Here is a 57,671-nt window from a genome sequence, read left to right as displayed (position 1 = left end):
CTTTAGAGCGCATTATGTCGACACAAGTCGTTGATCATAATAAGCAATTTTTGCCTATTTCAGCATTTGCAAACGCGCGACTAATCGGAGAAAAAGCCGTAGAAACACGTCGAAATGGACGCGAAGAGCTGCGCATACTGTCAGACGTTACATATGGCACTGATGAAAGCATATTACTTGAATCACTTCAGCCGGAGTTATTTGCCATTGCAAAAAAGCATGGCGTCACATTGCAGTTTGGCGGGGAACTAGAAGAATCTCAAGAGGCAAATAGTGCGCTATTACTAGCGCTCCCCGCAGGTTTAATACTCTTGTTCATTGCACTAATCCTACAGTTTAATTCGTATAAATTAACTGTATTAGTTATGATGAGTATTCCTTTTAGTATTATTGGTGCACCAATAATGCTGTCCTTTGTAGGAGTCCCGTTCGGTTTTATGTCACTGCTAGGCATACTCGCGTTGGTGGGGATTGTAGTAAACACCGCTATATTACTCATAGAAAAAACAATAGAAAGCATAATTGACGGGCACGATAAGGATATAGCAATAAAGCTTGCTGTATCAAATCGGTTACGGGCTATTATGCTAACTACAATAACCACGATTATTGGTATGTTACCTCTTACATCAGGAGAGAGCCCGTTATGGCCACCACTGGCTTGGACCGTAATCGGCGGCTTAATAAGTTCAACATTGATGATGTTGTATATTATGCCAATATTAATGAGTTGGCTAATTGAACCAAATCGGTATAACAATCGAATAAATGTGAGCTAACAATAAAAAGGATAATCCACCGCCATGCGTATTTTAATCACAGAAGATAATCTTCAGCTTGCCGAATTTATTCAACAGGCCATACTGCAAGATGGACATGCAGCCGACATTGCCAATTGCGCAAAAGAGATGACCAGCCTTTTAGAAGGTTGGCAATATGATGCATTGGTGCTGGACTTAGGGCTCCCTGATACGGATGGTATTGACGTTATCAGGCAGTTACGAGCACAGCAGAATCCGATCCCAATATTAATATTGACTGCACGAGGAGGTGTAGAGGACCGGATCAAAGGCCTCGACCTAGGTGCAGATGACTATCTCAATAAACCTTTTGCTATTGATGAACTCAAAGCAAGGCTTCGCGCTATCTTGAGAAGACCAGTCGAGTACTCCGGCAATATACTGACTCGAGGAAATATATCGCTAGACAGCAAGGCAAGACGGGTAATGGTCGATAACAATAATGTCAATATGGGTAAAACTGAGGTTGCAATATTAGAATATATGATACGCCACGCCAGTTTAACCGTCAGTAAAAATGCCATTTATGATGCAATATATGCACTCGGTTTCGAAGTAACGGACAATGCAATCCAAGTTGCCATGCACCGAATACGAAAAAAGCTAGAACAGGCAGGTGCTAATGCAGATATAAAAACAATACGTGGAATAGGGTACATATTGTCATGAACCAAGTTGGTGTTACAAAAAAAGGCTCTTTGGCTCGCAAGCTTTTTATATTGTTTGGTGTAATGGGAGGTGTAGTCTTCGCATTAATTGGCGCTATTCTGTTCTTATTTTCTATCAACTTCGCGAATATTGCCGTTGAAAAAAGTATGCATGGTATGGCAGAAGATATACCGGATGGCTTGCACTTTGACGCACAAGGAAGGCTCAATTATTCTTCAAGCAATATCGCGAAAAAGTGGGGCTATGACGCGCTTTTTAACAATCTAGCGTTCAAAGTAATCGATCGAAGCAGCAACGCTGTCATTTTAACCTCGAACCCACATATAGAAACATCAGTTGCCTTACTGGCACTTCCTATGGACTTGCCTGAGGGGTATTCATTCTCAAATGGCATTGATAGGTATCGCATGGCTGTTTCAGTTCAAGGAAGAGAACTCTACGTTGACCTTGCCAGAGACGACTTAATAGGGGAGTTAGCCAACGAAGCTGTTTTACCTATGCTCGGACAAGTGTTAACCCTGACTATGGTAGCCGCATTTTTAATTTTCATATGTGTAGGATACGTCTCGATAAAAGCGATTGTAAAACCAGTCAATAAGGTGGCCGAAGAGTTAGATGGCATTGAACCTGCGCAACTTGACCGCAGGCTCGACAAAAAGGGGGTTCCCAGTGAAATGCTGCCCCTTGTTAATGCACTTAATGACACGATGGACAGAGTAGAAAAAGGGTTCAAAGAACAAAAGCGCTTTGTTGCCAACGCGGCACACGAACTAAAAACACCATTAGCAGTACTGAGAACACGCCTTGAGCTTGCTAACCTACCTGATAAAATTGCATGCGAACTCATGAGCGATATCTCTTATATGACTCGTGTTGTAGAGCAGTTACTTGATTTGTCGCGAGCGCAGAATCAAAACAGTTACCTTCACAAACCAGTCAATATTACCGATGTTGCTAAAGATGTCTGTATGCTGCTAGGTCCTTTGACATTGACCTACCAAAAAGAACTCGCTTTGGAAGAAGTCGATGAAAATCCATCGGTGATAGGTGATCAAGCTGCACTAATTATCATGTTGAAAAACCTACTCGAAAATGCCTTAAAACATGCACAAGATGGCGCACAAATTATCGTTGAAGTAGCTTGTGGTCGTATTTCCGTTAAAGATTCAGGGCCGGGGATCAAAGAAGAAGATAGAGCCAAACTGTTTGAGCGGTTTTGGCGTAAGGAGCAATCAACATTAACGGGAAGTGGATTAGGTTTAGCAATAGTCCACGAAGTTGTATCGGCTCACGATGCTAAGATAGATGTTATATGTAACAATGAGTTAGGTGGGGCTACCTTTCACGTCTATTTCCATGATAGGGTTGTACCTACTGCATCATCATAGCGCTAAAGGAGTTAAGCTATGCACATTAGAGCATTTCAATTTAGTGACCTTGAAAACATTTCTAAACTCGTTTCAGAAGTTTCGAAGTGCGACATATTGCCACACTTTTGCGAGCAAGGTCAGACAGAGTTTATAAACAGAGTCATTCCCGATCTTGAAGCGACTTTGAACCAATCAATTTTTAATTCATTTATTGCCATTGATGAAGATAGAATCGTCGGTTTTGCAGCAATAAGGGAAAGAAACTACATAACTCATTTGTTCGTCGCCAAGGGGGAGCAGGGGAGTGGTATTGGCAAAGTCCTATTAGATAAGCTACTAAGTTATGCCAAGGGTAAGCAAGTCTCACTAAGGTCATCGCTCAATGCCCGCAGCTTTTACGAAAAGCAAGGGTTTACCGAAACTGAGCCTGAGGGACAATTCAATGGCATTCGATTTGTCCCGATGTCAAAAACTATCGTTCAAGCTTAAATACATTGCTTTTTTAATGTGGCCATTGAAAAATGCGTCGCATTTTGCATAACTCAGCCAATACAAAAGTTTTTTATTTTAAAAAACAGCAAGTTAATATTGGCTTGTTTTTTGATTACTAATCTTAAACAACAGATAAGGGTTAGTAAAATGAAGCATATTGGAATATACACGACATCTAAACTGCCAAACGAAGTCGCTATGATATTAAGTGAGGCGAATGCACTTGCAGAAATAGGGCATCGCGTTACTGTCTTGACACCTATTAAGTATAAAAATATCCGTAACCTACACAAATCTGTATCTATAACGTATTTGGCAAGAGCGGGCATATTTTCGACAGCCCCTTTGTTTACAAGTTTCTCAGATTTAGGTACCTGCTATTCAATATGGAAGCAGCTGAATTGCCGTAATTCTTATCGCTTTGTTTCACAGGGATTAATGCTTGCAGAAAAGCTAAAACAACTAGAAATTCAACACTTACACTGTATTTTTAATCAACACGATTATTACGTCAGCCTGTTAGGCAGCAAGTGCGCCAAAGTTTCACTTTCAAGTTTTTGGGGCGTTTCTTCATATAGCAGCATGGGGAAAAGTGCGCAAAAGCTTGTAGATCAATGTGATTTACCATTGGTAGAGTTAGAATGCCAACGACTCGCTGCTGACGAGCACTCCTTAGTGCTTAATAGAGGCCTAGATATATCAAAGTACAAACCATATGAAAGAAACAAAACTACTTTGCATCTGGTATTCATTGGCAACATTGTCGATGAATCAGGGTTAAAGGTAGTACTAAGCGCACTCGCTGATTTACCGTCCCGATTCAGCATAAAGCTAGATATAATTGGCGAAGGCCCAATTAAAAAGACTTTAGTTAATGACCTGATCCGAAAAAGACTCAATGGTAAAGTTCATTTTCTTGGCAATAAATCTCGAAAGTGGATCCTTAATAAACTCCCTCATTATACCGCTATCGTTTCGCCTTATTGCTCAAACGGCAGCCTCGCACAAGTCGATAATATCACCTATGTAAAAGAGGCTATGGCCAGTGGTTTGCCTGTACTCACATCTAATATTGCGGCATGTAAAGAAATTACTAGTTCTAATACCGGAATGAAATGCCCCCCGAATAGCATTGCAGCTATGAGTAACATGCTAACTGCTTTTATGCAGTTAAGTACCTATCACCGGCACTTACTCGGTCAAAATGCGCGTAAATATGCAGAAGAAAATTTCAATGTAAAACACCAATCTAGAGCCCTATCTAGGTGGATCCAAGCGCTGTGATTCCAATAAAGTCGCATCAAGTATTGTTTTATGTTCTATACCTATAAGACGAGGAGCACTTCAGACTGCTTCTAAAATAGGTTAAGTTAAATACAAGGAACATTGCATTGTCAGACTCAATATATAGAGCATTGCAAGGGTTAAGCCGACGCGAGACTATTTTGTGTAAGCAAGGGGGGAGACTCCCTAAGCACATTGAAATCAAACTGTACATTGGCTACCTTACGCTCATATTGGCAGCTATCCTAGTCGCATTTGTGTGGCAGATCAGTCAACTTGAAACATATAAATACACTTCGCTAATTCTCCTTTTAATGGGATATTTTGGTATTGTTGCTCACCCAGCCTTGCTATTTATTTTGAAAAAAGACGAGATAAAATCCCATTTCAAAAACCCGTTTAATCTAATTTATGTAAACGCGCTAAATACGCAAAGATTTGATCAAAAATATGTTGATTTCCTGAGCACTAGAAACATACATCACCTAGAACTTGTGTTACTTGAAATCCAAGCACAGAAACACTTATTTGAACAAAAAACTGCATTGCTGGTAGGATCAATTGAGCGAATAGGGTTTGCGCCAGGTATTCTAGCGCTACTGATCTCTTTGGATAAGCTCAGTGAGATTGAGCTTGATTGGGTTTTATCGATAGCGTACGTCATTCCCATCATTTATTTTTTCGGTGCATTTAGCCGCTTGTTAGCGTCAAAAGTATCGCGTCACATTTCGATACTCGAGATGGCCATCCAAAGAAAAAAGGCGGCTAGCACTACCACCGACTAGCCGATTCCCCGCCAGAATAACCGAAAACGCCCCAACGGATAGCAAGCTTTGCGGTATAACTCATTGCGCTAATTTAAAAAAGCGTTAAAATATTTGCACTACAAACCAGACATATCATAATTTAGTCAAGGACTTAGAAATAGTGACTGAAGTGAAGCGTATATCAATTTATTTGCTATTCGGTTTATCCTTATTAAGCACAAATGCAATAGCTCAATATACATTTGCCTTAATAGGCAAAACGCAAAATGATAGTTTTTATCAGCAAGCGTTTGCAGGCTGTAAGGACTTTGCACGCCAAAAAAGTGATTTGACTTGTCTATATGATGGCGCTGATGATTATCAAGATGTCCGTACGCAAGTACTTATCGTAAGGGAATACGTCGAAAAAGGTGTCGATGGTATTTTAGTATCAACAACTGATTCAAATTACTTGGTTTCAGGGGCATTAAAAGAGGCAAAGCAAAAAGGTATCCCTGTAATTACATTTGATTCTGATCTATTAAGCGAGCAACATGCTTATAGATTGGCCTATGTAGGTACTAATAATTTTGATTTTGGTGTTGCATTGGGGCAGGCAGCCAAAAAATACAAAAAGCAATCCCCTCAACCTGTCTGCATTCAATCTGGACATTACACTACCCCAAATTTAAATGAAAGAATTCGGGGTGTAAGGCATGCTCTCTCCGGCACAGCAGATAAAAAGCTGACGGGGGAGTCGGGTTGGATAGAGCATGAAAGGTGTCCACTTTATACTATGGGTAAGCGCGATGAAGCTTTGAGCCAACTGATTGCCATACTGAGCACCGATGCACCTCCTATCTTTATAGCAGTTGCCGGTTTTGCTCAGTTTAATGACAAATACGTCAGCGCATTACAACCTTTTAAACAAAAACTGTTACAACAAACTGTCACTGTTATTTCCGCAGATACCGAGGAAATTCAAGTTAAAGCGCTGGGACTAGGGCTTTCCACAATTAACATAGGTCAAAAGCCATACCATATGGGATTAAACAGCGCTGAACTGCTTTACAATTATGTTAAATTCAATAAAAAGCCTCCCCAAAGTGCATACTATTTAGATTTTCATTATTGTAATCAAAAAAATGCAATGACTTGTACTAACAACAGATGATTTGCTCACAACCGAGTGAGCACAACCTTAATACTTCACCGCCGTAACGGTCAGCGGATTTGAAGACCTTAAACTTGGTAATTCAAACAGAGTGTTCATCATATCTAGTCCATTGTTGTGGTATGTATCATGTGCCTTAGAAGACATACTCTCTTTATAGTGGTAACTGATAATGTCAGCAAACTGGTTTGATATTGAAATATCAAAAAATTGATACCCTAATTGACAACTCATCCAATGCAAATACTCTGCAGATGTACAACTATTCAAAAGCTCACTATTAGACTGGGGCATATCAATAAAAAGACGACTAGCACTTGTTTCTAGCACAGCATTTTTTATGTCTTGGATAAGCAGCAAAGGCAACAAATCTGTGAACGGGTTACAAGGCCCAAAAATTATTAGATCAGCATCTTCAATAACCGCAATAGCATCTAGCGATGTATCAACGTCTTTTGATAAAAACACTTCTTTGGGAAGCGCATTGAGGCGATTGATATTTTTCGCACCGACAACGGTTTCCCCACCATACGTAATCGCTATTAAGTCCGTCGCATAGTCCGACATTGGCAAAACGCTATTAGTGCTGTTATTTATGGATTGATTAAATACCGTGAGGGCTTCCGTTGGCGTGTGACACATCAATGAAAGCAATTCTAAATTGGCTACATGATGGGTCTTGTTCTTTCGTTGTGAGGAACTCAAAGCCAGACTCATACTTTGCAATATTTCCAATTGTGAATATGAGAGCAATGCGCACTTATTGTCTATATCAAAGCTTGCCTCAGGCGTAGCACATATTGCACTAAGGTTTTGACAAAGTGGTTTTAAAGACTTCATTAAATCAAGCATATCTTGCCCAGCACCAACAAACACTACATTCATACAATCACCTCCAAATTATTTTTCAGAAGACATTTTGCATGAAGCGAGCCAAAAGGTAAGCTTTTGTTTTTACTTATTTAATTATGAAAAATAAGACCGTAAATTGCAGTTTGCGAAGCAACTTAAAAATGTTTTTTTAAACTAAAAATAACAGCCATAAAACGATAAGTTAAGAGCTAAAAAAAGGGCCTGTAAGCCCTTTTCTTTAAAGCACCATTGCCGCAATCCAGCCAAATATAAGTAAGGGTATATTGAAATGAATAAAAGTAGGTACGACTGAATCCCAAATATGATCATGTTGACCATCGGTATTTAAACCGGATGTTGGACCAAGTGTAGAATCTGACGCCGGAGACCCTGCATCACCAAGTGCACCAGCGGTTCCAACTAAAGCTACAGTTGCCATCGCAGAGAAACCAACTTCAAGAGATAGAGGAACGAACAGCGTGGCGATAATAGGCACTGTTGAAAATGAGCTACCGATACCCATGGTGATCAGTAAACCGACCAGCAAGATCACCGCTGCTGCAACTGGTTTACTATCTCCTATAAGGTCAGCACACGTTGCCACAAGTGAAGCCACATCACCGGTTTCTTTCATTACCGCGGCAAAGCCCTGAGCAGATATCATGATGAAACCTATCATGGCCATCATAGCCACACCTTTAGTAAAGATATCCGAGTTTTGTTCCCACTTAATCAAACCAAACAAAGCGAACATCATCACACCTACAAGTCCGCCCAAAATCATTGAACCGCTAACATTTTGCGCCAGTAAAGAGCAAAAAACAGCGATACCACCAGCTATCAGTACTTTTCTTTGGTCCTCTACTATTAAGTCGCTTTGTCCAGACGTCATCTCATTAGATTGGTACTCTCTGGGTTTTCTATAGCTGATAAATACGGCAACCAATAAACCAATTAGCATGCCAATCGCCGGGATCACCATGGCGTAAGGCACATCGGTATTAATCACTTCAAGGCCATTATCTGTGAGGTTTTTGTGTAAAATCGAATATAAATAAATACCACCGAATCCGTAAGGTAACACCATATAAGAAGTGGCCAAGCCAAATGTGAGCACGCAAGCTATCGCACGTCTATCCATTTTTAATTTATTGAAAATAACAATGAGTGGTGGAATTAAGATTGGGATAAAAGCGATATGTACCGGCACTAGATTTTGAGACGCTATCGCGCAACACATAATCACCGCAAGAATAAGCATACTCAAATACGAAGCCGAGTCTTTGTTTTTGCTATTGACTAACCCCAATAATTTGTTTGCCAAAATAAGTGTTAACCCTGACTTTGAAATTGCGACCGCAAAAGCACCCAACATGGCGTAGCTTAGCGCAATTTCAGCCCCACCGGACAGGCCATCATTAAACGCATTGAGCGTTTTTTCTAACCCTAAACCAGCTGTTAACCCAGCAACGAGCGCGCTAATCGTCATTGCTACAATCACGTTAACCCGAAATAAAGAGAGGCCCAACATCAAAATGACCCCGATGAGTACTGCGTTCATATTATTTTATTTTTGCCTTTTTTATTATTTGTCTATTTAGTTTTGAAAGCTTTCGATACTGCTGTGATGACAGTTGCACCTCGTTATATCGTGTGCTTTCAAACAAATCATAAAACTCTGAGAGCTCATTTTTTGCATGCGGCCATTTTGTTTTTAAGCATTCGAATATTTGCTTTGGCGTTAATCTATCAGATTTTAGTTCAGCCAACACTAACAACTTATTATATATTCTTATTTCTTTCGGCTGTTTAAATCTTGCTCGTAGATTTATATAGATAAACCAACAGCCAAATACAAGGATTAACAACAACACGACGCTTAGAGCTGGTAGTAGTTTATGCTTTTGCCCAAACAGTGTTTTGAGCAGCGACGACTGTTTTTTGTCATCAAAATTCAATACCCAACGGGTCCAATGAAAGTCTATTTGCTCGAGCTGCAAACGTACCCAATTGATCGCGGCAATATTTGAAAATGCCTGAAGGCTAAAGCCCAAATTATCCTTAAACTCTTGCTCTAAGTCGGTTAGATCCGACAGCGAACCCAACATTCGTTCGGGCGCTACCCAAGCGGTTGGGTCTAGTCTTTGCCATCCATATTGTGGGACATAGTATTCAACCCAAGCATGCGCATCATATTGATAAACCGCATAATAACTACTTTCTTCATTAAACTGGCCACCTAGATAACCAGACACTAGCCTAGTTGGTATACCTACTGATCTCATCAAAAACGCAGCTGACGACGCATAATGTCCACAGAACCCAACCTGAGTGGAGAACAAAAACTCATCAATGGTGTCATTTGAGTTAATACTTGGCGGAGACAAACTATACTGGAAACCTTGCGCTACGAAAAATGCTTCCATCTTTGCCAAAAACTCAGCGGTAGAGCCCGTGGTGCGATCCCACTGCTTGGCCAACTCTACAGCTTTGGGATTTATTCCATCTGGTAGGTGAGTATTTTGTCTATATTCCCACCGGGTGATCCGCGCATCGTCTAACTTTACCGGTGAGACATCGTATTGGATAGCTTTGTTGCTTTGCTTTTTTTGGTAAATCGCACCGAAATGATTCGCTGAAATGCCACTGCTCGCCGGGATGCCTTCTCCTAAAGTATAAAGCCAACGCGTATTGGAGGGGCTTGAAATAACCGAGTAAGGTTGGGCTATGGGCTCATACGTTTTGTACAAAGGCCTCGTTTGCAGGCTAGACATAGCCCACTTTTTACCATCGAAACTATCGTGAATAATTGCACGCCAGTAAAAGGGCGGTTGGAATTCATTTGATATCGGTAATAATGCCCGAAATGCTAACTCTGAAGAACGAGACAAATCCGAAATCTCAAAAGGGTCAACGTTTTCCGAAAGCCCTGTTGATGCAGACTTGGCGTTTGGTAACTGCCAAAAAGGCGGCAACTTTGGTATTAGCATCACCATGGCTATGGCCAAAGGTAAGCTAAACACAAACTTGCGAACCGAGCTGTGAACTGATTTTTTTATTGCGACATGATGTGTCACACTAAAAAGCTGTGACAAATTTAACAATAACATGGCTGCAATCAGCAAAAATGCCAAAATATTCTGTGAAAACAAATAAAAACAGGGGTAGGTAAAAAAGTTGAGAATGTAAACACTTTGGGCTTGCTTTTCGCTGGTTACTTGCAACATTTTTAATGAACAGGCACCGAGCAACATAGCGACAAACATCTCAATGGTGTTTCTAAAACCAAGAGACAAAAACACAACAATAATGACAGTGACTGCAAGTAAGTTAACCACCAACTGCGACGGATTTCTTACCGCGCCCACTGAAGTGCTCACCTTAAAAATGCAGATCAATAATATTGAAACACAAAAAACATAGCCCAGATTTTGAAACAACAACAGTGACATACCACAATATATCAATGAGGTAATCAGTGTATTTCGCTGAACTAACTCGCTAGCATTCACTTAAGCTCTCCAAACATTGCACTGCATGACGCTCTCCACTTGCGGCGGGTATATGATTACCAGGTAGCTTCAGCGCAAATTCGTGCCCCAGTCTGTCTGCCTCAAGAACTTGGTGGCACAGCTTAGATAAGCGTGTTTCTTTTGTTCCCTCTATTAGGGAAAAATCTAACACTAAGGTGATCCCATGGCTATCACCCACATAGTCTTTGACCAGCAATTCTTGATTTTTCGCAAAGTGTCGCCATGAAATACGGTTTCTATTCATACCTTGCTGATAGGGCTTCAAGCCCGAAAACTCATCAAGGCTATCTGACTTTTGAGCAATTACGTCTGTATCATCTTCGGAATCAAGAGACTCCCGTAAATCTAACTCACACTTTAACGGCGTTGGGTAAACATAAAAGGTTTTATCAGATAACAAATAGCTCCATACGTTTACTAGACCAAAAGGGTAGCAACTATGTATTTTGAATTTTCCGCCTTCATATTTCCCCCTTTTTTCTAGGCTCAAGCTCACTACTTGGCTGGAAGTCGATTCAAAAATATTTTTATCTAGCACACCGGAGCTGTGCCAATTAGCACTACTAATGCTCAACGAAAAGACTTCTTTTGACGCTGAGAGTTTAAATTTTGCGTCATTGTGATTGCCGCTATAATTATTTTTTACATCAAGTAATTCAAGCTTCAATCCGTGTAAATTAAAATATCCGTAAAACAAAGAAGAGATTTGGAGCATTAGCATCAAGTAAGCAACCCCTAAAATGAGGTTATTTTGGTAGTTGATGCCAATGATGAAATTTAACAGCGCAAACAATAAAAAAAAGAGTCCACGCAGTGAAGGTACTACGTAAATATTATTGTGAGAAAAGGTGATGCTGTTGGCGCTGTGCTTTCTAGCAATGACTTTATCTATCCAGCCTTTATAAAGCGACTTTGCCATTACAATGGCACCACAACTCTTTCAAAAATTGCTTCAACGGCAGATTCTTGCTCACTACAAGGAATATTTAGCCTATGTCCTGCGACGCACCCAAAGACCGCTTGGACATCATCCGGTAAAGTATAATCTCTACCGGAAATCAACGCATAAGCTCGAGCTGACAATCCGAGTGCGATACTAGCACGTGGGGAAAGTGGATCACTAAATTCGCCCGAGTCTCGCGTGTAACTCACTAAATCAAGGATATACTGCACAATGGGCTCAGCTAACTTAACGTCCATAACCGCATTTTGCATCTCGAACAGTTGTTCATCACTGATAGAACAACCCAAGTCATTCATGTTCAATGTACGCTTATTCCCTGAAGCTATAAGACTTTTTTCAACCTGAGCATCCGGGTAACCCAAACTTATTCGCATGAAAAAACGGTCTAATTGAGACTCAGGTAGGGGGTGAGTCCCAGACTGATGCAACGGGTTTTGTGTTGCAATTACAAAAAATGGTTGCGCCAATGGATGGGTCTGGCCATCAATGGTTACTTGCCCCTCTTCCATCGCTTCTAAAAGTGCACTTTGGGTTTTTGGGCTAGCGCGGTTAATTTCGTCTGCTAACAATATCTGGCTGAAAATTGGACCTGGGTGAAAATCAAAAGAGTGTGTCTGGGAATTAAATATACTGGACCCTGTGATATCAGCAGGAAGCAGATCACTGGTAAATTGCACTCTTTGATAACTGAGACCAAGAACATTAGCCAACCCATGCGATAAGGTCGTTTTACCCATTCCAGGCAAGTCTTCAATTAACAAGTGACCTTTACTCAACAAACAACACAAAGCCAACTTCAACTGCTCGTTCTTTCCCAAAATCAATTGAGAAAGATTTTCTATTATTTTATTTGTAACTGGGTTCATGCAATCATTTCTAATCTTTTCATCACTGTATCTACTTTTTTAGCGTTAAACGGCTTTGCAATAAAGCCTTTTGCGCCTAACTCCCAAGTATTTTGCACATTCTCCAAACTGTTGTGACCGGAGCACATAATGACATGTGTATTAGGGAATTGGTCATTGACGTATTCGAGAATTTGAGTGCCATCGGTATCTGGCAGCTCTATGTCCAAAAAAAGCACATTGGGTGATTTTGATTCGAGTAACGGTTTAGCTGAAGTAAAATCCTTTGATTCGTAAATTTCTTCGAATCCTAAGTTTTCTAAAATATCAATTAAGTAGCTTCGTACTTCTTCAACATCATCGATTATGAGTATAGGTTCTAAAGGTCTAACAAGTTCCATATTGTAATGCTATCTGACAACGACTGGCTTAATACTAAGGCATGGCGACAATGAGCTCAATGGTTTATTTTTATCAAGGCTGCAACCTAACTTAGTACAATTATTTACTCATTCTTGAATATAGTATACAAAAGGAGAGCAACCAAGCATTAATATTGATTTACGGTGATATTTTATTGAGAGCGTGCATACATAAAGCTTTGATTTAATTAATTTCTAGCTCGCTGAAATGGTGCAACATATTGTTCTATATATGCTTTGAGTTTTTTGTGTTCTGATGCCTGCAAGTAGTCATAATGCGCTTTTAAAAACGCCTCTTTGTCATAACTTTGTAACAAAACTTCATTCACTCTTGCGATAAACGTACTGCTTTCCGGGGTTTTATTGCACATAAACTGACCGATAACCACTTTAGGAGAACCTGCAACGCGATATGATCTCACAGGTATATTGATATTATTGCTATAACGGTGAAATTCAGAAGGGTAGTTTAATGAGAAATCGACTCTTTTAGAAATGAACATTCTATATACAGTTTCATAGTGATCCGCGCCTCCGCGAAGAATAATATTTTCCTTATTTACGACAGAGATCTGCGCGTCTAAAAAGTCTCCGTAAGAGAAGCTCTCAGCGATAACGATCGCACTACTGTCATATACCTTAAATAGATCGGGTAAAGAAGTGATTTCTCCCTCTGCGTTTAATACTGCTTTTGAAGCCTTGGATAAATCATGATGGGAATAGAGCTTGTGCGCCCAATAAAAATTAACTGGTAGGCTAAAGAGATACCGTAACTTCCTCGGTTCATTTTTTATCATGTTGATAATACATGAGGGGACCTGAGTCTGTTGTATTGATTTAAAGGCGCGCTTACGGCTAGACTTCACATAATGTATATCAATATCCTTTATCTGAGACAATACCAACTCATTGGTCGCACCTGCAATATTTTCCGGCTTACGAGTCTTAGTACTCAATAGCTCAAAGTCCAGCTGGTCATCAAGAAAAATACGTATGCCTTGAGCTGACGAATTACTGCAAACGGTGCAAGCTGCCACGACTAACAAGTATGCAAACTTATCACTGCAACGCACTATTCATGCCTCTATTTATTAACATCTATTCAATTGTAGACGAGATTTGTGCTTGTCCCACAATTAAAGGGGAAATATGCGGTGAATAGCGTTCACTCACGTTTCTAATTACGATAGGTATTAGCATGTTTAAAGGCAAATTTTACATCGCATGGGAGGTACCTTACTCCTTCTGTCTTAGGCATAGACAATGTTTATATCTAGGTAGTAAGGTCAATGAATCTCATTGTTGGAGCTTTACACCAGAAGCTTTTATATTCCCCAAATTAAGTAATTTGTATAATTAGTACCATGAAATAAACGAGTTGTTTGTTCTTGGGTAGATGCCTACTTGAACACTTTGGCTACGTCTTATTACAAAAGCCTTTAATACAAACTTAGTGGATTAAAGGCTTTTGCGTAAGTTACATTGGAGCACGGCGTGGTCACCGCGCTCTAATGTCATTATAGTAGGGTTATTGATAAAGTAGGGATCTGCCATACTGCTGTGCAAGTTTTATCGTCTACCCCTGAAGGGAAAGGGTTCAAGTAGCAAGTTTGATATGGGTAGCTGCCAGACATCGCGCCTTGCTGATGCAAAGCTGGTGACAATGGACCCACGAACAACTTTCTGAACAGCGTATTTCGAACTGGCTCCTTCCAAAGACTGAATATGTGTGCCGAAGAATACTTTGTCCATGAAGATTGTGTATAGTTTTTATCGCCTCTAGGCAGCGGTGGGGATACATCTAACCATTGGTGATTTCCGTCGATATTTGCGAAAGAATCTACAACTAAGTTGTCACGAACATTTGGATCTTTAGGCAATCCAATATGCTGATATAACTGGGCAATGCCTTGCTCATCCAATAAGCTTAGCTTTGTCAAAGTGACTGCGTTTGCAACTACCGTAAAGGTCTGTGGATTGAACTGTCCATTTGTAACAGCCATTTCATCACGTAGTTTCTGTGCAAAATTGTCGATGATCACCAGAGACTTTCCGGGCGCTGTACGCGTAAATACCTGGTTGATCAAAGCGTCCGTTACCGGCTTATTTTGTAGTTCGATAAACTCTTGGTATGGTTTAGGTAACTTACCGATAAACTCTTTTGTTAAACGCTCTATCAACTTTTCTTTCATTGCATCAAGCAATTTCTGCTCTAACTCTTCGATTTCCTTAAGGTGAGGTGCACCAAGAGCCGCTGACAAGCTTCCCGCCTCTGCGATAATCGTTGTTACATTGCTCAGAGCTACTTTTATATTACTGATATTTTCCATGGTATTGCACCCGCTGATTTGACTGGCAACGCCAATCAACTGAGGTTGATAACATGTGAGCCAATAAGTTAATGGTTCCATAGCACTTGCATTAGGATTAATCGTATTAACAATTGCCTGTGATGCAGCCTTGACGTACTCAGAATTTGCTTCATCAATATCCTTAGCCCAATTTTTCAGTAGAGATTGTACTGGGCTGGTAGTCTCACGTGCGGTGAGGTTTAGCGCCTGAATTGCTGCTTTGACCTCGATTATAGAAGTCATAGCGCTGTTTAATTCACGCTGCAGATCTGGAATTGTATTTTTTAATTCTGCTTCGCCATCAACTAGCTTCTTAGCTAGACTATTTTTCTTATTGGTGAGCTTTATCACGTTGTTAAATAACGCTCCGGTTACTTTTTTACAAAACGCATGACCTCGACCGTCACTAATTCCCCCACCTTGACTTGCGAGCGTAACCGTTATTTTGTCACCTTGTGATAAGTCTACAACTGCGGTATCTATCAAATCGAGACGAGTTTTAATACGGTGTAGTTCATCCCTAGTTTCCTTAAGCAATTGCTCATATTGTTCGCTGTGTTCCCATTCCAGATCCCCATACTCGCCTTCAACTCTTGCTAAGACTTCGTCTTCATATTCTTCAAACGTCTTTCCGCCTAAAAAAGAAGACTTAGCAGCCAAGAGCGATTCCTTAGTACCTGTGATGCCATGATCCCATTTAGGTTCCTTTGGCTTTGAGCCTCCAATAAGACCTAGTGGATCTAATGGGTTAAAATCACTGCCAAATATAGATTTTATTAATCTAAGTCCTGGATCTGTCTCTTTAACAAACTTTAGGAGTCCGGTCGGGTCTAAAAGTTTTTCATTCAAAAATAGCTCACATGCTGCCTCATGATGTTTCGAGTCAAGCTGAAGGACTGTTGTTTCTAACTCATTTTTAAGGCTAATATAACGATGCTTTTGCTCTTTGAACTTATTGTTAACACGATAAAGCCCCCCGTAAATCTGGCTATCTACCGTCAATAGAGACTGGTTGATTTTAATATCTAACGCGTCAAGCTTTTCAGTAACTATGTTTCCTTCATCAAGTACTTGCTGTAGCAGCTTTTGAATATCTTCCGCCTGACTTTGTGATAGGTCAATATCATAATAATAGGCTATTGCTCTGATGATTAAGCTGTCGATGGCAGTCCACATTTCATCACTAGCCATTGTATTAACCGCATCCTTAAACAACTTTATCGCTCTCAAATGCGGCGCTGCCTGAGAAGAATACTGAAATGACGCACTATCATCATATATCAGGCTATCCCTAATATAATCATAATATGCTTGGCTCGCACCGGCGTTCTGCCACTTGCTTCCCAGTGCCACATTATTATGGTTTTTCAGAGCAGGTGTGTATTTCCCAATAAATGATTCCAGTAAAAAGTGACGCTGTTCGACTACAGTTTCTGTATCCGTTAGCTCAAATACGTCACCGGAATACTGATTCACGTAGGTGTGTGCAAATACATCTGAAGCGGCATGGGCTAAAAATCCATAAGCGACAACGCGTGCAATTTCACGCCTATCTACATAATTAGGATCTTTTTTATTACTATTTAGGTATCGGTAATGCGCATTATCCGCATCATTAATTTTATCGAACAGAAACCTTAACCAGTCGTTGGTCTGCCACGCGCCAGGGGCCAGACCTCCTGGATGGATGAGTAATTGACCGGCCACTACGTCGGGAAATGCATCAGACCCCAAAGTAGAAAGTAGATACTCGCTCTTATTGTTTAAAATAGCTTCTCTTGTTGCTGCAGAGACTGGTACATCTAAATATTCATTGCCGATTTTTAAGGTAAGTTTTCCATCTTGAAGATCATTGATAACCTGTTGGCCTATCCAGATATGCGTATCAATTTTAAATGCATTTGTATAAAACGAAAAAAGCAACATTACCGCTGAAAATATGAGCTTATTCAATAGTTTTCCTAAATTATTTAATTTTCCGGCACTTTATATAAATAATATTATTTTGCAATACTTCATATAGAACTTAGAAACGGAATAACTATTTAGCACTAGAATTAGTTTTATACAATCACACTTAAGCTAAGTTATTGAGCGGACAATAATCAATCAAAATACCTAATTAGGCATTTTTTATCGCTTAAATAATGGGATAAAAACCACAATAGTGTATATAATAAGAAGCCAAGTGCTTACTTTATATGATGACCACTCAATAGCTATAGAGCCACCTCCTCATTGATATCTATTAGATCTACAAGCTCAACCATTTAGCGCAAAGCAGCTAGGCTTAGAAGTGAAGTGGCTTAAAGCTAGGGCCTATTCAAACATACAAGTAGTGACATTTTAGAAGGGCACTTCCCTATGCACTTCTTTGCACTGAAAATGTAAAATCTGAATCGACTAGTTTAAATACCAACTTTAAAGTACAAGAGGGTATAAGTGACTACCTTATACTTCACATTATTTTTGTGATAAAAAACAGCTTCCAATAATCAATCAACAGGGACTCATTTAAGCCAGTACAGCTCTATTATGCGTATTTCATTGTCTTATTCGTACCAGACGTTTCATCAGATTGAATATTGAAAAACACCGCATATATCGCTGGCAGCAATACCAAAGTAAGTACAGTTGCGAAGGTTAATCCAAAGGCAATCACTACCGCCATAGACGAAAAGAATACATCCCACACCAATGGAATAACACCTAACACAGTTGTTAGAGACCCCATCATTACAGGCCGTACGCGACTGGCAGCCGAGTCTATCACCGCATCATAACGAGGTTTACCCTCTTTTATTTCATCATCCATTTGATCGACCAATACAATTGCATTTTTTATCAGTAGTCCAGACAATGAAAGTAAACCGAGTAACCCCATAAATTCCAGCTGCGTATTTGTCAAAAGTAGACCCACTACAACCCCAATTACGGCTAAGGGTACTATCAACCAAATTATTGCCGCCTGACGAATTGCATTAAAAAGCAAGACAACAACCAGTACCATTGCCAAAAGCCCAATGGGTAGGGTAGATGCCAATTCAGCATTGGCTTTTTCACTATCTCCATATTCACCATCCCAACGCAAGTAGTAGCCCGGAGGAAGGGCGATAGCCTCGATTTTTGGCCTCAATTCAGTGAGTAAATCCGATGCAATAATACCGGAAGCAGGATCAGCTTGAACCTTTAGCGTCCAGACCCGGTTTTCGCGCTGCATTTGTCCATCCATCCATTGAATATCCATTCCTTTCATGGACTCAGATAGCGGCACTGTAGAACCTGTAACTTTACTTGGCACTTGAATGTCCTGCGCAAGCGATATATCATTGCGTTCATCTTCAGGCGCTCTAAATACGATAGGTAGCCTACGATCATTGTCACGATATAAACCCACTGTTTTACCCGTAAAATTACCGTTGAGCGCATCTGCAAAATCTTCACGAGACACACCTAATCTCCCGCCTCTAGCGGCATCGTATTCAGGCCTTAAAACGGGTATTTGCTGGCGCCAATTGGTTTTTATTGCAGTCGCTGTAGGGGTACTTGCCATAATATCTGTCGCCTGCTGAGCAAGTTTACGAAGCACTACTGGATCGGGGCCATAAAATGTCGCCTCAATTTTTGAACCTTGGCTCGGCCCAAGTCTAAATCGCCAAACGCGTGCTTGCGCACTTGGGTACTCTCTATCAAGGTAGGCTTGTATTTTGCTAATTAAACCCTCAATTCTATCAAGGGAATCAACACTTAATATTATCTGGCTATATGCACTATTGGGTAACTCTGGTGAGTAAATCAGCATATAGCGCAAAGAACCTGAACCAATAACCGAGTGCATATTTATAATGCCTTGGTAACTTTGCAGCTCCTTTTCTATTTTCAGTACATCGCGCTTTGAGGCCGATATATCTGTCCCTTCAGGCAACCAGTAGTCAATTGCTATCTGTGGTGTCGTTGACGTTGGGAAAAACCCCTCTTTAACGTACATCAAACCCCATCCAGCGGCAAAAAACATTCCAATAGCCATGAATATTGCAAACCATCGAAATCTAAGAACTTGGTGCATGAAGTGTTTGTACAACTTCATGAATCGACTGTCAGAAACTGATTGCTCGCTCTCATCCATCTGTGCATTTTTTGGTTTTGGAAATACAATGTCAGCTAACATTGGGACCAAACCAATGGCAAATATCCAGCTATACGAAAGTGAAATCAAAATTACCCAAAACAGATGGTTAGTGTATTCAGCGGTGTCGCCTGGCGCAAAGCCAATTGGTGCAAAAGCAATGATACCGACAATAGTGCCGCCCAATAAAGCCCACTTTGTTTTACCCACGACGTCATTGGCAGACTGAGTCACACTTCTCCCAGATTTCACACCGATCAGTATTCCCTCAGTAATCACGATTGCATTATCCACCAGCATACCCAAGGCAATGATAAGTGCACCCAGCGATATACGGTGCATCGGGATGCCCATCATATCAATTGTGGCAACGGTTGCTGCGATGATGATGGCTAAAACAGCACCTATTACAATTGCGGACTGAACGCCCATAAAAATGAACAAAGTACCGAGCACAATCAAAATGGCCAACAGCACATTGATTGCAAAACTATCTACTGCTTCATTGACAATGTCTCCTTGGTGATAAAACTCATGTACCGTTATGCCAAGCGGGCGATTGTGCGACGTATCATCAAGCTTCGTCCTGATCTGCTCACCTATAACAGCTATATTTGCGCCACTCACATTTGATATCCCAATGGCAATGGAAGGCGCTCCATTAAACCGTGAGTACAAGGTTGCAGGTTCAGCTTCTTGTCTTTTTACCGTAGCAATATCACCAATGCGTACAAGGTCATTTTGATCAGGCACAGACACCATAATTTGCTTGATATCACTAAGCGAGTCTAACTTCCCCGTTGGGTAAATCGTTAGCCGTTGGTCGCCAACACGTATGTCACCCGCAGCAACCATGGCATTTTGTTGCGATAGGCTGTTGAACACGCCCGCGATTGAGACCCCCAATGCAGCTGCTCTATCTCTTGATATTTCTATTGTGATGACTTCTTGTTGCTCACCCATTAAAGAGACTTTTGCCACACCATCAACACTCAAAAGGTCTTTTCTGAGGTTTTTAGCATACTCTTCAAGTTCTTGAATGCTGTAACCTTCACCTGTAACAAAATAGAGTAAACCAAACACATCGCCATAGTCGTCGTTCACAAAAGGCCTGCCAGCTCCAGGAGGCAGACTTTGCGACGCATTGTCTATTTTGCCACGAAGTCGAGTCCACACCGCGTTAAGTTCTTTACGTGATTTAGAGAATGTGTGCTTGACCTCAACTTTTATCACAGAGTAACCAAAATAGGAGGTCGCAGTAATTTTGGAGACTTCCTGCATACCTTGGATCTCTGACTCCAGTATGTCCGACACCTCATCGGTAACCTCTTGAGGCGATGCGCCGGGGTATTGAGTGACAATTTGCGCCTCCCGAATTAAAAACTCAGGGTCTTCCAACCTGGGCATATTGGTATACGCGTTATAGCCAAAAGCAAAAGATGCTAGAATGATAATCCAACTCAATAGCCTTCGGTTGATAAAGTATTCAGCGATGTTCATGCATACCCCTTACTGTTTGTATGGACGCACTTTGGCGCCTTCAAAAAGGTAATGTCCTCCCGCAGCAACGATGACTTCACCTTCTGTCAATCCTGTTACGGATACTTTGTTTTGACTATGAGGTGACACCTTAATCTGTCTGCGCTCAACCTTATTGGTTGTCATATCAACTACCCAAACAAACGTTTCTCCTGCCTGAGCCACAACCGCACCAAGAGGAACGACATATACGTTAGCGTCTATTGTGTTGGAGGAGCTGAACTCACCTTTAAGTGTCCCGGTCATTCCGGGCAAAACGACAAGACCTTTTGGTGGTTGGAATGCATACCTCACTTCAAAAGTCTGTGTACTTGGGTTGGCCTTTGCAGCAGCTTCAAACATGGTTGTTTCAATTTCGATACCGGGCGCGGCATCAAGCTCTAGAGAAACACGAACTGGCATCTCTGTATCTGATTTTATAACGAGGCTTGCAGGTACATGTACAACAGCATGAGACCCTTTTGAGCTTAGCAAGGTCACAATGGGTTGCTGAGGCGCAACATTCTCGAACTTTTCAATGTGAACCTTTGCGACTATTGCGTCGTATGGCGCTACCAGTGTGGAGTCATCCAACTTTTTTTGAGCACTATCTAGCGCAGATTTTGCCTTGTTTTTCTGTGTTAACCTTTGATCCAATAAACTTTGTGAAATGGCTTTTTGGCCGATTAAGTTTGCCGCTCTTCGATAGTCAGATTCGGCTTGCCTGAAATCGGCTCGCGCACTCATTAAAGCGTTTTTGTAATCTCGCTGGTCCAACTGAGCCAACAACTGGCCTTTTTTTACTTCTTGCCCTTCTTGGAGCGTAATTTTATTTATCTGCCCCGGCACTTGAAAGGTGACCGCGGTTTCTTTGGCAGCTTCAACAAATGCTGGCAAATGAACCAAATGCATCGCCGGCTTTTCTTTGATCTCATATAACTTAGCTGGTTTTGGCGCCAGCACGACGCCATTTTCCAGAGGCTCGTCGCAGCCCACCAACATCAAAATGCTAGTCAGCGAAACAGTAAAAATTGCTTTCTTCATCGTATTTACCCACAAAAATGACACCATGTCATTTTTTCAATTATACTCAGGAAGAAAATAATGACAATGTGTCATTTTTGATTTATTTTTATACTCCAACTTAAAAGCTTCACTAGTACAGCTTTGATAAATTGACAGTTTCAGCCACAAAAAAGTAATTATTAAACAATTAAATCAGTAACTTACTTATATAATGATGCAATCAAATGTGTTACTCCAATTGGTGGTGGCAATGCGCTACTGCGCGTTTATACGTAACATCAAAATCAGTGAGGAAAATGTTGAATGTCGGTGCTATCGACGTTGTTTTTTTGACAAGGCGACCCACAACTCGATAGGTAACCTAGGAACAAGGCTATAATATGCGAGCTTTTTGCTCTAGCGTGTTTACCATATCAAAAACTAACTCAATTCAAGGGTTAGGTGGCAAAAGAAATTAATACAAGGGTCGCCAAACAGCATATGTTGTATATGCGATTTGGCTAGGTTCAAAATCTAAAATACCGTTGCTAGTAACGACAAAAAAGCATAAATAAACGCCATAAAGATACATATGAGCAAAGTATTAAATGCCCACTTTATCGGGTAGTAGATTTTTTTATTAGCCTGTTTTAGCCGTTTTGCACTGTTTAAAACAGGTGTAACTTTACTAAATAACCCATTGATTGCACCAGCTTGATCGCCGGGTAAGTTGGGCACTAACATCATTCTCACTAGCTTTTTGTATAGTCGATTAAATACTCTCCCAAACAAGCCCAATGGCCGCTCGATATCACACATTAAAATTAATCGAGGTTTGTCAGTATTATTTTCGACAAAATGTAGGTAGGTTTCATCAAAAATAAACGCTTCACCATTTCGCCACGCTTGCTTTTTTCCGTCGACATTAATAAAGCAGTCTGAGCTATTTGGCGTGTCTAGCGCCAAATGATATCTAAACGAGCAAGCTATTGGGTCTAGATGACGAGTTAACTTCGACCTAGCTGGTAAAATTGTGAACATTGCGCCATTGACACTTGGAATTTGCTCAAGCAGCTTTATTGTGTTTGGGCATAATTCCTTGGCTGAATTTAGGGTTGTACCATACCAAGTACAGTAGAATTTACTCCAACCATATTTATAAAATGTCCTAAATCCGACATCATAAAAGCTTAAGTTGTCTTTATTTGTGGTCTTTTCAAAGTAGCCTAAGTGATATAAATTATTTACTTCTTTACTTATTTCTTGCCAGTTATCTTGTAATATAGCTAACCCTTCAAACTGGCCTGCATCAACAAAAGCACTTCTCGCGCCACGTTTTGTAGAAAGGTATAAAAGTACATTTAGAGGGGCAAATATCGGCCAGCCTTTACGCAAATATTCAACAAAACTAGCAAACCTTGCTTGGCCCCTAAATTTATATACATATAATATTGATAACGTTGTAAAAGACATTATAAGAATCAATATATAAAAGCTAATCATTCCACCACCGCCAGAACAGATAATTCAAAGTTCACACCTATTTAGTTTCCTAAATAAGTGCCCATTTCATACTATGTTTTGCCTAAACATAACCTTTGAACCTTTCTAGAGACTTACACATGGACAGTTTTGTTCTTCTAACCACCGTGATTTAACGCATGAGTATCTCAGACAATGTGCACCGCTTGATTGACTTTTAATATGTGAGGACGGGAGGTAGCCTAAGAATATACGATGGTCATATATTCCTAGAAATTATGTCGTTATCTGCCGGACGTATAAACCAGTAATAAGCTCGGCCTAAACTCTCAATCCAGCTTGCTACAGATCAAGGTGATTTGTTCTACAACCCATTTATAAAAAGGATCATTTGCTGTTTTTTGGTGCCAAGCAAGCACTACACTGAAGCCAGGTGGGTAGTCTGGCAATTGGATTTCTTTAAGCTTTGGATCCGGTAGCATTCTTTTTGGAATAAACGCAACCACATCAGAGTCGTGTACATATTCACTCATTATTTTAAATGATGGAATCGATGCGACAATATTGCGCTCAACCTGATACTTTTTAAACCACTCAGTAGAGGAACCTCTTAGGTTTGCACGGGCTGGAGACACAATAAGGTGATTATGGTTGTTAAGTTCTTGAATCTTGATGTGCGCACTCAATGTACTCTTTGCACTAGTCACGAGCCGATAACTTTCGTTGTAGAGGCGTTTATATGGGATATTTGAGTCCAAAAAATCGGGGATCGTGATTGCAAAATCAACAGTGCCCTTTGTCAACGACTCGGTTAGTGTTTCAATTTCTAGGTCTTTAATAATAAGCTTTAAATTTGGCGCAATCTTCCTGAAATGGCAAAACAACGCCGTAGTCACAACTTGCTGCGCGTAATCAGTGGACGAAATCACGATTGTCCTCTCAACTTCTTCTGGATCAAAGTCATCTGTGCGAACCGCGCCTTCCAATACGTTTAAAACCCCCTCAAGCATTTTACCTAACGACAATGCCTTAGGTGTGGGTGCAATGCCTCTGCCATGACGCACAAAAAGCTGATTGTTAAAAATAGCTCTTAGAGACTTAAGTTGAAGACTCACAGCTTGTTGGCTGACATTCAAAGATTCAGCCACTCTGCTAATACTTTGCTTTTCGAGTAGCAGAAGAAGCAACCGCATTTGCTTGACATCCAGCTTATCCAATTCAGTCATTTACCACACCAATTAACAATCATTTAATTGTTAATATTACAATAAGCACAATCTTTTTCTAGTTTTTTAGCTTTATTAAAATGGCACTACTTTGGTTAGTCTACGTACAGGCTAGCTAATTAATAAACCACTTAAAGCAACAAAGCTAAATGTTCGGAGTACAAATAAATGCAGTCAATAAAGGTAAAAAAAGCAGGTGGATTGGAAAACATATATTTATCTAAAGACACAGAATCTTCAGCTCCGGTAAAAGGGGAGATCAAAGTACAGATATTGGCAAGCTCACTGAACTATCATGATTACTTGGTTGCAGACGGACATCTACCACTCGAGCAAGAGCGAGTACTGCTCTCGGATGGTGCCGGAGTGGTTGTTGCAGTTGGCCAAGGAGTCACTGAATTTAAAGTGGGCGACCATGTCGTTTCAACATTCTTCCCTCAATGGCTTTCAGGAAGCCCGAGCCACGCAGTTGGAGATTTTGCTAAGACGCCGGGAGATGGCATAGATGGCATGGCTGCGGAGTATGTAACGAGGGACGCTTCTGCATTTACGCTCGCACCAAAGGGCTGGTCTCATCTGGAAGCTTCAACCATCACCACGGCAGGTTTAACTGCATGGCGCGCACTAGTGAGCGACGGCAACTTAAAAGCCGGTGAAACAATCGTTACTTTGGGAACTGGCGGTGTATCTTTAGCAGCGCTGCAAATCGGTAAAATGTTTGGCGCAAAGGTGATTGTAACTTCCTCCTCTGACGAAAAGCTGCAAAGTGCAAAAGCACTAGGCGCAGATCACATTATTAATTATAAAACCAACCCAGAATGGGCTAAAGATGTATTAGCTATCACAGATGGTAAGGGCGCAGAACACATAATTGAGGTAGGTGGACCGGGCACACTTGCCCAATCTGTTGAATCCGTTGCTGTTGGCGGAAATATCTACCTAATAGGTGTATTAACAGGCTTTGAAGGCAATCTGCCAACTGCACAATTGATGTTTAAACAGGCACGACTACAAGGTCTGCTGGTGGGGAGTCGAAGCCAACAACAAGATTATGTAAAAGCACTCGAAGCAAATAATGTGAGACCTGTAATAGACAAAGTATTCGATTACGGCTCTCTTGCCGATGCATTTCGATATCAAGTATCAGGCTCACATTTTGGTAAAATTTGTGTTCAATGGTAACTAAATTAAACCAAGCTAAACGATAAACTAAGCGCCTTCTTTGCATTTTCACTAACACTGGCATAAGCTCCAAAATGAAGCTCATGTCAGTGTTTTGATATAACTCGGGAGGGCTGCATGCGTGAACATGGTAACTTTGAAATGTACATTAAAGGGCAAACCATTGTTGTTGACGCCATGGGTGCTTGGAATCTTGAGACCGCTTTGCGTTGGAGTGATGAGTATCAAAAAAATGTTCACCTACTAGCTGACAAACCATGGGCGTGTTTAGTCAACTTAACACAGTTTGAGCTATTGGTCCCAGAGGCTTGGGCGCATATAAAACGCTATAGCCAGTGGAGTAACGAGCAAAATCAGCAGTACGAAGCTGTTGTTTGTGGCGCTTCATACCAGCAAGCCTTAGTTGAGTTGATCCACGAAGCAATGCCTAATGTCGATACACAAATCTTTCTAAATTTAGATGACGCTAAGTCTTGGCTAACGCAAAAGGGCATGTTTTACGAACAGTAGAATACATACAAGTTGTAAATTCGTTTAAGTAAAAATCAAACTACAAACGGCATGGTTGCCATAACTCCCCATATAATTCTTCATCTTTGAACTGCTTTCAAGCGTGTTCGTTTTAAAATAGAGTGTTAATATACAAGGATTATTTAAAGTCAAAAATTAGTGACAGCATGTTGCTTTTGGCATGTGATCTATACGATAACTAGGGGAAAGCTTTGACAAATCAATATAGCGAAGACAGCGTTTTTAAATCTAAGTCGCAAAAAGGCTATAGAGCAAAAAAAGCACTGTTAGACTCAGGCATAGAACTTATTGCCGATCACGGAATTGACGGGTTTACTGTAGGCGAACTATGTAAAAAAGCCAACCTTAACCGCACCTCTTTTTATTCTTACTTTGAGTCTATTGAGCAATATATTGGCGAGCTAGCTACCCGAGAAAACAAAGCATTTGATGACGACTTTGAGCAGCAAACCGGGATCGCGTATGCTGAAATGACGCCGGGGTTGAAAAGGCTAGTGTTAGTGCTGACACAGTACTTCAAAAGAATCGAAAAAGACACAGTTTGGAATCGCTTTGTAGTCAATACCTTTTCTCAATACGCCCCTATCGCGGAAGTCATGTTTAACGATATGATGATTGATATTACGCAATGTATCGAAGATGGTGATTTACAATTAGCGCCTCAGCAAGCACACACATATTGTCAATTGATCTTTGCTGCATTTGGTGTCGGTCACCAGCATAAAACTCCTTACGGAGAGGTAAACAGTGCTCAGCTAGTAGACATGCTGCTCGACGCCGGGCAGGTAAAATGTAAGGAAAACGTATTGCACATCTATACACAATAAATATTGGCAAACGTCTTACTTCAACTCCCGCCATCAAACTGAATCAGAAGCAGGTTTATAAAGGGGCACTCGTATCCTATATGAGTCCCCAAAAAACTACTAGCGTAATTTCAATTGCCTATATCCACTTCAAAAATTGCTCGAAATAATTTAATAGTTTTATCTGTCCTTTTGCTAACCTTGTTGCTAAACATAAGGGTGTACTTCACGATTATTATCCATTATGACAACTAAATTAGGGGTAGGGATATGGCTCTTAAAGCGACCACAACCGCGCAAGATGCTTACATTGAGCTTTTTGAAAGGCACCATAGTCAGTCTCATAACGAACTTATCGAAAAACTCAATGAGGTGGCAGTTAAGTTATATGCAATTCCAATGGATAATCACTACATTAGAGACGCAATACTGGTTGAAGTATCGAAAGCCTTAATGGAAACCAAAAAGTACTTTCGAACACTTGAGTCTAACAATCCACGAAACCCAGAAACCGAAGGCAAACTAGTAATGCTGTGGGGATTAGCCGCAGCCCCATTAGGGTATATAGATCAGGATTTGGCAATATTATGTGCTTTGGAGGAAGAGAACTGGTTGCACCCAGACGGTTGGACTTGCGAGGAAATAATCGACTTTGGCGTCAAACTTGATTTGATCTCTCGTACATTTATGAGGTTGTCATTTCCAGTTTCTGTATGGCACTAACGTTATCAATGTCCGCTGAGTAACGAAAACAAGTTAAAAGGCCCCAAAAAATGGGCGCTCTCAACATTTCGAAACAGCAAAGTTAAGCCTTGTTAGGTCATTCAAGGCGACGACTGCCAAAACTAAAGTTACTTTGGTTTGGATAAAGCGCGTATTGCGAATCGACGTTACTAGAAAAGTACTCGGTGCGAACCAATAAGACACTCTTTTAATGCACAAAAATACCTTAACCCGGTAACCTAGCTGTCGCCTTTTAAATTGTCGATACATTAACTAAACTAATGATTGGTATCTATCTTACGCCTTTGTAATTGAACGAAAGCTATTGCGGCTTTCCCTGAGAAAAGGAGTGGGAAAATGAGACTCGCCAAGAGATGGGTTTGGGCATGTGTACTGCCTTTTTTTATGTCGATAAATGAATGTTTGGCTAATAAAGCTCGCATATACCTCGATGAGGAAGATGAACTTAAAGTATTTACTTCATTAACAGCACCTTCAAACATTGCAGGGGCAACAAATAAGTTGCTATTCGATGTCTTAGATAATGATTCAATAGAGTTCGCGCTATCCAGTTACAATAGAGCGCTGCGAGAGATGCAGTCCAATACCCAAGCGATATGCACCATTAATCGCATCAAAACTGCTGAGCGAGAAGCCTCTTTTTTATTTAGTTTGCCAGTAAACTTTTACGTTAGTCGGAGATTATATCAGCATGCATCGGCACGAAAGCTGGCAAATGCAGTGCTCAACCCAAATGGGGAAATACGCTCTTTGCAATCCTTATTCAAAGTATACAGCAGTAAGTTGATCGCGCTGTCTGACAATATGTCTTACGGCCCTTTTTTAGATGATCAATTAAAGCAAGTCGACAGCAGTAACAAAGTCATACGAAGTGGCAGTGAACAATACGAAACCATATACAGAATGTTCCGTTTACAACGAGTCGACTATCTACTGGGCTACCCGGCAGAGGTGTTTCGCCATGTTAAAAACGATGGGGCAAGCTATCGCTCGTATAAAATAGCCGGGACGCCGACTTTTATACTCGGCCACGTCATGTGTAACAAAACATCTAACAGTCAGGCGCTAATAAAAGCCATTAATAAAGCTATGCGCAAAATATACAAGACACAGTCTTTTGTCGCCGCACATTTGAATTTTTTGCCACCGAGCGAACACAAAATTACGCAATCAATCATTGAAAAGTACAAATATGAACTAGACGAAAAGCAGTAAAACTAAAAATTGTAACTTTTGCCCAAAACAGGCTGTCTTCGACCCCTCATAAGGCTCACTTTAGAGACCTAAAACGTTTTCAACGTCCCAATAAAACACCATGACAGTACAAGCACTAAATTCTAAAGTTAGTTAAACTTATCAACGCCTGAAAAATAATTCAAATAAATCATAGCTATAACAAGTAAACTATACATACCGATAAAATTTAATCCCAAACACAACCTGGTCTATACCAATTCACAGAAAAGACATGATATTGAAATATTGTTTGTGAATAATTCTTCGCAACTTTAATCACTAAAAAGAAAAATATATGAAATTTCAATTATTAGGTCTTGTAGCAGCACTGGTTTCCACGTCAGTACTTGCCGACAGTGACATCTATGTAACGAACAATAGCGACCAAGTTTTAAATATCTCTGTAGAACATACCGGCTCCGATCTAATGGAATATGGAGATGAATGGTCTCAACACACAACGCAGTTAAAGCCTTATGAAACCCGTATGGTTTTAAGCTTTAATCGCTATTATGGCGCCAAGTCTGGTCACAACTACCAATTTAAAACAAAGGTGACAACGCAGTCAGGCGAGGTTATTAACTTGCAACAAAATATGAAGGGTACTTGGTACGGCTCCACGATCACGCACAGTGCACATGGACAAGATTTTAGTTCAGGCAATTTTAGCGATAGAAACATCCACAGATATCAGTCAAACGTTGGCGTATCATCATTACCGGCAGAAGTCGCTTTTAAGGCCAAAGCAACGGCCAGATATGACGACTTTTATTATTCCATTACGCCGTCACACCAAGACGAAGCTGCCAACCCAGCGCCAGAGGCGCTTAAAGTCATGACATACAATATTTGGGCGCTCCCTGTGATTGCATCCCATATTTCCGATCGTATGACATTAATCCCTGAATATTTAAAAGGGTACGATGCATTGCTACTGCAAGAAGTCTTTCATTCACAACGAGAGTCTTTCCTGCGCGAAATTGCCACTGAGTACCCATACCAAACCAAAATGTTAGATAAATCAGGCGTCAATATATACGATGGTGGCGTGATCATTGTTAGCCGTTATCCGATCGTCAACCAAGCGCAATATGTTTTTCCTGACTGCTCTAGTACAGATTGTTTTGCTGATAAAGGCGTTAATTACGCAGAAATCATAAAAGACGGAGAAGCGTACCATCTGTTTGCAACACATACTGCGTCTAGCGATACAGATACGGCGCGTCAACACAGACAATTACAGTTTAAACAAATACGTAGTTTAGCAACGAGTTTAAACATACCAAGCAATGAAACTGTTGTTTATGGGGGCGACTTTAACGTCAATAAACTTAAGTTCCCTGGAGACTATACCAATATGCTGGCAAATTTAGCGGCATCCGCTCCTCAATACACCGGCTATACCAGCTCGACTTTTGACCCTCGTGTAAATTCATTCGCCAAAAAAGCGGGCGATACGGTTGAATATCTCGATTACATTGTTGTAAGTGATGAATACAAAGCAACTCAAAGCAATGTGAATGAAGTCAAAGTACCTCGCAGCACTGCTCAGAGTATTTGGGAGCATTGGGATCTGTCTGATCACTTCCCAGTAAAAGCAGTGATCAAGTAATTCAATTTAATGGAGCAAGCTTATTTAAAAGCTTGCTCCAATGTCCTTGAAACGAAACGGCCAAACCCTAACCGTTAATCGCTGTATATTTCGTAAAATGACATATGCACGTAACCATTCGAATGAGAAGCCGAGATTTTTAACCAAGGTGACACAATGAACAAAACAACCATTTTCTTGAGTCTTGCCATCCTTGCAGCTGTCACTAGCGCTGTTTATCAGAGCGAAGAGCCTGTGACAGCAGAGCCCAAAGCCAACATACAAGCGACTCAAAATACTCCATATCAAGAGCCCAACCCACTACCTGAAACGCCGAAACAATTGCCATTTGAACATAGCGAAAATAGAAGAGGGGAGCTGCTCAATAAACTAGCCCAGACTAATTTAAATGAGTTGAAACCACTGATAGAGTCATTTTGGCAGCACTGCTTGCGACAATCACAATGTGACGCACTACTTGCGGAACTGCATGCTCACGCAAGCACACATAGATATCAATTGATTGCTGATTACCCAGCCAAAAAACAAGAATTTGAGCAATTGACCGCCAGTGAAGACTTTAATACCACCACAGTTGAAAAGGTCAGCAGGATCAAGCGTATCTACACTCAAGTTTGGGGAGATCTCGCCACAGATCTATTTCATGAAGAATTTGCTTTTTATGACACCAGAGCAACGCTTGCCGAATTTACCGACTTAAGCCAAGAAATGACACCCGATGACTTTATTGAGCAACTGGATATTTTAAGCCAACAAGGTAAAGTCTCATCGGATGCGCAGGCGCAATATAGCATCGCAATTGAGATTTTAGGCACGAATATGACGCCAAATGAACTATCACATCTACGAAGTCAGCTTGCTCGGCGTTACTTTGACCATGAGCAAGCCCAAGCCATTTTAGTTCGCCAACAGCAAATCCTTCACCAACAAGAGACCGTGCTCAGCTACCAACAAGCACTCAGTGAAAAGAAAGCACAGTTACACATGCTCAAAGGATCCGAATATGCGCACTTATCAGCGCAGCAGTGGCAAACCCATTATGAAAACGAGGTAAAGTCATTTAGAAAAGCGTTTTTCCAAAGTAATTGAATGACAAGCATATAAGTTACTGCTGGTGGAGTGGTAATTTCGGCAATATAGTTAACACCAAGCAACAGCTCCACCAAAGCCACCTAGCTAACGTGAGATAAAGACAGGTATTGTTGATATGTAAACAAAACTGCTGGAAGATTAAGGCTAGGAAGATGCTTAAAGCTTGATAATGATAAGTTATTAGTGTTAATGCAAAGCTAGTTACACAAAAACCTAATCAATACACTATTTATCAAAATTATACAATTTGCCTCCCAGTACATTTTTGTTGGACCCGCTAAATATAAAGAGTCCTTCAAGGGTACCAAACAATCTCTGTATCAGAGTACATGAGCACTCCTCACGTAAATACATACATGCAGGCAATGTGTTTTGGATGATGTTTGAGAAACTAGAGAATTACAACCAACAAGTAGTATAGGAAATGGTGATTAATTGAGTAAGTGTGATTGCCCAGTGATACTGACGGTATAAGTTGTAGTACCTAGTGATTTTGACGTGCCCACACTACTACAAATTAACTTACTGAGTTTTAGTTTTAATCAACTTCTCCGCTTTCGCGTATACCTTAATTCACAGATACAAGGGTTATCTGATTTCTTAGTACAACTTAACACTTCATAACGACCTCCCGAAGTAATTTCATCAGTACGCTGTCTACAGCGTTCACAGGGCACGTTTTCAGTATGTACTTTATTTGCTTTATCGGTCATTGCGCTTCCTCGTCTGCAAGCTTGCATATATGCAAGCTGTGTTTTTCTAAGAGTAGGGAGTGTTCGCTCGAGGTTATAACCTTACCAACTTTGAGTTCATCAATGTATATTGCGATAAGTTCAAGAAGGTTTTCCGCTTTTGTGGCCCCAGCATAATCATTTAACTCCACCCCTACCACGTCAGCATCCTTAAAGAGTCCAGCTACGGCAGCTGAATCCACAATGCTTTTCCAGTTAGCTACACTAGTCATTCTTAACGCACATGACGACAACTTAGACAAAGAGTCCGACTGACGTCTGTTTTCATCGTCATATTGCTCTAATGCTGATTTTGCTCGTTTTCTAAATGCTTTCTGCACAATATCCTGAGATGCCATTTTCTTAGCTGCTACACCTGTAGCAAAGTACTGTCCATGCGTAAACTCGCCCCCATCTGATTTAGATATCGACGTGTCGATACTCGCTAGCACGGAAGAATATACTTCCTCACCATCAGAATTTTTCCTAAGTGGAATATAAGAGGCCTCTTTTCTTCTGTAGCCAAGTAAAAATGTTGGATTCGTATTTTGCACTCCAAACTTGAACCCTAAGCTTGTACTGGTACCAAAGAACAGAGTTTTTTTATCATCTTTTCCATTAGTTTTATGTTTGTCTTGCTCAACCGGTGTATATTTAGGGGTACCGACGTCAACTACTAAATTTGCAGCTTCTCCAGTAGCATAAACCTGCTTTATTTTAGGGCTAATAATCTTACCGTCTGAGCTAAAAGATCCCACAACAGAAGGGACGCTTCCATTTTCATAATTTGGGCCTATAAAACCTTCTGTACGATCGTATGCAAGTGAGACTTCTGATGGTGTAGAATCTACATCAATCACACTAATTGATGTTTTGGTAACAAATACAGCTTTATCAACAGATGAGCATCCGGCTATTACTGCACAAAGAACCATGGCAATTACAATTTTATTCATTCTTCACTCCCTCGTTGATGAGGCATTGCATCGTATTTGTGTCCAATGCGTTTAGTAGTAAGACATTATCTTTAAGATAAGTGTTAGATTCCTTTCCGTAGCCAATTGTTACTGACGATTGTTCAGATGAGTTAAAAAACATAACTCCAAAGCTTGTAACATCTACGGTCTCTCCGCCAATCAAAAAACGGTCTTCAACGGACTTGGTTTTGATGTTGACAAAACCAATGATATTTTTGTCACCATTTTCATCAACGTATGTCACTGCGCAACCAGTGAGGAGGAATAGTAGAAGTAAACATAAACAATAGTTACATTTGACAATTCTCATCTTTAATATATTGACCCCCATATATCACTGAGCTTCGTTTCTGCACCTAGCGGGTTGATTATTATTCAAACATAATATAATTTATAAATCTAGCTTTCATTCATAAAAATTGAAGGGAATCAAAGTAGTTACTAGAGTAGAACCGCTGTTTCCTATTGGTAATGATACAAGAACTCTAATTAAACATGTCTCATGTTCAGTGAAGAGGACATAGGAGTTTGATTAAATATTGGAACATAATTTACACTGGCTCCTCCGTTGTACGGCACTCATGATATTACCCTCAACAATAGAGCTGTTAGGCTTCTTTTAATATTCACAAAAGACCTATATCAATGGAATTTACACCAGAGCTATTATGTAATATAACTTCCTTCTAACGCGCCTTTTGAATTTGGATGAAAATACATTTTTTTATACACCCCAAAGTGAGTTCAAACCTTTCCTCGGTTACCATTTCATATCTGCATTAAACCTTTCATGTTTACATTGCTTTTAGTATCCAGTTAAGTAGAGTTGTATTGTGAAGCAATACAAGGATATAACGTTGATGAACTCTCTGATTAAAAAATCCAATGACATAATACAGACTGTGCAAACCGATGGCTCAACTGTGGTTCAAATTGCTGGAAACAATTCAGGTGATGTTGTCATTAATGACCCGATAGCAGTGAAAGCATTCGACGCTTTAAAAGCTGAATTAGATAAAAGGCACATCGAGATTTCTGAATACAAGCAGCAGCTTCAAACCTATCTAGACATCATCTCTAATTTAAGCCAAAGCAAACAAAATAACGAATTACCAGCTAACGATGTTGATGCTGCATTGCAAGCAATTATAGATAGTGGCGACGTCGATAAAGCACAAGCGCTACTGTCAAAGCTGATTGATGATAACGAAGACACCATTCTCAAACAGGCCGAGTATTATTACCAGCGTGGTTCATTAACTTATCTTCATGAGTCTACACAAGCACTGAAGGATTTTGTCAGGGCGACGCAATTAAACCCTGAGCATATAAGTGCTTGGAATCGGGCAGGCCTTATTTATAAGCGAATTGGCGAATTAAACAGTGCATTGCAAGCTTATCAACATGTTTTAAGCTTGTCTGAAAAGACTAGTGATGATGAAGGTAAATCTATATCGTATGGCAATATTGGGAACGTTTATCGCATAAAAGGCGAGCTTAATAAGGCGCTTGAATTTTATCAAAAGGGCCTCGAAATCTATGAGTCTCTAGGTCATAAAGAAGGCATGGCTGGTGTGTATTGCTGTATAGGGAATGTTTGCCAAATTCAAGGCGAGCTGGATAAGGCACTTGAATATTACCAAAAGAGCCTTGAAATTGAAGAGTTTCTAGGTCGTAAAGAAGTCATGGCTGGTGTGTATGGCAATATGGGGCTTGTTTACCAAGCACAAGGCGAGTTGGATAAGGCACTTGAATATTACCAAAAGAGCCTTGAAGTCAATGAATCTCTAGGAAGCAAAGAAAGCTTGGCGCGCCAGTATGGTAATATGGGAACTGTTTACGATATACAAAGCGAGCTGGATAAGGCGCTTGAATATTACCAAAAGAGCCTTGAAGTCAATGAATCTTTAGGACGCAAACAAGGCATGGCCATTCAGTATGCCAATATCGGGCTTCTATATAAACAACGGGGCGACCTCAATCAAGCAAAAACACATTTGAAACAAGCCTTGGCATTATTCGAGCGATTGGGTGCAAAGATTGAAATTGAGGAAGTGTCTAGCTCGCTAGCAGAACTAGAGAACACAAAGGAATAATAATTATGATGGAATGGTTTACTTCACTCAGTGTCGGTGAGCATTATCGGGGTACTTGTTGCTGTATTCAAAAAGTCAGGGCGCAGTGAGCCGCAAAAATCCGTTAGCCAGGGCATATCGGGTAGTAACATTGAAAACGCCGTACAAATAGGTGGGGATAATAAAGATGAGCTGCCGAAAAAGTAGCAGCCACCATTTTATGTTAAATAAAACTTTATTTACTTTATCCAGCCTAATAACTCAACTAATTTAGCCGTTCCGTACTGAACGATATCATTATCCATTGATTTGAAATTTTGAGAGTCGACGGTTGGAATGCGTCTGCTGTCAGAGCAGGTCTGAGTCATCATTCTGCATTTCTGTATATGCAAAACTAATTGGTTCTAACCCATCGAGATTAGACAAATACATAATTGACTGTAAGACTTTATCTCCCGCTTGACCTGTATGCTAAGCCTTAGTGTGTTTGACTTGATTTACGAACTTTTTAGTATCTGGTTTGATATAAAAGCCAGCCTCTGAAATAAAATACTTCAAAAGGAATACAGATGCATAGAGGCGCAACTGTAAAGGTAAATTCATTAGTAAAAATTACCATCAAACTAACCTTGAGTTTATGTTTCCCGCGTCTTAACCTATACAATATTCGATAGTGGAAGAGCAAACTTGCATAAACAATACAATAAATGAATAGAAGAGAATTTATAAAAGTTTGTCGTGCGCTAGGTATCACCATGCCACTACAGCCACTTCTGAATGCCTGCACAAATAAGCAGATTTTTCAAAATGATAGCACTAAGCCAGTGATTATTATTGGTGCTGGTGCTGCTGGGCTAGTTGCAGGTTACTTGCTGAAGCAGCAGGGGATTAGCATCAAAATTTTAGAGGCGTCTTCAAATTATGGAGGACGCATGAAGCGCACAAGCGACTTTTCAAATTTTCCAATTCCTTTGGGCGCCGAATGGATACATGCAGAGCCAAAAATACTAGACGAAATTGTTAATGATGACTCAGTAGATGTTGATATAGATACGCTAATGTATGATCCCGAAAATGATTATGCATTATACGAGGGTGAAAAGATCAGCATCAAAGAAATGGAAATGAGCGAAGACAGTAAGTTTGTGAACTCTACCTGGTTCGACTTCTTTGAACAATACATTGCACCATCTATTGAGAAACACATTGTATATAGCTCAAAAGTTAAAAGTATCGATTATTCAACTGATGAAGTCATAGTTGAAACACATGATAGCACCCATTATGCGTCCCGAGTTATCGTAACAGCGCCGATAAAAATTCTTCAACAAAGAGAGATTAATTTTACACCTGAACTACCCAAGCTTAAACAAGATGCAATCGATAAAGTTAAAGTTTGGGGTGGGTTTAAAGCATTTATTGAGTTTTCAGATAAGTTTTATCCTGCGCTGATTGGCTTCAATGTCAATCCACCTGAACATGGAGAGAAGCTCTATTATGATGCAGCTTATGGTCAGAACACGACACATCATATACTAGGATTATTTGCAGTTGGTGCAGCCTCAATTCCTTATGTTGATTTACAAGAAGACGAGATAATTAAATACATATTAGATGAACTTGATGCGCTGTTTGATGGCAAGGCATCAACATATTACGTCAAGCATATAATCCAGAATTGGAATACTGAACCGCACATATTTGGCGCTTACGTACGTAACAATGAAGATTGGAGACAAATAAAAAAGCTTGGTGAAAGCACTAATGAACGTTTGTTTTTTGCTGGTGATGCATACACTGATGGTCAAGACTGGGGTTCAGTTCATGCCGCTGTGTATTCAGCAAAACGTGCCGTTAAAGATATACTCAAATCATAATGTTATGGGTTACGAACCTTCCATTAAGTCCGATACTGCCTAGTATTGGACATACCAGAAATATGGCGAACACAGCGCTACAAAAGCAGAGGTGTTATCTTTGATATATAGATAAAAACACCATTTAACATAATATAAATTATAGGATATTTAACGTATAGAAGTCTTACTCACCACATCTACTAAAACCTAGCCTAAAAATTTGATTTACCATCAAGATATCATCTTTTATTTAAGTGCCCTATATTGGCTTTAGGTACTTGACGCGCTTCAGAATATTTTTAGTTGTAGTCAGTTTATGGGTGGCTTGCCCCAATGAGCTCGCCACCTAGTGTAACTTAGTTTATTCTGAAAATTTCCAAGTCGTCAAAGTGTATCTCACTGTCAACTTGCCATTTTGTTGAATACAAATAGATCTGTAAATTATGGCCAGAAACATTTGGCACAGTAAACTCCATAGAGATCGGCGACCAATCTCTACTTGTTGTAATCACTTGGGCGACTGATTTTTTGCTCGTTGCGTCATAAATCATAACTCGACCATTGGCATCTCCCGAGAATACGCGCGCCATCGTATCGAGTCTATATGTTGCCCCAGGTTCATAATCGAAAACCTTTTGCGCCACTTGCCAGCCATAGGTCGGTCTGTTTTTTATCGTTAGACCTTGTGATCCACTAAACGCGCTATTAGAGCTTAAAAATACAGTCTCTGGATTTGACTGCCAATGCCTCCAACCTTCAGGCAATGCATTTGCAGCTACGTTATTAAATGGTTGATCGTAAACCCGATAACCTTTTACAAGTTGTGCAATTGCCCCCATATAATAACGCTGACCTACACCTTGGATTGCATTGAATACCTGCGTTAATTTGACTTCAGAGTCGTGATAAATACTCGGTTTAAACTCTGCTAATTGCATCCACCACCTTAGAGAAGTAAAAGACTCGTCGCCGTAGCATTTGTTTACATGCTTACTAAAGTTGCCGCAGTGAGAAATCATAAAGTCTGCTGTATTGGCAAAGTACGTCATGTCTTCTTTATTTAATCCAACCCCTGCATAGTAACTGCTAAAAGCCGCAGCAACATCTAAGTTACCATGGCTTGTATCTTCAGTGCCTGTCCAGTTCAAGCCGTCATTTATTGTGTCTCTATCGCTCATTATACTCCAGTAGCTCCATTCATACTTATTGGCTGTTGAACCAGACCCCGATTGGTATTGCCCGAGCTTTAAGCTACTTTTAAATGCTTTAATTAACTCTTGCGCCATAAACTTATGATTAGGATCATGGCCTCCTATCTGTGCCAACTCTGCATACGTGCGTTGTAGTGCAAGGTATTGGTTATGTGGTAACGACTGACCAGGCTTTCTACTAGATGAGTCATCAGCGAATAAATAAACTAAATTTCCACTTAGCGTACCGTGTAAATCTTTTTGCCATTTAGGGAAAATTTGCGTCACTAAAAAATCGTAATATTCATCGGCAAATTGTGAAAAACGAGGTTCCAAGCGCCCTGTCCTTGCCAACTTTATAAATTTTGCCATTGGTGCTGTGATCATCCCATCGTGAACAAGGTACTCACGCCAAGACTTGACGCTTATATTATCAAAATGCACGGTACAATTTTTACGATAATCTGTAGTATAAAGTCTGACTTGAACGTCGTTTGTGGGGTTTTCAGGCGAGACAAAATCAGCAGTGTGATATAGGTATGATTGCGACTCGATAAACCTATCTAAAAGTACTTTTCTTTGGGTAAAGTCATAAACTTGCAGCCGGCCTTTTACGCCCGCATCACAATTCTCTATCTTCGCATGGAAATTAATTTGATACTTACTGTTTGGATCAAAGTGTTCATTGGGTTTGTGGGGGTTTCTTAAAGGTGTTTGAAGTACTTGCCAACGATTGGTTTGAGGAGCCGTTTTAATTGTAAAGGCTGCAGTACTTTTATCAACGTTATCCGCTTCAGTTGTGTTCCTGTATGCAGTTTCATCGGTTGATTGCCACCTGACCCAATTAGCAGGTAGAGAGCTGTCTTCTTGATCTGCGATTTCTGCATTAAAATTTTGAATGGCATCGATGGAATACTTCCATTCGCCCCACCCTTTGAACCCGTCAACTCCCATCCCTGTATCATCTTTTGCAAGCGCTATCGCCATATCTAGACGTAGCGTAAATGTATCTAGGTACTTAGGATCTTTTGTCCCCAAATACATTTCAATGAGTGCATCCAAATAATATGCTTCAGCCCACGCTAGGCTGCTCGAACGACTAAAACTATTTGGGTATTGTGCCTGATATTGAGCACTTATTAGGTCAAACTTATCGATCCACTCACCTCGAGCGTGTTCTGCATTTACATTACATGTACCGAGCAGCAAAATAGACAAGGAAGTCATTCTTATCACTTTATTCATAAATCATCCTTTTAAATTGAGTATAAATTAGGCAGTTATATTACCCTAATGTCATTATTTTAGAAGTAGCAAGACAGATACGTTTTGAACAAATTTTAATAATGTGCGAATTATATTTGGTGATTTAAATCTTCTTTGCAAGATATAAGACTTGGTATCTTTCACCAAATTTAGTATAAATTTCATTACACCTTAAAGCATATAATTGGTATTTGGTGGCTTAAACTCGTTGAAATTTTCTATATTGGGTAAATTTTGCAATGAAATAATAAAAGTACACATTTTGGGCACTGATTTAATCTGTTCCGTTTTATATGTATAGAGCGATCAATTAACAGCGTTTTTCTCAATTAATAAGCGAGCAAAAGCATGTAGCTCACCTGAAAATGTTGTTTTTTTGTGAATTTTAGAGTGCTAGTTACTTCATTGATGGGGGATATTTATGTCAGTGTTAAAAATGACCACGAATAACAAGTTTGATGATGTATTACGTTTTTAAAGGGCTAAACGCCTACTGTCGATACGCCCTGCCAATAAGTGCTCACCGGGCGCTGTTGACATAGAGTCTATACATATACAAAAGCATGACCGGACATAACATTATAACTCACGTCACCTTAGTGAAGGGGCACTTTACGTGCTCCCCACTAGGCGTTCTGCACTTTCAGACAAACTACTCCTCATTTCCGCTGTCACTTAAAAAAAGCTTAGCTTTTGGCGCTTCGTAAAAGTCGCATGTGGGCGTATTGAATAAGCTGTTTCCCAGAAATTGATGAAAGTCAGCAATTACTTTTTCCATTGAAACTAACTTTCCTCCTCGAGCAATAGTTGACCCCATTCCTTTTTGTACACGCTCACAAATATCTTTATCTTCAGCAAAAAACGCGTCTACAAACGCTTTTTCTGTTTTATCTTCGCTGCTCGTTTTAACATTTGAAATCCCAGCAGATCGAACAGTACACTGCTCACTGTCTAGCGGTAACACATGCACCCAAGATAGGCTCTCAGACGTTAAGATCCCAACAAAAGAAGGTGGAATTGATATCAGCACATAATTGTCGAACACTTTTGGGTAACTTCCTCTAAACCATTTAGCCAGTTTACTGGCGTTATCTTTCATCTCCCCGCCAGTCAAAGTCCACTCAAAGTGCCCTGCAATATCAAACGCTTGCTTAGTTGGTGTAACAGTCTCTAGTGTTTCCTTATGCACCTTAAACAAGTGGTAACTTTCCATGGCATTTTCCATCACGAGCTTCCAGTTTGTATGCCATAGCTCCAGACTTTGTGAGCGGTAGCCATGCGTAAATGAAGGTAGGTTAAAATGATGCAAGTAGTCGTCAATTCCCTGAAGACGTTTGCTGAGCGGTTTATCAGGAGTTCCAAGGTGAATAAACAGCAATCCATGCCAACTTTCTAAATGAAATTGCAATAAGCAATGTGCCTTTTTATCAAGTTGCACTTTTCCTGTAAAGGGTGCGCCTTTAAACGTGCCTTCATCTGAATAGGTCCATGCATGATAAGGACAAACGATGTTTTTATCGACACGACCATACCCTTCGTCTAGCAACAATGTGCCTCTGTGCCGGCAAAGATTTGAAAGCGCTCTAACCGCGCCGTCTTGGCTGCGGATCAAAACGATCGCTTCGCCTGCGAGTGTAAATGCAAAATAGTCCCCAGTTTGGCTTAGCTCTTGTTCGCTAACAATGAATACCCATTCGCTTTTAAATATATGCTCCATTTCAAGCGAATGTATATCTTGGTCTTTATATACCGCAAAAGGCAGCGAGTAGGCTTCCTCTATAGGTGCCTGTGCGATTTGTTCATACTCTGAAATAAGCTGCGTTTTGTATTTGCTCATAATTTTACCTGCTAGTCTACTTACCTGATCGTAAATGCTATTTGTCTCTCTTTAGCTTGTTCACCCCAAAAATACAGCCTAAATTGCATCACCGTTTAATATGCCGTCTAAGTCGTAGTCTAATGCAGCTTGCCAACCTTTACCGGGAACGGTGCAAGTAAAGGTTAAGCTATTGTCTGCTGTCGCCCCCAGATTCATCAATTGTGCCAAAGTCAGACGGCGTTCAAATGCGCGATCACTTCTGTAGTTTTGCTCTATTTGATCAAATAAGTAGCCCCGCCGCTCGTGATTGACTACGCCCAGTACAATCAAGTCGCATTCGGTGACCTTTCCACCCAACAGCTTGGAAACAAAAGGCGTACTTGCTCGTTGCTCGAGTAGTAAGATCCTCGATTTGACAACCTCATGTGTATGTTCAGTCAGTGTAATTTGTTGTCCAACAACCGGGGCCAAATCGTTATCAAATTCCATCATGTAATCGACTAACCCCTGTCGCGTTGTTTCGTCAGGAATGCCTATCTCACCAGCATTGAAATGACATCCATATCTTTCATCTGCGCCGTCGGGGCAACCTTGCTCACCATTATCGAATACCCCTCCTTTGAGAAAGTTTAGCAACTGATCCGTCGCACCATCATGTAAAAAGCCAAAACCTCTTATTTGGTCGCCTTGATGGTTTTTCGTGTGAGAAGGTAAAAACCCTTCACGGTCAGGCAAGCCAAACATACCAACACGCGTATACAAGTTTCTTAATTGGGGTACTTTTAATATTTGAATTTCTCCTCCGTGTGCGATCTCGCCGCGGCTGCCATAAAACCCTTTTTCATGATCAACACCATGGCACCCCTCGCAGTTTACTCCATCGGCATTATTGCCATTCAATGGCGTATCTTGCGCTGCGCCATCTGACCGCCTAGCGCCATGAAAAAACTGCTCGCCAATGTGCGCAGAGGAAGATAAAGCATTGTCTAAGCTTCTAATCGGATTGGGTGGTAAGGCTACTTTGAGCATAAAGTCAGCAAATTTATCCATGTCTTGCTCCAATTGTCTTACATCTGCGGTCTTTAAGTCTGCATCAACTGATTCAGGAAGCGCTATATCCAGACCCAACAAGCCTTCAAAAGCAACAATAAAGTTTTTAAAAGAAATACGTTCATCCAAAGTCTGCGCAGTATCATCACCAAAATAGCCAACTGAACGGTCCCCGCGCCAATGCATATGCCCATGATGCTGCATCCCTCTTAATGTTTGTGTCCCCATAGGCCCTTTCATAGAAGCGAAGCTACGTTCATCACCATTGCCGTTAATAATTTCCAGAAGTTGACAACTTTCTTCTTCAGGACCAACTAACAAACAGCCTAGCTCTGACAAATTTTGAGTTGGGAATGGTTGCGGATTCTTGATGTTACTTACATCGGGATTGCCCAAATTCCAACTTAAGTGGTCTGTATCCCCAAAGATATGGCAGCTTGCACAAGAAGACTCACCATTTGACGACGAACGATTAGCATCGTAGAGCATGGACCTGCCTGCCATATAATCCTTGGGCTCAGGTGTGGGCATTGCAATACGCTGCAACTCACTTCGATTTGATAAATTAATATGAACGAGGCTGTTATCGAAACGTGTAAATACATACAACGATTGATGCCGCTCATTGAGTAATATTCCTGCAGGCCCCCCTTGTACTGACAAATAACGTGCACTCGCCTCTTTAGGGTCGAACTCTTGGTCCTTATTGTCCCAATAGCTATCGTCGGTCAATTCAGATGTCGGCAATACAGCAACTTTATTTGAGCCTAACACAGCGCTGTAAAGCAGCTTTCCATCGCTGCTCACTTCAAGCTGTAGAGGGGCCGATAAGCTATGATGCTTTACCGACTTATTCCCTTTTAAATCGTTGTAATTAATGTGTCTGTTTAAGTGTCTAGCAAAAACATTACCAGTCGAAGGATCTATAACTGTAATACGGCTTTTTGCAATATTCCCTTGCACCGTAGATCCTGTGAACTTGCCTGAGCCTTCAAATCTAGTTGCATTGTTGGCGTCTGTATTGGATACAAACAATGCGCCGGTGGTCGGACTAACCGCAATATTAAATAGCGTTGTACCCACATGCTTGAAACTTGCTATTGTTCTATGGGTCTGTGTATCAAGCGCAAATACATCATGATCTGGCAGGTGAAAACGAACTCCATTTGAAAAGTTGCGCCCTTTGCTATCTTGCCATTGCCCTGATGCACGGTCATATTGCACAATCATACTCGTCCAAGGCTGATATTCGCCGTCTGCATTTACGCCCGGTGCAGTTCTCCCGCCTGGTAAGTATCCCTCTGGTAGCCCCTTAGGGGAACTCAACTCATCTAATACTTGGCAAGGTACTGCACCATATTGATCGTCTTCAAAGCCCAAACACATAACGGCTTCATGCACTGCTGTGGTTTGATTTCCAGAGTTTAGTACGGCGGCATATACTGTTTTCTCATCCTGAGATACGGCAAGCCCCCTCAGCGTGTCTCCAAACATAGACACAATTTCTAAAGGCGTTCCCCCTAGATTATCCCCCAAATTATAAATGTCGAAAATCCAGACGTCAGCGCGCCCTATACCGGGTGTGTGCAGCTTTGGATCTCCTGCACCTTTTACCTTCGCTAGCGCGGGGCTTCGCCTTTGTTGGCCTCGATGTGCTGTGGTAATAAAAGCTTTATTGTTCGCAAAAACAATATCTCTTGGTTCGTCACCGACAAGCAGGGTTCGAATTACACGGGCTGGCGAAAGCGACAAGTCCACAATACTTACTGAATCAGATAGGTGATTTAAGACCCAAGCCTGATTATTTCTAATTGCAACAGACACTGGCTCTAATCCGACATGCACGCTTTGCGACAATAAGAGCGTCCCATCTTTTCCAATAGAAAAAATCTCTAGAGTATGGTTAGAAGTATTGGTCAGCAATAATTTTTTACCGTCAGAGGTTTTCGCCATGGGCCTCACTGGTGCAGACTCAAAACCAATGTAGTCCGACTTTGCACTTGGTGGCATTACTTTTACAGGAGGTTCTGGCATAGCAATAGGCTCTGGCATAGCAATGGCCTCCGGTATATCAGATCCCTGAGGCTTTTCATTATTTGTTTCAGGATTGCTACCACAGCTAGCCAACAGCACCAAATATAAAACTCCAATGAGCTTCTTGGTTTTAACTTTATCCACTTTATCACCCGTATATTTTCACATTGACAATTTATAGATTAGATCGCACAACCTTAAATTGTCAATGTGAAAATATATTTGCTAAAATTATCCATATTCAAGCACTGTGATAGAAGAGGTTTAATATGGCTCGCCCAAGCATGGCAGCACAGAGAATTGAAGAGATTCTTGATGCCTTAGAGGTGTGTATCTTAAAACAAGGTATGCAAGCAACATCTTTAGAAAATATAGCGGAAACCGCCAACGTAAAAAGAACGATTTTGCGCCACTATATCGGAAATCGTGATGACATAATTTGCGCACTCAGCAAACGCTGGCGGGGTATCTACAGTGCTCAATGGCAGCAAGTTATAGACTGGCTGCCCAACAATAGCCGTTCGGAAGCACTCATAGAAACGCTATTCTCAGTTGGATCTGCTGAGCAGCTCAACGCGACTATCATTGGCGAAGCCTTATTTGCAGAAGCCAAACGTCTTGATGCCATTAAAGACGACCAACAACACATAATGTCCGAGTTTATCCAGCACGTCTCGGATGCCTTAAAAGTGGACTACCCTAATGCTGGGGATGACAAGATCAACTTAGTAAGCAATGGTATATATGCTAATTATTTAATGGCCGAATCATTACTCCCGCTCAAGTTTAAAGAGCAAGTCCACACCTTAAAACATAGCTCCAAATTGTTATGCACGACACTTAACACCGAATAAACGAAGTTAATTTTCATATTGACAATTTAAATCTCTGCTACTAGCCTATATATCAATCTAATGATCAAATGCTATGTGGAGTATCAATGAAGTTAATGAGTTCTTTCGCAATCTCGGGAGTGGTGGTCGTAAGTATTTGGGGGTTAGCTATGATGCAGTTCCCCCTAATGGCTGCAACTGAGCACAGCGACAAACCTGATGTACAGGTTGAAGCACCCAATCTCACAACAAAACAATCCAATCCACGCCCGAATACAACCGAGGCTGTGAAGGGTGTACGGATTAACACTATGAGTATCAGTGGCGTACAGCAAAAAATTGCAATCAAACATATCGCAAAGTTGTGGGAGACGTTTGAAAACCAACAAGCACTCAATAAAAATCTATTGCGATACCCAAGAAAAATCAGTGTCTATTACCAAAACTTTAGCCAAGACTACCAAAAAGCGGATGTATCAATAGGCTATCTGTCAGATATCGTTCGCTCCGCAAATCAGTCAACGACCATTAAAGGTGGAAGGTATGAAAGGGTCTTGCAAAAGGCTGCTCACTCAAACGAAGAATTAGCCGATGCATGGAAAAAAATAGATTACCGCAAAAATTTACAATCTGTGCTAGAGATCCACTACTTGGACGCCAGTGGACACCCCGTGTCTTCTGAATTCATGGTTAATTACAAATAGGGGGAAATCATGGACTTTTTAACATACTCCTTCTCAACCGATGATATTTGGTGGCTCGAAACTTTTATTGACGACTGGTTCTTGGTAATTGCACTGTCACTTTTTGTCATTGAGCTCATTCGATACGGCTTAAAAAAAACATTTACACGCAATTTACTTGGAGACAGTATCACCAACTTTATTACACTCGGTACCTTCGTATTGATTGTCGCTTTAGTAGCGGCAACGTATGCAGGCGTCTTTTTCTATGTTTATGATAATTTTAAGTTGGTTGAACTACCGTTAACACCTTGGACAATACTGTGTTGTATCGTATTGGCTGACTTAGCATATTACTGGGAGCACCGTTTTTTACACAAAAATGGATTTGCATGGGCCACACACACAGTTCATCATAGCTCTCCGCACTTTAATATTTCTGTCGCGTACCGTCATGGGCCTTTAGATTGGCTGTTTCCGTTATTCTTTCACCTACCCTTGGCTATTCTGGGTTTCAATCCATTTATCATCTTTCTGGCGGAAGTGGTCGTTCAGGTTTACCAGACTTTGTTGCATACGGAGACCGTGAAAAAGTTACCTCGTCCAATTGAAGCTATTTTCAATACCCCCTCGCATCATCGCGTACACCATGCAACTAATAAGCAGTACTTAGATAAAAACTACGCAGGTATTTTTATTGTCTGGGACCGCATGTTTGGTACTTTTGCTAAGGAAGATGTCAAAGTGAAATACGGGATCTATCCGGCAGTTAAGAGTATCAACCCAGTCACTGTGTTTTTTAGTGGGTATGTAAAGCTTGTGCGTCAAATGTGGCACGCCCCTAATTGGCGTTATCGATGGAACTTACTCATCAAGCCACCACTTTGGGCTTGGCAACAAGAAAACAAAAATAAATAGCTTTTAATCCTTAGATGCTGGCCTCGGCGTAGTCGAATTTAGTTGACTCCTAGGCCATTTCTCCAAAGTACGACCTCCTACCACTGGCCAAACAGATCAAAAAGATGATTGTCTGAGTCATTCTTTTTCCTTGGATTCAAGAGCCAATTACCGGCATCTATCCGCTGACAGTCACACTTGTTTCAAAACCGTTTCAGTGTAAACAAATCGTAACCATTTTAGGGTGCTTATTTACCCATTTTGATGCTATAGATAAGTAGGTTTAAGCAAACCTTAGTTAAAATTGGTATACATAAAAGGATAAATTATGAAAAGCGTTATTTTAGCTGGACTTTTAGTCGCCGGCTTTACAGGCAACTTTGCCATGGCAAATGAACAAGATACACAAAGTAGTGATGGCGTACTCAAGTACTCCTACAACTTTGTTTATCTTAAATGTGAATCTAGCTCTTGCGGTGATATTGTCACACGTCGCTACCCTATGAAAGTCTATTACAAGTTTGTGCCTGATATTCCACCACATTCAGAAGTTCGAATTTACTGGAATAAAAATGTCCCGGCTGGTGTATCAGCTGGAAAAAGAGTCGCACATACAGAAGGGGCAACTTGCCCAGATGGTTCAAAAATGAAGGCTAAATGGTTTTTAGATAGTAGCTTTCGCCCGACAACTGCAATCGCAACTGATTGTAATGGCGTAGATCACACCTATAGTGTGCATGAATTCCACTTTTAATAAAAGAATAGTGCCTAGAGTGAAATGCTAGGCACTTTTAGCTGCTAACCTGTGATGATTCTGAGCATGCGTCTCAACGGCTCGGCTGCTCCCCATAGTAACTGGTCGCCCACAGTGAATGCGCTGATGTATTTATCGCCCATAGACAACTTTCTGATCCTGCCAATTGGAATATGCAAAGATCCAGTGACTTTCACAGGAGTCAGCTCCTGCTCAGTTATACCTCTTTCATTAGGAATAACTTTTACCCACTCATTGTGTTCATCGAGAATTCTTTCAATCTCGCTAACCTCAATGTCCTCACGAAGTTTGATGGTTAGCGCCTGAGAATGACAGCGCATTGCGCCTACCCTGACACAAAGGCCATCCACCGGTATAGGTTGCTTGATTGACCCTAAAATTTTATTGGCCTCAACCTCTGCTTTCCACTCTTCTTTACTTTGGCCTGATTCCATTGGAACATCAATCCAAGGGATCAAACTGCCAGCTAGTGGCACGCCAAATTGGTCTTTTGGTAATTCATTATCTTTGAGTTTGTCTGCTACAATTTTGTCTATTTCCAGAATCGCTGATGAAGGGCTTTCTAGCTGAGATTTTACGCTACCGTGGATCTCACCCATTTGTGTGATGAGCTCTCTCATATTACGCGCTCCAGCACCTGATGCAGCCTGATAGGTCATCGGGCTTATCCACTCGATGAGATCTTTTTCAAATAGCCCTCCAAGCGCTAGTAACATCAAAGAAACGGTGCAATTTCCGCCTACAAACGTTTTAACACCCTGCTCTAGACCCTGCTGAATAACATCATTATTGACAGGATCTAAAACAATAATACTATCACTGGACATACGCAGTGCAGAAGCAGCGTCAATCCAGTATCCTTGCCAACCAGCATCACGCAAAGGCTGATAAACTTCTTTGGTATAGTCACCACCCTGGCATGAAACAATAATGTCCATCTTCTTTAGAGAAGGCAGATCATAAGCATTATTAAGTGGTTTGGCTTCACCAGCAAAGTCAGGTCCTAGCTGGCCCGCCTGAGATGTAGTAAAAAAATGCGCGTCAAGATGAGCAAAGTCACCTTCTTGTTGCATACGCTCCATTAATACTGAACCAACCATACCGCGCCAGCCGATAAATCCAACATTGTTCATTACATTACCCTTATTTAATTTTAAATGACTCATTGCGTGAGGGGTACGTCTAGACGTCTAACCTATCAAAATTAACTTGCCATCTCTAGTACTTTTTTAGTCGTTAAGCGAATTACTCATGTAACGAAGATATAGAAGTTTTTGGCGGAACGAGCGTAACACTGTTTTACAGTCAAAGAGCTGTCGATATCACGTGGTGAAAGCAGTCAGAAAGCATAAAAAAACCCCGCGATGCGGGGTTTGGATACAACATGTAAAGGTTGCGTCCAAGCTTGATGCTATGCATCAAACTAGAACTCTGTTTTGGTAATATGTTTATTTTATGTAAACAAAATACCTGAATGTGGTAAGGATATGCGATAACCTTTTTGTGTTAGCTATTATGAGTCACTTTAGTACTATTTTCAAGTAAAAATCATTCTAAATATTGATCTAGGTTATAAAAAAAATCTAAATTTAATATATGTTTACCTTTACGTAAATGTAATATTTCTCACATGAAAGTTATTAAATTTTATAGATAATATTCCAAGTTAAAATGAAGACGATTTAAATGGGTACATATTTAGGAGAGATTAAAATAATTATACTAAATAATATTTATAATTATTAAGTTAATCGCAAAAATAAAAAGGCCGCCTTAAAGGCGGCCTTTTTTTGAACAGTATTTAATATTAAAATTCTATCGCAAAGTCTAAGCTAACTTGTTGCGCAGTTTCCTTTGAACGGATAAGCACATCGTTTTGCTCTACTTCAAAGTCTTGACCCAATAGGTTCTTAACTTTAAAGGTTACAGTTGTACTGAAAGTTGGGTAGTAACTATACACCAAGTCTAAAGAATTGATCGGTTGCTCGTAAGCATCGTCAAAACCATTAACACCTGCCGCTAAGATACGGTCACCAAAGACGTTGTAAATCACCGAGCCCTGATGGTTGCCATCATGAGAGTCATAGTTCAACTGCAAGTTAGCTACATATTTAGAGTGACCAGTCATACGACGCTTCAGGTTTGTCAAATCACCGCTATCAAGCTCTAGAATTTCAACTTCAGAGTCACTCACTGTTAAGTTACCTGAAGTGAAGAATGCGCCACCTAAGAAGTCAGACGACAACTCCACCAGCCACTCTGCTTCCAAGCCGTAAACATAGGCTGAGTCAGCATTTTCAAACTCAAGAGTGAATCGACCATCCGACTCATTTAGCTGTGCTTCGATTGGCTTGTCAATGTCTTTGTAGAATGCGCCAACAGAGAAGTTATCACCGCTTTCAAAGTAAAACTCAACGCGCAAGTCAAAGTTATCTAAGTGGCTCGATTCCAGCCTTGGGTTACCTAATGTTCTGTAGTCAGTCAGTGGATCTTGATATTGAACAGGTGTCAGCTCACGTAAATCAGGACGAACGATTGTTTGACCCCAGCCTGCACGTACTTGGTACGTAGGTTGGCTATACGTCATGGATAGTGAACCAAACGTCTCGTCTTCCATTACTGTCGACTTTTGAATTGCTTCGCCGCTTAACTTGTCTTTCAGTAATTCAGCATCAAAAGTAGATCGTGAGAAAGCCAGCGCGACTTGTCTAAAGTCTTCATATCTCAAACCGCCTGAGAATCGCCAGTCATTTGCATACACATAATCAAAGCTACCGTAATAAGCATCGATTTTTTGCGCCGCAAGGTAATCATCTGCAATTGGTTCTTGGAATAGGAGTTCAACATCAGTATCGTCTACACGGCTATCATCTCTGAAAATACTGCCGATACCTAAGGCTTCATTTTTATTTGTGGCGAGCGTGATATTTTCACTCGGTCCAAAACGATACTTGAAGAAGTCAGTTTTGTATTCACGTGTCTTGTCAACGAAATAACCACCACCTTTGAGCTCTACTTCAGAAGAATCGAAGTAGAAGACCTTAGAAAGATTCCAGCTATAGTTTTCAACCTTATCTTCCATATCAACAAAGCGGTATAAGAAAGGGTCGCCCCCTAATGCACCACTTGTGTATGTGTCAGTATAAGTCCCGCCAGTGTAGCGATCACGCGCTGTGATCTCTAACTCACTCGGAATATCAGTCGTAGCGGTTGAATCTGTATATTGCCAGTCGAAACCAACACCCTTGATAAAGTCATATTCAATGTTGTGATTACCACGGAATTGAATTACTTCTAGCTCACGCTGCTCAAAAGACGTAAGGTTTTTACGTTGAACTTCGCCATCCGCGATACTTAGAGACTTAGATGGCTCTTGGTATAGAGACACAGCAGCTTCATCTTCAGTATCTCTTAGCTTCATATAAGATGCGTTTAAGTCATGACCATCCAATTTGTAGCCAAGGTTCAAAGAAGTATTTAACTTAACATTTTTCTTCGTTGACTCTTTATCTGTTCTTGCAGAGTAACACTCCAAATCAGACTTTGAGCAGTCATCAGGGTTAACTTCTACTGAAGATAATACAGCTGAGTATCCTTTGCTATGCGACCACTCATGGTCGTATGCCGCAGAGAATAAAAAGCCTAACGCACCACCTAGCCCAAATACATCGTCAAATTTGTCACCGTAAACAAGCTTACCGCCAAAATCTGGGTCCAAATCTTTTTCGACCATACCAAAATCACGATGAAGTGATTTAGTAAGTGACTTGTTAATTGCTACGGCCTCTTCCTGAGAAACAGCTTCACCACGCTCTTTAGACTCAATATCACGGATATTCAGAACCGAAATATCTGAGATACCATTGATATATTTGTTCAGTGCCGATGTCATCGTTGCAGGCATTGCACGCAAACCATCATCTTCACCTAACCAGTCATCATCACTACCGTTATAAACAAAGCCATGATCATTGGTATCTTTGTGTGTCACACCAATTTCTAGCTTTATAACACGATCGTTCGGGATGCTTTTTGTTCTGATGTTTACATCACCACCACCAAATGCCGCAGGCATATTTGGTGAATAGGCTTTTTGCACTGCCAAAGATTCGATGATGCTTGATGGGAATATATCAAGCGGAATGACATTACGAGTTAAGTCTGGACTTGGCACTTGAGCGCCATTAAGTCTCACGCTAGAGTATCGTTCACCGAGGCCTCGAACATAAATGAACTTATCATTTACCAAACTCAAGCCAGTCACACGACGTAGCGCAGACGCTGCATCACTATCGCCAGTACGAGAGATCTGCTCAGAGCCCATGATATCTGCAACAAATGCTTGATTTTTACGCTCTTCGATTACCGCACTCGCGCTGCCTTTAAGGCGGCTACCTACTGCAACAACTTCTTCTATTTCTTGGGCTGTCTCTTCTGCCATTACATGCGTAGACAAAGGACTTAACAGAGAAAGCAAAGAAATCGTTATCAAATTTGTTTTGAACACTTTGATTGGTTTCATTTGTAATTCCTCTAAACCAAAATATTGATTCACAAAGGGCGCATTAAAGCGCCCTTCAATTTGTTCTTATATGGCTTAGATTATTTTGTACGAGCGATTGACTCAGCTACGAATTTAGCCCAGTTAGTGTCCGTTTCATCTTCGCCTAACGCACCTACGTAAGTTACGTCAGTAAAGAATGAGTTTTCGTCGCTTAGTTTAGAAGTTTCAACAGCTTCGATAGCATTACCATCTTTGTCTAGGATTGTGCCTTTTGTTGTTGCTAAGTCGTCACCAAGTACATTTGAGAATGAGTTAAAGCCGACTAACTTGTTACCATCGTCCGTGAACCAAGTTTCGATGTTGAAGTCAGCTAAATCACCTACAAGTGGAACTTTTGTTGACTCGAAGTTCTTCGCACAAGCAAAAATTGAGTTGTGGAACTTGATTTCACCATTCTTCGCGTTAGCATGAATGCCCGCAGCGCCAGACAAGTCATTTTTGTTCATTAGGTCAAAACAACCTGAACCATCTTCAGTACCCTTGCTCACAAATAGCATGTTATGAAGCTGAGCTTTGCCCCACTCTTTCATTTCCATACCAGCACCGTGACCACGAGGACCTTTGATACCGTTGCTTACAACTGTTGCGTTTGCAATTGTTGGATTTGATACAGTTGTTGCTTTATCAGCAGTTGTTGGGTCATCTTTACCACCGTCTGTTTCGAAACCGTGGTTACCCTGAGTCAGAGTTTGAACAAGGATGAATTGGCCATTACCTTTCCAACCTGTATCCCAGTCGATACCGTCATCCGCTGTTTCAGTGACAACAATGTGCTTTAAATTAACTTGTCCACCGAATAGCTCGATGCCATCATCGTAGCCTTGATGAATGTGGATGTATTCAATCTTAGTGCCTGAACCTACAGCGTTTAGCGTAATAGAGTTTAGCTCATCGCCTTCAACACCATTACCAGCAAACTTAACAACAACGTGCTCTAAAGAACCACTGTTGTCAGCATCATTGTTACCGCCGTAGTAAGAAATTACGCCTTCAGCTTTTGCGTCACATTTGCCTTCATCAGCAGCAGTCTTTGAACAGCTCTCTGTTGTAGCCATACCATTGATTTGAATTCCGCCCCAGTCCTGCATCGCTGGTACAGTTGTATCATCACCATCGATTTCTTTAATCGACGTAAAAGTAATTGGCTTACCTAGCTCACCCACAGCGTGAATTTTAGAACCACGACCGATACGTACAAAGTTTTCAGCCTTTGTAAATGCGATTGTCGCACCAGCTTCAATCGTCAGTGTTGGGCCATTTGGATCAACCGTTTCACCTTCAGAAGTTTGCACGTCATCACCGATGAATAGTGCGCCTTCGAAAATGTGAGCACCACCGTCAGGCAATGCTTCCAATAGGAAAGAAGATGTAATGTTCTTTGCATTGCTCGCGAACGCTTGGCTGTATTTACAGTGTGTACCATCCTGGTCACCTTTGAATGTTGTGCCATCTATCGCGTAGCTCGCACAAGGTAATTCAACAGGCTTATCGTTATCATCATTACCTGTATCTGGAACAACGACCGGATTTTCAACTGAGTTGTCTACATGGTTGTCATTGTTAGTAGGTGTGATATTGATGTCGCCGCCGCAACCAGCAAGTACAAGAGCAGAAGAAATTAAGCTTACTTTAAATAAACCAGAAAGGTTCATGTTGGTCTCCAAAGATATAATTGTTATAACGGTATTTATTTAATGGAGCCAGAATAGATTTAACGTGTTACAAATGGGTGACAGTTTTTATAATTTAAAATGACATAATAAATATTAATTAAAAATAAAAAAGCCACCCGAAGGCGGCTTTGGCGTTGCGAATATTTAACAATAAATTAAAGAGTAGCTTGTTTTAAACTCAATTTATGAAGCTTTTCGTTTTGAACATATTTAATCCACTGCTTAGCCAGTCTTGCAGATTTCTTGTGTTTTTCTGCCTGTTCAAATGCCAATATAGATGCGTCAAAATTTTCCAAGTTATATTGCGCCATACCAAGTGCAACATAAGCATTTGATTCAAATGTTAAACCACCTTTATCTAATGCAGCTCTTGCTGCATCAGCGGCTTCATTATAATGCTCCATATTAATGTATACTTCTGCAAGTCGCTGTTGAAATTTGCCATGAGAGGCTAGTTTGTCAGCTTCCTTAAAGAAAGTGATTGATTTTTCTTCATCTTTTGCTTGAACATACGCTTCAGCAATAAAAGATAAGTTCTTTTCAGAGTTATCTATTACTTTACTATCTATGCCCTGCTTTAATGTTTGAGCTGCTTTAAAAGGCAATCCGTTATACAAATAAACTTGAGCAAGTTGCAAAACTTCTGACTTAGTTTTAATAAATCCGCGCTGTTTTGCAGTCTCTAATATAGCCAATTGCTTTTTCTCATCTCCAACCTCACCATACATGCCACCCAACTGTATCCAATACTGTGGCTTGTCAAATAGCTGAACCATTTTTTCCAATGTCGCTACTACATTTTCTGGCTGGTTTAACGAGTAATATAGAGCCCTTTGAAGTACTAACCAGTTCTCCTTAGGCACTTCGTTTTTTGACTCAGATAAGGAGATGGCAACATTGATATTTTCCATTGCATCTTTGTATGACTTGTTTTGATAAAGCGCTTGCGCTTTTAATGTATAATAGTTGCTCTTTATCGGTTGTGTATTTAGCGCTTTCCAGTTATCTAAATACACCACTGTTTTTTCATAGTCGCCATTAGCCATTGCAAGCTGTGCCAAACTAAATGTCGTGGACAGTTTTAAAGACTCAGGAATAGCCTCTTCGGCAACAACCTTTTCAAACGATGCGATGGCTTTACTCAACTCATTCTCGTTGTAGTAAATAAATCCATAAAAGTTATGCATCATGGCCACTTCGTACGAATTCATACTCGATGAGCGCTCTTTAATTGAGTCAAGTACCTCAAGACCTTCTTGAACATTACCGTCATCAGCCAGCTTTTGAGCTCTGGCGAGTTGGCTGTATACTTTTTCCCTTAGCGCAGGCACACGTTTTGTCTTTGTCGCAGCGTATGCACTCGAAAATGACACCTCAGGTACCAAAGAAACAAGACTAATAGAAGCATTAATGGTCAGTGCAGCGGCACTCAGTGCCAATGCGTTTTTTATTAACTTCATAATACAAACTCCTAATTTCACTAACCGTTAATTTGGAAGGTGATTTTGTTTTGTACACCAGCCACTTCTACAGCTTCGCCGTTTACGACACGAGGCTTGTACTTAAACTTCAGTGCAGCATCCATTGCGGCGCGATTGAAAATGTTCTCTGGCTCAGCTTTAAGCACTTTTGGGTCTCTCACTGTGCCTTGCTTTGTAACCACAAACTCAACCAATACATATCCTTCAATACCTCTTGAAAGCGCGCGTCTTGGGTATACTGGTGCCACTTTTACTATTGGCAAGTATTCGCCATCACTTGATTCCAGTGCCAGCCCACCGGCGAGATCAACATCGGCGTCCACGTTTGCTGAGAAGTCAAAGCTTGAGGCGCCCGCATCTAGATTATTTGCTTGCATTTGCGGTGCATCCATCGGCGGTGGCGGCTCTTTTGGTGTAGGTGGCTTTTGTGGCTTACGCTCTTTCTTCTCGACTGTTTCTTCTTTTTTCAGGCGAACAAAGTCAAGCACATTGCCTTTAACAGGCTCTGTGGCCGTGCCTTGGCCACCATTGATCAAGGCCTGCATTCCCAAAAATAGGAAGAACGTAACTACACCAGCAATTAATAATGCAATTATATAGCGCATTGTTTTCCCTTAGGATTCCTGTGCAGCGATAGAAACATCAAAGGCACCCGCGGCTCTTGACGCATCCATGACCTTAATTAAAATTTCAGTCGTTGCTTTCTTGTCGGCTTGAATTACAACGCTACCTTGCGGGTTTTCCGCTTTAAGACGCTCGATATTTGCTTGTACAGCACGAATATCAATTTGGCGCTTGTTGATCCAAATCTCACCTTTGTCAGAAATGGCTACCAAAATATTGGCGCGCTGTTTTTTTACAGCCGTTGCCGCTTCTGGGCGGTTTACATCAATGCCCGCTTCTTTGACGAATGTCGCTGTAACGATGAAGAAGATAAGCATGATAAAAACAACATCCAACATAGGCGTCATGTTAATTTCTTCGGTTTCTTCTTCTTGGAAAACTTTTGCTAGAGGAGCTCTCATTTTTTTACCTCAAATTCTTTAATGATCTAACAGCAATTTATCTTCTAAAAGCTCAACTTCTCGTTTCGCTTTTCGTTGCAAGTAAGTCGATGCAAAAACACCAGATAATGCTGCAACCATACCTGCCATTGTTGGGATAGTGGCTTTTGACACACCTGCTGCCATTGAACGTGCGCTGCCTGAGCCTGTAATAGCCATTACGTTAAATACTTCAATCATGCCCGTTACCGTACCCAATAGCCCTAATAAAGGACACAGCGCAACCATCACGTTGATAAAAGGCAGGTTGCAGTTAAGTTCAATACCTGCTTTAGAGATCATGGCTTGACGGATTTGTTCAGCATTCCAGCTGTTGCGCTCATTTCTGTTTTGCCAGGTTTCTACTGTCTGCTTTTTGTATCCTCTATACTTTCCAAAAAAGTACATAAAGCGTTCCAGGATAAGTAACCACATAGCAAAGGTGACTACTGCGATGACCAGGAGAACCTGGCCACCAGTATCAAGGAACTCTTGTAGTGCAGTGATAGCATCTACTAGTAGCACCATGATTACGCTCCTTTCTCACTGCGCTCAGCGATAATGCCCGCACTTTGCTCTTGAAGAATAAGCAGAAGGTTGCGTGAACGCGTGTTCAATAGCGTGTATAAGAACACTGTTGGGATAGCGACCACTAGGCC

General features: G+C 40.8%; 45 protein-coding genes (2 of these 45 running past the window's edge). 20 read left to right on the top strand and 25 right to left on the bottom strand.

All coding sequences use genetic code 11. The annotated features are described in order from the left end of the window. The 7 genes from J8M00_RS02645 to J8M00_RS02615 form a co-directional block, all read left to right on the top strand. Positions 1-779, top strand: partial view of an efflux RND transporter permease subunit gene (locus tag J8M00_RS02645; RefSeq protein ID WP_211008813.1) — the end only. 2,248 nt of this gene lie to the left of the window's left edge; the window shows 779 of its 3,027 coding nt (coding positions 2,249-3,027); its start codon lies off the left edge, out of view; it ends in the stop codon at positions 777-779. Positions 780-803: 24 nt separating this feature from the next. Further along, complete coding sequence (locus J8M00_RS02640; protein ID WP_211008812.1) at positions 804-1,469, top strand: response regulator; 666 nt, start codon at positions 804-806, stop codon at positions 1,467-1,469. After that, complete coding sequence (locus J8M00_RS02635; RefSeq protein ID WP_211008811.1) at positions 1,466-2,857, top strand: sensor histidine kinase; 1,392 nt, start codon at positions 1,466-1,468, stop codon at positions 2,855-2,857. Before J8M00_RS02640 ends, J8M00_RS02635 begins: the two co-directional genes overlap by 4 nt. Positions 2,858-2,875: 18 nt before the next feature. Next, positions 2,876-3,328: a GNAT family N-acetyltransferase gene (locus J8M00_RS02630; RefSeq protein ID WP_211008810.1), complete on the top strand. Its 453-nt coding sequence runs from the start codon at positions 2,876-2,878 to the stop codon at positions 3,326-3,328. A gap of 150 nt (positions 3,329-3,478) precedes the next feature. Continuing rightward, a complete protein-coding gene (locus J8M00_RS02625; protein ID WP_211008809.1) occupies positions 3,479-4,615 on the top strand; it encodes a glycosyltransferase family 4 protein in 1,137 nt (378 codons plus the stop codon). A gap of 107 nt (positions 4,616-4,722) precedes the next feature. Then, positions 4,723-5,400 (top strand): hypothetical protein, encoded by a 678-nt coding sequence (locus J8M00_RS02620; protein ID WP_211008808.1) that lies wholly within the window; start codon positions 4,723-4,725, stop codon positions 5,398-5,400. Between the two features lie 142 nt (positions 5,401-5,542). Further along, complete coding sequence (locus tag J8M00_RS02615; RefSeq protein WP_284137833.1) at positions 5,543-6,535, top strand: substrate-binding domain-containing protein; 993 nt, start codon at positions 5,543-5,545, stop codon at positions 6,533-6,535. Between the two features lie 27 nt (positions 6,536-6,562). Here J8M00_RS02615 and J8M00_RS02610 read toward each other — a convergent pair whose 3' ends face one another. The 12 genes from J8M00_RS02610 to J8M00_RS02555 form a co-directional block, all read right to left on the bottom strand. Next, positions 6,563-7,420 carry a 2-phospho-L-lactate transferase CofD family protein gene (locus J8M00_RS02610; RefSeq protein ID WP_211008807.1) on the bottom strand — a complete coding sequence of 286 codons (858 nt, stop codon included), beginning with the start codon at positions 7,418-7,420 and terminating at the stop codon, positions 6,563-6,565. A 205-nt stretch (positions 7,421-7,625) separates the two neighbouring features. Continuing rightward, positions 7,626-8,948: a Na+/H+ antiporter family protein gene (locus J8M00_RS02605; RefSeq protein WP_211008806.1), complete on the bottom strand. Its 1,323-nt coding sequence runs from the start codon at positions 8,946-8,948 to the stop codon at positions 7,626-7,628. Between the two features lies 1 nt (position 8,949). Then, the gene (locus J8M00_RS02600) at positions 8,950-10,899 is read right to left on the bottom strand and encodes a transglutaminaseTgpA domain-containing protein (RefSeq protein WP_211008805.1); all 1,950 of its coding nucleotides are present in this window, start codon (positions 10,897-10,899) and stop codon (positions 8,950-8,952) included. After that, on the bottom strand, positions 10,889-11,839 hold the full coding sequence (locus tag J8M00_RS02595) for a DUF58 domain-containing protein (protein ID WP_211008804.1): 951 nt from the start codon (positions 11,837-11,839) through the stop codon (positions 10,889-10,891). The genes J8M00_RS02600 and J8M00_RS02595 overlap by 11 nt, the downstream gene beginning before the upstream one ends. Beyond that, positions 11,839-12,750, bottom strand: a complete 912-nt coding sequence (locus J8M00_RS02590) for an AAA family ATPase (RefSeq protein WP_211008803.1) — start codon at positions 12,748-12,750, stop codon at positions 11,839-11,841. Before J8M00_RS02590 ends, J8M00_RS02595 begins: the two co-directional genes overlap by 1 nt. Further along, positions 12,747-13,130, bottom strand: coding sequence for a response regulator (locus J8M00_RS02585; RefSeq protein WP_023399139.1), 384 nt, complete (start codon positions 13,128-13,130; stop codon positions 12,747-12,749). Before J8M00_RS02585 ends, J8M00_RS02590 begins: the two co-directional genes overlap by 4 nt. A gap of 209 nt (positions 13,131-13,339) precedes the next feature. After that, entirely contained in the window at positions 13,340-14,224 is an 885-nt protein-coding gene (locus J8M00_RS02580; RefSeq protein ID WP_211008802.1) for a hypothetical protein, read from the bottom strand. A 444-nt stretch (positions 14,225-14,668) separates the two neighbouring features. Then, positions 14,669-17,455: a zinc dependent phospholipase C family protein gene (locus J8M00_RS02575; RefSeq protein WP_211008801.1), complete on the bottom strand. Its 2,787-nt coding sequence runs from the start codon at positions 17,453-17,455 to the stop codon at positions 14,669-14,671. Positions 17,456-18,035: 580 nt separating this feature from the next. Then, the gene (locus J8M00_RS02570) at positions 18,036-21,128 is read right to left on the bottom strand and encodes an efflux RND transporter permease subunit (RefSeq protein WP_211008800.1); all 3,093 of its coding nucleotides are present in this window, start codon (positions 21,126-21,128) and stop codon (positions 18,036-18,038) included. A gap of 9 nt (positions 21,129-21,137) precedes the next feature. After that, complete coding sequence (locus J8M00_RS02565; protein WP_211008799.1) at positions 21,138-22,190, bottom strand: efflux RND transporter periplasmic adaptor subunit; 1,053 nt, start codon at positions 22,188-22,190, stop codon at positions 21,138-21,140. A gap of 495 nt (positions 22,191-22,685) precedes the next feature. Beyond that, positions 22,686-23,624 (bottom strand): aspartyl/asparaginyl beta-hydroxylase domain-containing protein, encoded by a 939-nt coding sequence (locus J8M00_RS02560; protein WP_211008798.1) that lies wholly within the window; start codon positions 23,622-23,624, stop codon positions 22,686-22,688. A gap of 338 nt (positions 23,625-23,962) precedes the next feature. Next, entirely contained in the window at positions 23,963-24,859 is an 897-nt protein-coding gene (locus J8M00_RS02555) for a LysR family transcriptional regulator (RefSeq protein WP_211008797.1), read from the bottom strand. A gap of 168 nt (positions 24,860-25,027) precedes the next feature. Between J8M00_RS02555 and J8M00_RS02550 the strand changes: the two genes are divergently transcribed. The 7 genes from J8M00_RS02550 to J8M00_RS02520 all read left to right on the top strand — a co-directional run bounded on the left by J8M00_RS02550 (position 25,028) and on the right by J8M00_RS02520 (position 32,059). Continuing rightward, the gene (locus J8M00_RS02550; RefSeq protein WP_211008796.1) at positions 25,028-26,041 is read left to right on the top strand and encodes a zinc-dependent alcohol dehydrogenase family protein; all 1,014 of its coding nucleotides are present in this window, start codon (positions 25,028-25,030) and stop codon (positions 26,039-26,041) included. A 117-nt stretch (positions 26,042-26,158) separates the two neighbouring features. Next, positions 26,159-26,551 carry a hypothetical protein gene (locus J8M00_RS02545; protein ID WP_211008795.1) on the top strand — a complete coding sequence of 131 codons (393 nt, stop codon included), beginning with the start codon at positions 26,159-26,161 and terminating at the stop codon, positions 26,549-26,551. Between the two features lie 212 nt (positions 26,552-26,763). After that, entirely contained in the window at positions 26,764-27,399 is a 636-nt protein-coding gene (locus tag J8M00_RS02540; protein WP_211008794.1) for a TetR/AcrR family transcriptional regulator, read from the top strand. A gap of 249 nt (positions 27,400-27,648) precedes the next feature. Further along, complete coding sequence (locus J8M00_RS02535; protein ID WP_023399132.1) at positions 27,649-28,101, top strand: hypothetical protein; 453 nt, start codon at positions 27,649-27,651, stop codon at positions 28,099-28,101. Between the two features lie 357 nt (positions 28,102-28,458). Then, positions 28,459-29,337 carry a substrate-binding periplasmic protein gene (locus J8M00_RS02530; protein WP_211008793.1) on the top strand — a complete coding sequence of 293 codons (879 nt, stop codon included), beginning with the start codon at positions 28,459-28,461 and terminating at the stop codon, positions 29,335-29,337. A 316-nt stretch (positions 29,338-29,653) separates the two neighbouring features. Beyond that, on the top strand, positions 29,654-30,970 hold the full coding sequence (locus J8M00_RS02525) for a sphingomyelin phosphodiesterase (protein ID WP_211008792.1): 1,317 nt from the start codon (positions 29,654-29,656) through the stop codon (positions 30,968-30,970). Positions 30,971-31,126: 156 nt separating this feature from the next. Beyond that, positions 31,127-32,059: a hypothetical protein gene (locus J8M00_RS02520; RefSeq protein WP_211008791.1), complete on the top strand. Its 933-nt coding sequence runs from the start codon at positions 31,127-31,129 to the stop codon at positions 32,057-32,059. Positions 32,060-32,771: 712 nt separating this feature from the next. Here the strand turns inward: J8M00_RS02520 and J8M00_RS02515 are convergent. Together J8M00_RS02515 and J8M00_RS02510 are read right to left on the bottom strand one after the other, a co-directional pair. After that, entirely contained in the window at positions 32,772-33,749 is a 978-nt protein-coding gene (locus J8M00_RS02515) for a hypothetical protein (protein ID WP_211008790.1), read from the bottom strand. Next, complete coding sequence (locus tag J8M00_RS02510) at positions 33,742-34,014, bottom strand: hypothetical protein (RefSeq protein ID WP_211008789.1); 273 nt, start codon at positions 34,012-34,014, stop codon at positions 33,742-33,744. The genes J8M00_RS02515 and J8M00_RS02510 overlap by 8 nt, the downstream gene beginning before the upstream one ends. Before the next feature lie 616 nt (positions 34,015-34,630). On the opposite strand from J8M00_RS02510, the gene J8M00_RS02505 reads away from it, so the two are divergent. Together J8M00_RS02505 and J8M00_RS02500 are read left to right on the top strand one after the other, a co-directional pair. Continuing rightward, entirely contained in the window at positions 34,631-35,866 is a 1,236-nt protein-coding gene (locus J8M00_RS02505) for a tetratricopeptide repeat protein (protein ID WP_211008788.1), read from the top strand. 686 nt (positions 35,867-36,552) lie between these two features. Then, complete coding sequence (locus tag J8M00_RS02500; RefSeq protein ID WP_211008787.1) at positions 36,553-37,722, top strand: flavin monoamine oxidase family protein; 1,170 nt, start codon at positions 36,553-36,555, stop codon at positions 37,720-37,722. A 338-nt stretch (positions 37,723-38,060) separates the two neighbouring features. Here J8M00_RS02500 and J8M00_RS02495 read toward each other — a convergent pair whose 3' ends face one another. From J8M00_RS02495 to J8M00_RS02485, 3 genes are all read right to left on the bottom strand, one after another. After that, positions 38,061-40,139, bottom strand: a complete 2,079-nt coding sequence (locus J8M00_RS02495) for a carbohydrate binding domain-containing protein (RefSeq protein ID WP_211008786.1) — start codon at positions 40,137-40,139, stop codon at positions 38,061-38,063. Positions 40,140-40,812: 673 nt separating this feature from the next. After that, positions 40,813-41,997 carry an aromatic ring-hydroxylating oxygenase subunit alpha gene (locus tag J8M00_RS02490; RefSeq protein WP_211008785.1) on the bottom strand — a complete coding sequence of 395 codons (1,185 nt, stop codon included), beginning with the start codon at positions 41,995-41,997 and terminating at the stop codon, positions 40,813-40,815. Positions 41,998-42,075: 78 nt separating this feature from the next. Continuing rightward, entirely contained in the window at positions 42,076-45,207 is a 3,132-nt protein-coding gene (locus tag J8M00_RS02485) for a YncE family protein (RefSeq protein ID WP_211008784.1), read from the bottom strand. 125 nt (positions 45,208-45,332) lie between these two features. Here J8M00_RS02485 and J8M00_RS02480 point away from each other — a divergent pair, with 125 nt between their 5' ends. The 4 genes from J8M00_RS02480 to J8M00_RS02465 all read left to right on the top strand — a co-directional run bounded on the left by J8M00_RS02480 (position 45,333) and on the right by J8M00_RS02465 (position 48,230). After that, on the top strand, positions 45,333-45,917 hold the full coding sequence (locus tag J8M00_RS02480) for a TetR/AcrR family transcriptional regulator (protein ID WP_211008783.1): 585 nt from the start codon (positions 45,333-45,335) through the stop codon (positions 45,915-45,917). A gap of 86 nt (positions 45,918-46,003) precedes the next feature. Further along, positions 46,004-46,600: a GyrI-like domain-containing protein gene (locus J8M00_RS02475; RefSeq protein ID WP_211008782.1), complete on the top strand. Its 597-nt coding sequence runs from the start codon at positions 46,004-46,006 to the stop codon at positions 46,598-46,600. A gap of 9 nt (positions 46,601-46,609) precedes the next feature. Continuing rightward, on the top strand, positions 46,610-47,497 hold the full coding sequence (locus J8M00_RS02470) for a sterol desaturase family protein (RefSeq protein WP_211008781.1): 888 nt from the start codon (positions 46,610-46,612) through the stop codon (positions 47,495-47,497). 307 nt (positions 47,498-47,804) lie between these two features. Continuing rightward, complete coding sequence (locus J8M00_RS02465) at positions 47,805-48,230, top strand: hypothetical protein (protein ID WP_211008780.1); 426 nt, start codon at positions 47,805-47,807, stop codon at positions 48,228-48,230. Positions 48,231-48,274: 44 nt separating this feature from the next. Here J8M00_RS02465 and asd read toward each other — a convergent pair whose 3' ends face one another. The 8 genes from asd to J8M00_RS02425 form a co-directional block, all read right to left on the bottom strand. Beyond that, positions 48,275-49,384: an aspartate-semialdehyde dehydrogenase gene (gene asd, locus J8M00_RS02460; protein WP_211008779.1), complete on the bottom strand. Its 1,110-nt coding sequence runs from the start codon at positions 49,382-49,384 to the stop codon at positions 48,275-48,277. Positions 49,385-50,058: 674 nt separating this feature from the next. Continuing rightward, positions 50,059-52,773, bottom strand: coding sequence for a TonB-dependent receptor plug domain-containing protein (locus J8M00_RS02455; RefSeq protein ID WP_211008778.1), 2,715 nt, complete (start codon positions 52,771-52,773; stop codon positions 50,059-50,061). A gap of 80 nt (positions 52,774-52,853) precedes the next feature. Further along, positions 52,854-54,467: a hypothetical protein gene (locus J8M00_RS02450; RefSeq protein ID WP_211008777.1), complete on the bottom strand. Its 1,614-nt coding sequence runs from the start codon at positions 54,465-54,467 to the stop codon at positions 52,854-52,856. A 176-nt stretch (positions 54,468-54,643) separates the two neighbouring features. Further along, entirely contained in the window at positions 54,644-55,948 is a 1,305-nt protein-coding gene (locus J8M00_RS02445) for a tetratricopeptide repeat protein (protein WP_211008776.1), read from the bottom strand. Positions 55,949-55,968: 20 nt separating this feature from the next. Continuing rightward, a complete protein-coding gene (locus tag J8M00_RS02440) occupies positions 55,969-56,574 on the bottom strand; it encodes an energy transducer TonB (protein ID WP_211008775.1) in 606 nt (201 codons plus the stop codon). 9 nt (positions 56,575-56,583) lie between these two features. Then, positions 56,584-56,994, bottom strand: a complete 411-nt coding sequence (locus J8M00_RS02435; RefSeq protein ID WP_023399110.1) for an ExbD/TolR family protein — start codon at positions 56,992-56,994, stop codon at positions 56,584-56,586. Between the two features lie 18 nt (positions 56,995-57,012). Then, the gene (locus J8M00_RS02430; protein ID WP_211008774.1) at positions 57,013-57,540 is read right to left on the bottom strand and encodes a MotA/TolQ/ExbB proton channel family protein; all 528 of its coding nucleotides are present in this window, start codon (positions 57,538-57,540) and stop codon (positions 57,013-57,015) included. 2 nt (positions 57,541-57,542) lie between these two features. Beyond that, positions 57,543-57,671: the end of a MotA/TolQ/ExbB proton channel family protein gene (locus J8M00_RS02425; RefSeq protein ID WP_432652258.1), read on the bottom strand. Its footprint extends 1,191 nt past the window's final position; 129 of the gene's 1,320 nt are visible here — the last part of the coding sequence; its start codon lies off the right edge, out of view — the gene reads right to left on this strand; it ends in the stop codon at positions 57,543-57,545.

It is taken from the genome of Pseudoalteromonas luteoviolacea, from assembly GCF_018100925.1.
GTDB lineage: Bacteria > Pseudomonadota > Gammaproteobacteria > Enterobacterales > Alteromonadaceae > Pseudoalteromonas > Pseudoalteromonas obscura.
This window is presented reverse-complemented; position numbering and strand designations above follow the sequence as displayed.

Bases quoted from the DNA above. Each gene is read 5' to 3' on its own strand.
- J8M00_RS02640 (WP_211008812.1), top strand. From the start codon at position 804: ATGCGTATTTTAATCACAGAAGATAATCTTCAGCTTGCCGAATTTATT.
- J8M00_RS02635 (WP_211008811.1), top strand. From the start codon at position 1,466: ATGAACCAAGTTGGTGTTACAAAAAAAGGCTCTTTGGCTCGCAAGCTT.
- J8M00_RS02630 (WP_211008810.1), top strand. From the start codon at position 2,876: ATGCACATTAGAGCATTTCAATTTAGTGACCTTGAAAACATTTCTAAA.
- J8M00_RS02625 (WP_211008809.1), top strand. From the start codon at position 3,479: ATGAAGCATATTGGAATATACACGACATCTAAACTGCCAAACGAAGTC.
- J8M00_RS02610 (WP_211008807.1), bottom strand. From the start codon at position 7,420: ATGAATGTAGTGTTTGTTGGTGCTGGGCAAGATATGCTTGATTTAATG.
- J8M00_RS02605 (WP_211008806.1), bottom strand. From the start codon at position 8,948: ATGAACGCAGTACTCATCGGGGTCATTTTGATGTTGGGCCTCTCTTTA.
- J8M00_RS02595 (WP_211008804.1), bottom strand. From the start codon at position 11,839: ATGGCAAAGTCGCTTTATAAAGGCTGGATAGATAAAGTCATTGCTAGA.
- J8M00_RS02590 (WP_211008803.1), bottom strand. From the start codon at position 12,750: ATGAACCCAGTTACAAATAAAATAATAGAAAATCTTTCTCAATTGATT.
- J8M00_RS02585 (WP_023399139.1), bottom strand. From the start codon at position 13,130: ATGGAACTTGTTAGACCTTTAGAACCTATACTCATAATCGATGATGTT.
- J8M00_RS02570 (WP_211008800.1), bottom strand. From the start codon at position 21,128: ATGAACATCGCTGAATACTTTATCAACCGAAGGCTATTGAGTTGGATT.
- J8M00_RS02565 (WP_211008799.1), bottom strand. From the start codon at position 22,190: ATGAAGAAAGCAATTTTTACTGTTTCGCTGACTAGCATTTTGATGTTG.
- J8M00_RS02560 (WP_211008798.1), bottom strand. From the start codon at position 23,624: ATGTCTTTTACAACGTTATCAATATTATATGTATATAAATTTAGGGGC.
- J8M00_RS02555 (WP_211008797.1), bottom strand. From the start codon at position 24,859: ATGACTGAATTGGATAAGCTGGATGTCAAGCAAATGCGGTTGCTTCTT.
- J8M00_RS02550 (WP_211008796.1), top strand. From the start codon at position 25,028: ATGCAGTCAATAAAGGTAAAAAAAGCAGGTGGATTGGAAAACATATAT.
- J8M00_RS02545 (WP_211008795.1), top strand. From the start codon at position 26,159: ATGCGTGAACATGGTAACTTTGAAATGTACATTAAAGGGCAAACCATT.
- J8M00_RS02535 (WP_023399132.1), top strand. From the start codon at position 27,649: ATGGCTCTTAAAGCGACCACAACCGCGCAAGATGCTTACATTGAGCTT.
- J8M00_RS02530 (WP_211008793.1), top strand. From the start codon at position 28,459: ATGAGACTCGCCAAGAGATGGGTTTGGGCATGTGTACTGCCTTTTTTT.
- J8M00_RS02525 (WP_211008792.1), top strand. From the start codon at position 29,654: ATGAAATTTCAATTATTAGGTCTTGTAGCAGCACTGGTTTCCACGTCA.
- J8M00_RS02520 (WP_211008791.1), top strand. From the start codon at position 31,127: ATGAACAAAACAACCATTTTCTTGAGTCTTGCCATCCTTGCAGCTGTC.
- J8M00_RS02515 (WP_211008790.1), bottom strand. From the start codon at position 33,749: ATGAATAAAATTGTAATTGCCATGGTTCTTTGTGCAGTAATAGCCGGA.
- J8M00_RS02505 (WP_211008788.1), top strand. From the start codon at position 34,631: ATGAACTCTCTGATTAAAAAATCCAATGACATAATACAGACTGTGCAA.
- J8M00_RS02500 (WP_211008787.1), top strand. From the start codon at position 36,553: ATGAATAGAAGAGAATTTATAAAAGTTTGTCGTGCGCTAGGTATCACC.
- J8M00_RS02495 (WP_211008786.1), bottom strand. From the start codon at position 40,139: ATGAATAAAGTGATAAGAATGACTTCCTTGTCTATTTTGCTGCTCGGT.
- J8M00_RS02490 (WP_211008785.1), bottom strand. From the start codon at position 41,997: ATGAGCAAATACAAAACGCAGCTTATTTCAGAGTATGAACAAATCGCA.
- J8M00_RS02480 (WP_211008783.1), top strand. From the start codon at position 45,333: ATGGCTCGCCCAAGCATGGCAGCACAGAGAATTGAAGAGATTCTTGAT.
- J8M00_RS02475 (WP_211008782.1), top strand. From the start codon at position 46,004: ATGAAGTTAATGAGTTCTTTCGCAATCTCGGGAGTGGTGGTCGTAAGT.
- J8M00_RS02470 (WP_211008781.1), top strand. From the start codon at position 46,610: ATGGACTTTTTAACATACTCCTTCTCAACCGATGATATTTGGTGGCTC.
- J8M00_RS02465 (WP_211008780.1), top strand. From the start codon at position 47,805: ATGAAAAGCGTTATTTTAGCTGGACTTTTAGTCGCCGGCTTTACAGGC.
- asd (WP_211008779.1), bottom strand. From the start codon at position 49,384: ATGAACAATGTTGGATTTATCGGCTGGCGCGGTATGGTTGGTTCAGTA.
- J8M00_RS02455 (WP_211008778.1), bottom strand. From the start codon at position 52,773: ATGAAACCAATCAAAGTGTTCAAAACAAATTTGATAACGATTTCTTTG.
- J8M00_RS02450 (WP_211008777.1), bottom strand. From the start codon at position 54,467: ATGAACCTTTCTGGTTTATTTAAAGTAAGCTTAATTTCTTCTGCTCTT.
- J8M00_RS02445 (WP_211008776.1), bottom strand. From the start codon at position 55,948: ATGAAGTTAATAAAAAACGCATTGGCACTGAGTGCCGCTGCACTGACC.
- J8M00_RS02440 (WP_211008775.1), bottom strand. From the start codon at position 56,574: ATGCGCTATATAATTGCATTATTAATTGCTGGTGTAGTTACGTTCTTC.
- J8M00_RS02435 (WP_023399110.1), bottom strand. From the start codon at position 56,994: ATGAGAGCTCCTCTAGCAAAAGTTTTCCAAGAAGAAGAAACCGAAGAA.
- J8M00_RS02430 (WP_211008774.1), bottom strand. From the start codon at position 57,540: ATGGTGCTACTAGTAGATGCTATCACTGCACTACAAGAGTTCCTTGAT.